This is a genomic window from Hymenobacter chitinivorans DSM 11115, from assembly GCF_002797555.1.
In the GTDB taxonomy this organism is placed as follows: domain Bacteria; phylum Bacteroidota; class Bacteroidia; order Cytophagales; family Hymenobacteraceae; genus Hymenobacter; species Hymenobacter chitinivorans.
The window spans coordinates 516,744-573,829 of the sequence record NZ_PGFA01000001.1 but is presented as its reverse complement, the minus strand read 5'-3'; the positions used below and the strand labels follow the sequence as shown (position 1 = coordinate 573,829).

The window sequence follows — 57,086 nt, the reverse complement described above, 5'->3', positions numbered from 1 at the left end:
AAGCTCATGTACCGCTACGGCGGCAAGCTGCGCCCGATGCAGACGGCCAAGATTTCCATTGCCTACAAGCAGGCCGACGGCACGCTGGCCCGTAAGGAATTCACGACCTACCGCACCCACCACGGGCCGGTAGTGGGCCAGCAGGCCGAGAATAAGTGGGTGACGGTGCGTATGATGGACACCCCGCTCGAGGCCCTGGAACAGTCGTATTTGCGGACCAAGGCCACGGATTACGCCTCGTTTCAGAAGGTGATGCAGCTCAACGGCAACGCCTCGAACAACACCGTCTTTGCCGACAGCAAGGGCACCATTGCCTACTGGCACGGCAACTTTATGCCCCGGCGCGACCCACAATTCGACTGGAGCATGCCCGTGGACGGTAGCAACCCCAAAACCGACTGGAAGGGCCTGCACAAGGTGGAGGAAATCGTGCAGGTGAAAAACCCGGCCAGTGGCTGGATCCAGAACTGCAACTCCACGCCCTTTACCGTGGCCGGCCCGAGCAGCCCCAAGCGGGAGCAGTACCCGGCCTACATGGCCCCCGACGCGGAAAACTACCGCGGCATCAACGCCGTGCGGGTGCTGAGTCGCCGTAACACCTTCACGCTCGACACGCTGATTGCCGCCGCCAAAGACCCGTACCTGGCCGGCTTCGAGGAGCTGCTGCCAGCCCTGGCCAAGGACTTTCAGTTTGTGGTGGACGGCGCCAACCCGCCCGAAGGCGACGTGGTGGAAGCCATGAAGCTGCTGCGGGGCTGGGACAAGCGCTACAGCAAAACCTCGGTGGCCCAGACGTTGGCTATTTACTGGGGCGAGAGAATTCAGAAGTTGGCCCGCACCCGCGTCACACCGGACCTGCGCCTGGACAACCTCTCGTTCACGGCCTTTGTCATTGCCAAAACCACGCCCCAGGAAAAAGTGGCGGCCCTGCAGGAAACCCTGGACGAGCTGACCAAGGACTTCGGGACCTGGAAGATGTCCTGGGGCGAAGTGAACCGCTTCCAGCGCCTGACGGGCAAGATTCAGGAAACCTACGACGACAAGCAGCCCAGCCTGCCGGTGGCCTTTACGTCCTCGGCCTGGGGCTCGTTGGCGGCGTTTGGGGCCCGCACGGCGCCCAACACCAAGAAGCGCTACGGCTACGTGGGCAACAGCTTTATTGCCGTGGTGGAGTTCGGGCCGCGCATCAAGGCCCGCTCGGTGCTGGCCGGCGGCAACAGCAACCAGTCCACTTCGGCCCACTTCACCGACCAGGCCGGGCTCTACGTGGAGGAAAATTTCAAAGACGTGCTGTTCTACCCCGAGGACATCCGCCAGCACGCCGAGCGGACGTACTCGCCGGGGCAGTAAGAATACTTTCAGGAGGTAATAGCAAAAAGCCCGACTTGAGGCTTGTTCTTCCTCACATCTTCCGAAAAGCCAGGAGTTCACAAAACTCTAGGTTGACCCAGGTGGGTATATTCTTTTCTAGTAATCCCGCTCCCAGCCATGCATCCTGTTTACGTAGTCGAAGCGCCCAGCAACCTGGGGCTACAAGAAGTATTCCCCGGCGTGGCCCCGGCCGTGGACCGGCTGCCGGCGTGGCTTAAACAGTGGGGCCTCTATGACCTAATAGTCCCGCAATCTGTTTTCTCCGTCCCCCCACCGCCTTACGCTATGGAGTTGGACCCGGTGGGAGTACGCAACGCCGAGGCCATCGGCCGCTATTCCCGGCAGTTGGCTGCATGTATCACGCCGGTGGTGCGGCAGCCAGGATTTACCCTTGTCCTGGGCGGGGATTGCAGCATCCTGCTGGGCATCGCCCTGGGCCTGAAACGAGCCGGCACGTACGGCCTGTTTTTCCTGGATGGGCATACCGACTACGCCACCCCGGAACGGTCGGCCACGGGGGGCGCGGCGGGTATGGACCTGGCCCTGGTGACCGGCTCTGGCCCGGACCAACTCACCAATCTGGACGGACAGGGTCCCTACATCCAGGCCCGACACGCGTGGAGCATCGGCAACCGCGACCCTGACGTCCCCGATATTGCCGCTCTGCAGGCCGCATCAGTTGCGTACGTGGACCTGGCGGCCCTACGCCGGCAAGGGCTGGCAGCTTGTGCGGCGGCTTTTCTGGCCGACATTGCCGCGCAAGGGCTTGATGGATTCTGGATTCACTTTGACGTCGATGTGCTTGCGCACGAGGTGATGCCGGCAGTTGATTCGCCCCAGCCCGGGGGATTAACGTACGCCGAACTCGCCGAACTCTTGACTCCTTTGCTGCAATCTGGGCAAGCAGTGGGGATGGATATCACGATTCTGGACCCCAGCTTGGATCCGACCGGGGCTGTCACCCGCCATTTCGTAGAGTCCCTGGCCCCTATCATGGGCGTACTGACCAAGCCGTGATGTGAGCAACAGGGAGGCCTACTGACCAACAATACAAAAAAAGCGTTCCGGCTTATGGCTGGAACGCTTTTAAAATGTGGATAAGGCTGAATGGTCGGGACGCTTTCGGAAGACCTAGTACGGGCTTTTCACGGTTTGCACACCGGCGGGCAACTCGAACGTGGCCGCCGTCAGCTTCATGGGTTTCACTTCGGTAGCAGTGCTTTCCATACTGAACTGCGGGGTGTCGACGACGAACTTCAGCGGTAGCGCCTTGGTGTTTTTGAGCATGTCGTACCAGTTGCCCAACTTGTGGTTTTCGTAGAGCTTGGGGTCGAGAGCCAGCTTGGAGCTGAAGTAGTACTTCTGCACCCCGCTTTTGCAGGTCAGGGTCAGCTCGTCGCACTGGTAGCCCAGGATGGTGGCGGCGTTCTTTTTCACCTCGGCCTTGAGCACTTCGTCGGGGTTAACGGTAGCGTCGTTCCAGATGGCGGCCTCGGCGTTGCCCATTTTGGTGTAGAGCTTGTTGTCGGTGCCGGGGAACAGTTGCCACTGCATAAGCTTGCCGTTGGCCACCGATTTGTAGCTCCCGCCCTTCACGAAATATTCCTGAGTGGTGCCCATCATGTCGTTCCACTGCTGGTCGGTGACGTTAGGCAGCTTGCTTTTGTAGGTGTTGGCGTAGAGGACGCGCCCCTCAAAGTTTTGCGCCAAAGCGCTAAAGGTGACTAGTACTGCGAAAAGGAAAGTAAGAACTGCTTTCATGGATAAAGATGGTGAAGGATTTTCCCGAAAAGTAAGCCAATTGCCGGGTTCTGCTGCTGAGTAGCAGCGGAGCTTCGTTAATACTCGAAGGTCTCGCAGTGCAGCACGGTGGGCTCGAACTCGAGCAGGTACTGGGCGTCGTCGGGGTAATAGCGGGCCTGGTCGTAGTCGGGGCCGGCGAAGCGCTGGATGCTCTCGTAGCTGTCCCAGCGGGTGACGGTCCAGAAGTGGCAGATGGCGCCGTCGAGGCGGCGCAGAACCTGGACGCCGAGGTTGCCGGGGGTATTTTTATAATCGGCCAGACCGGAGGCTTCGAGGTAGCGCAGGTAGTCGTCGGCGTGGTGGGCAGCAGTGGTACCGTGCCAGATGCGGGTGATGATAGTGGGCATAATTTCTATTATGAGGGCTGATTATGGGCTCTACTTTCCGTCCCAGGTCCGCTCGGGCGTGAGCTTGCGGTTTTTTAGGATAGAGAAGACTTCTACGCCGTGCGGACTGTTGAATTCGGCCGCGGTTTCGATACCGGTTTCGTAGCAGTCATCCAGGCTTTCGATGCGCCAGCGGACAAAGTAACCGTCAGAGTTTAGATAGGGCTGGGCATAATCGGCGCGGGTGGCCTCCAGGCGTTGGTAGGCATCTTCGCATGAAACGGCTTTGAGCAGTACGTAGCGCTCCTCGTACTTCTGCAGCCCGCCTTCGGCGCCTTCAATCTGGATGGCGACGGTCATTTTTACACAGTGAAACTTCAGCTTATTGGTGGGGCGCGGCCGCTTCTTTTTGAAACCGGCAACCTTGGTAATGGCTATTCTATCGACGCCCGGCAATTTGCTCAGGGCAGGCAAATTTTCAACGAAAATTTCTGCCTGCAAGCTACGGGGCCGACGGCGCTCCACCATCACAACGGTGTATGACTGAAGCAAGCCGGAACTCACCACCTGGTTGATATGGCCGCGCATGAGGTCGTCAATGGCCCCTATTCTTTTTTCCGGAGCGAAGTCGTAGAGCTGGTCATTCGCCGGCCAAGCGAAATGAATACTAACCGTAGCTACTGCCGAGGCTGAGACAGCAGCTAGGGGCCACTCGTTTTCGTTCATGATTTTGGAGAGGGCCATTGGGTTATTTACATAAATCCGTTCGGCTACTGTGCCCGCTCGAACCGCACCTCCCCATCTTTCGTCCTTCCCGTTTCCTGCCAGCCTTGGCGGCGGTAAAACTCTTCGGCGCGGGTGCCGGGGGCAGTGCTGAGCCAGATGGGGTGCTGGGTTTGCTGGAAATACCAGGTGAGGAGCTGGTCGAGGAGGGTTTTGCCCAGGCCCTGGGCTTCGTGGCTGGGATGCACGAACAGGGCCCAGACGCTGTGGTCGAGCACGTCGGCAATGGCGAAGGCGACAATGCTGCCGGCGTCTTCGGCTACCCAGCCCCGGCCGCGGCGGGTGAGGTAATCGACATACGCTTCGTGGGGGACGCGGGCGGGGTCGGACAGGCGGTTTTCGCGCACGGCCACGCGGACCTGCATGAGCTGGGGAATGTCGGAGAGCAGGGCTTGACGGGTGAGCATGGCACGGTAGTTTAGGCCGGGAAGGTACGCAGAAGCGGGTTCCGGGCCCGGATGAGCTGAATTCATACCCGGAATAACTGAATCTGTACCCGGGACGACCGTGACTAAGCCCGGAACGACTGAATCCGTACCCGGGACGCTCGTGACTGTATCCGGAGCCGTCGAGACCAGGCCCGGAATGCCTGGGTCTATACCCGGAACGAGTGAAACCACAGCCGGAACCTTTGTGACCGGACCCGGAACGGTTGAGACTATCAGTTGGGGTTTTGGAAGCTACAGGTTGGTATTTAGGCTAGAAAATGCTGCTTTAGGCGGGCAGCGTCAACGCCCGGGGGAATTTGGTAGTAAGCAGAGCTATGAGCATAACTCCTCACCTGGCGCAATTCTGGCGCGACACTTTGCTAGGGCAGCTTACGGCCCAAACGGCGTGGGACATCGTGGTGATTGGGGGCGGGGCCACTGGCCTGGGTGTGGCCCTGGATGCCGTAAGCCGCGGCTACCGAACCTTGCTGCTGGAGCAGGCCGACTTTGCCAAGGGCACCAGCAGCCGCTCGACCAAGCTGGTGCACGGCGGGGTGCGCTACCTGGCCCAGGGCGACGTAGGGCTGGTGCGGGAGGCGCTGTACGAGCGGGGCTTGCTGCTGCAAAACGCGCCTCATCTGGTCAAAAACCAGGATTTCATCATTCCCAGCTACAGCTGGTGGGGCGGGCCGTTTTACCTGCTGGGCCTGAAGCTCTACGACGTGCTGGCCGGTCGGCTGAGTTTGGGCGCGTCGCGGCACCTGAGTCGGGCCGAGACGCTGCGGCGGCTGGGCAACGTGCGGGCTGCGGGGCTGCGCGGGGGCGTGCTTTACCACGATGGGCAATTCGACGACTCCCGGCTGGCCGTGAACCTGGCCCAGACGCTGATTGAGCAGGGCGGCACGGCACTCAACCACGTAGCCGTAACGGGGCTGCGCAAGGACGCCCAAGGCCGGGTGAGGGGCGTAACGGCCCGGGACCAGGAAACCGGCGCGCCCTACGAGGTAACGGCCACGGTGGTCGTAAATGCCACCGGCGTGTTTGTGGACGACATTCTGCAGCTGGATACGCCCGGGGCCCGGCCGTTGGTGCGGCCCAGTCAGGGCGTGCACCTCGTGCTGGATCAGTCGTTCTGGCCCGGCCCCGATGCGCTGATGATTCCCAAGACTGAGGACGGGCGGGTGCTGTTTGCGGTGCCCTGGCACGGGCGGGTAGTAGTGGGCACCACCGATACCCCGCTGCCCGAGCACAGCCTGGAACCGAGGGCCCTGGCGGCGGAAATCGAGTTTATTCTGCGCACGGCGGGGCAGTACCTGACCAAGGCGCCGCGGCGGGCGGACGTGCTGAGCGTATTTGCGGGTTTGCGGCCCTTGGCGGCCCCGCGGAACGGCTCGGATACGACCAAGGAAATATCCCGCAGCCACAAGATTCTGGTGTCGAAAAGCGGCCTGCTCACCATCACGGGCGGCAAGTGGACCACCTACCGCCGCATGGGCCAGGACACGGTGGACCGGGCCATTACGCTCGGCAAGCTTCCGCCCGCGCCCAGCCAAACGGCCCACCTGCCCATTCACGGCGCCCAACCCACCCCCGATTACAGCACCCACCGCAGCGTGTACGGCACCGACCAGGCCGCTTTGCAACAGCTGGTGGACGACGAGCCGGAGCTAGGTAAAAAGCTGGACCCGACCCTGGAGTTCACCGGCGCCGAAGTGGTGTGGGCCGCCCGCGCCGAAATGGGCCGCACCGTGGAAGACGTGCTGGCCCGCCGGGTGCGGGTGCTGTTTCTGGACGCGGCGGCGGCCATGCGGGTGGCCCCGCGGGTAGCCGAGCTGCTGGCCCGGGAGCTGGGCCGGGATGCAGCTTGGCAAGCCCGGCAGGTAGCGGAGTTTGGGGAGCTGGCCCGGGGGTATCTGCTGAATGAGCCCACCGCTGCACAGTAGCAGAACCGAACGTCATGTCTCGCGCTGCTCGACATGACGTGTTTTCTTATTCTTGCTTTCTACTCTCTAATTTCCATCTCCCACCCTTACTCCTGCCCTTATCTATGCCTACCCAATACATCCTCGCTCTGGACCAGGGCACGACCAGCTCCCGGGCTATTCTATTTGACCAGCGGGGCCAGGTGGTGGCACAGGCCCAAAAGGAGTTTACCCAGCTTTTCCCCCAACCCGGCTGGGTGGAGCACGATCCGGTGGAAATCTGGTCAACGCAGGCGGGGGTGGCGGCTGAGGCCACGGTGAAGGCCGGGGTGAATGGCAAGAGTCTGGCGGCCATTGGCATTACCAACCAGCGCGAAACGGCCGTGGTGTGGCACCGCGGCACCGGTAAACCCGTTTACAACGCCATTGTGTGGCAGGACCGGCGCACGGCCCAGTACTGCGACGAGCTGCGGGCCGCGGGCCACGAAGAGCTGATTCGGCAGAAAACCGGGCTGGTGCTCGACGCCTACTTTTCGGCCAGCAAGGTGCGCTGGATTCTGGACCACGTGCCCGGCGCCCGGGCGCAGGCGGAGGCCGGGGAGCTGGCCTTTGGTACCGTGGACAGCTGGCTGATCTGGAACCTGACCCAGGGCGAGCTGCACGTGACGGACGTGACCAACGCCTCCCGCACCATGCTGCTCAACATCCACACCCTGCAGTGGGACGCGGAATTGCTGGCCTTGTTCGACATTCCGGCCAGCATGCTGCCCCAGGTGCGGCCCTCGAGCGAAGTATACGGCCACACCAAGACCACTATTTTCGCCTCCAAAGTGCCGCTGGCCGGTATTGCCGGCGACCAGCAGGCGGCCTTGTTCGGGCAGCTCTGCACCCGGCCGGGCATGGTCAAGAATACCTATGGCACGGGCTGCTTTATGCTGCTGAACATTGGCTCTGAGCCCAAACCCTCGCGGAACAACCTGCTGACCACCGTGGCCTGGCAGATTGACGGGCAGGTGCAGTACGCCCTGGAAGGCAGCATCTTTATGGCCGGGGCCGTGGTGCAGTGGCTGCGCGACAACCTGGGCATTATCAAAACGGCGGCCGAGGTGGAAATCCTGGCCCGGCAGGTGAGCAGCTCCGGGGGCGTGTACTTCGTGCCGGCCTTTGCCGGGCTGGGCGCCCCCTACTGGGACCCGTACGCCCGGGGCACCATCTTCGGCATGAGTCGGGCCACCACGGCGGCCCACCTGGCCCGGGCCGCCGTCGAGGCCATTGCCTACCAGACCATGGACGTGCTCCGGGCCATGCAGGCCGACTCGGGCTTGCCCATTGCCGAGCTGCGCGTGGACGGCGGCGCGGCGGCCAACGACCTGCTCATGCAGTTTCAGGCCGACGTGCTCCAAAGCCGCGTCACGCGCCCGCGCAACACCGAAACCACGGCCCTGGGTGCGGCTTACCTGGCCGGTTTGGCGGTGGGCTACTGGCAAAACGTGGCTGAATTGCAAGCCCTGGAGCAAGCCGATACTACCTTTAACCCGCAAGTCGATCAAGGCAGTATTGCCGTAGGAATTGCCCAGTGGCAACGGGCCGTGAGGGCCCTGCAAGCCTGGTCCCAGGCCCCGTCACCCGATATTTCATCCTCAACCCCACCCACGGCATGACGCCATTTACCGCCGAGCTAGTCGGCTCCGCACTCCTGCTCACCCTCGGCAACGGCGTGGTGGCCAACGTAGTACTCCAGAACACCAAGGGCCACGGCAGCGGCTGGCTGGTCATTACCACGGCCTGGGCCTTGTCGGTCTTCGTGGGCGTGGTAGTGGCCGGGCCCGTGAGCGGGGCTCACCTGAATCCGGCCGTGACGCTGGGGTTGGCCGTGGCCGGCAAGTTTGCCTGGAACCTGGTACCCGAATACGTGCTGGCGCAGTTCCTGGGCTCTTTTCTGGGCGCCACGCTGGTTTGGCTGCTCTACAAGGACCACTTCGACCAAACGCCGGAGCCGCGGCTGAAGCTGGCCGTGTTCTGCACTGGCCCGGCTATCCGCAACCACGCCTCCAACCTGCTCAACGAGCTGGTGGGGACCCTGGTGCTGGTGTTTACCATTCTCTATATCAGCGGGGCCGAAATTACGCCGACGCATACGGCCGTGGGCCTGGGCTCGGTGGGGGCCCTGCCGGTGGCGCTGCTGGTCTGGGTTATTGGGTTAGGGCTGGGCGGCACCACCGGCTACGGCATCAACCCCACCCGCGACTTTGCCCCGCGCCTGGCCCACGCCCTGCTGCCGGTGCGCGGCAAAGGTTCGAGTGAGTGGAGCTACGGTTGGATTCCGGTGGTGGGGCCGCTGCTGGGCGGGGTGGCCGCGGCCGGCTTGTACCTGTGGCTGGGTTAAGGCTGAACTAGTCGAAGTCGTAGGGGTAGTTGATTTCGTCCAGGTCGCGGCGCAGGGCTTCCCAGTCGGCCACGTGCGTTACCAGCGCCTGCACCATGGGTTTAGTCAGGGTTTCGCCGTAGTAGAGCTGGGTCACGGTACCCAGCAACAGGCCGTCCTTGGGAAAACGCTCCTCCTCGAAATACTCCTGGGCCCAGTCGATGTAGGTGCGCGGGTGGCCGTCGAGGATGGGCAGCAACTCGTCGGAACCGTCTTCGGCCGGCGTGCCGGGGGCCAGCTGCCAGGGCGAGTTGTCCACGGTCCAGACGCAGAACGTGGTGCCGATGGAGCTGACCGGCTCGCCGAAGATAAACTCGTGAAACGCCTCGGGCAGAGCCTCCCGCAGCGGCGCTTTATCGGCTTCCGGCAGCCCGTCGGCGTAGCCGTTGATGACGGCCCCTTCGGGCGCGAAGAGAATCAGCATTTGGTCCCCTTCGCCATCGTTCATTTCGAATACCTCCTCCCCTTCGCCCCACTTGGCGTCGTAGGTGTGGTAGCGGTATTCTTCCTCGGGCGAAATAATGGCGTCGAGTACGGCCAGGGCTTTGCAGACGCGCTGCAACTCCATTTCGGCGGGCAGGGCGGCAAGGTTTTGCGTGGAAATCATGCGGTAAAGGTAAACGTCGGCGCGAAGTGCGTTTTGCTCTTACGCAAAAACGGCCGGCGGGCTTCTATCTTACGCCGCTATTCCTTTCTTCCGCTGATGCAACTCTACTCCTACTGGGCCCGCACCACCCTCGACTGTCAGAACGTCGCCGGCCACTGGTTTCACCTGATTGCCTACACCGGCAGCGACGAAAGCGTGGTGGCAGCGCAGGCGGCCGGGCAGCAGCTGTTGCAGGAGCGCCACAGCCGGCTGCTGCACGACGAACCGCTGCACGACTACCCTTCCGGCACGGCACCCCTGCGCGAGCAGCTGGAGCAGCGCATCGTCACTGAGCACGGCGAGCTGATAGCCGCCCTGACCCGCAACCGCTACGGCAGCCTGGTACTCAACGCCCCGCGGGTGATGTTTCTGGACGTAGACAGCCACGACCTGCTCGAACCGCCACGCCCGGCCCGGCAGCAGCCCGGAACTCCGTTCAGCTGGCTGGGCTTCCTGCGCAACCTGTTTGCCCCGGCTCCCCCACCGCCGCCCCCGGCCCCGGCCCCACCCCAGCCCGACGCGCTGGCGCAGCTGGAAATGCGGCTGGCGGCCTGGCTGCAGCTGCACCCGGAGTGGAATTTCCGCCTCTACCGCACCCGGCTGGGGTTTCGCCTGCTGGTGACGCACCAGCTGCTGGGGCCGGGCAGCGCGGAGGCCCAGCAGGTGTTTGCCGCCATGCGCACCGATGCCATTTACGTGCGGCTCTGCCAAAGCCAAAACTGCTACCGGGCCCGCCTCACGCCCAAGCCCTGGCGAATCGGCTGGCAGCGTCCCGCCCATCCTTTTCCCTACGATACGGCCGAGCAGGTACAGCAGCAACGGCAGTGGGAGCAGGAATACGCGCGCCGCAGCCAGGATTTCTCCGTGTGTGAGCTGGTGGGTGAGTACGGCAGCGGCACCGTAACGCCAGAAGCCCGCCAGCTGACCGAGCTGCACGACGCGGCTTGCCTGGGCGGCCGGAAGCTGGCCTAATAGGTTTTGGTCATGTCCTGGGGCACTACCACCACGAAATCGGCCTGCTGCGCGTGCTCCTTCTCCAGCTTGCCCAACTGCTCCTGCGTCACGGTGCTGACGGTTTTGACCTTGAGTTGGGGGTTGTACTGGCGCAGGTAGGCCAGGATTCCGTCGTGGTTGTCGGAGTGGTAGCTGCCGTTGATATGGAGCAGCAAATGGCCCGCGGGGCGAGCCTGATTCAGGAAATGGGCCATGGTAGCATCCTTGAGGGCCTGGGCCTGGATGATGTTCTGCACCCCGGCGGCGTGGGCCGCGTCGCCGCCAAACATCTTGGCCATGTTCTGGTAGCCGGGCAGGCTGTAATCCACTGGCAGCGGCAAAGGCACCAGCCAGGCTTTTTCGGCGGCGGGCAGCTCGTCGAGGGCCGCGAGGCTGCCCTTGGCCACCTGGGAGGCGTAGCGCCGCGGCACGTTGGTGCCCACCACCCGAAATTTTTGCTGCCGGGCCAGCTGCAGCAGGGGCTTGTAGTCGGTGCCGTAGTTGGGCCAGGGCCGGCTCTGTTCCTCAAAAGCCTTGTCGTCCAGCTCCCCGGTGGCGTAGCCGTCGACCAGGGGCTGCACGTCGCGCTCAAACATTTCCAGGCCCAGCACCAGCTGCCCCTGTTTCAGGCGGAGCAGGTCTTTGGTGAGCTGCAGTTCCAGCCAGTGGCCGATGGGGTCGTTGTGCTGCTCGCCGAAGAATACCACGTCGGCGGCGGCCAGCTCCCGGAGCATCTTGTCGTAGCCGGCCGGTTTGCCCGCGCCGGTAAAGAGGCGGTAGGCCGGCTTGTCATCGGCGCGGAAGCTGAGCAGGGTGAGCAGCAGCGGCAACAGCAGGAGTTTTTTCAGCATAAGGCAAAAGTACGCAGGCCGGGCAGTCGCACGAAGCTCCAACTTCGCGTATCGTTGAACGATAGTTGGGTATAGTAAACAACGACACGCGAAGTTGGAGCTTCGTGCGACTACACAAAAGCCCTTTACCGCCGCGGCAGTAAAGGGCTTTGGGAACAAATTGGCGGGGCTGATTAGCCTTTATAGAACATCCAGCGCGACAATTCGCCGTAGGTTACTTTCTTGCCGTACATCAGGATGCCCACGCGGTAGATGCGGCCGGCCACCCAGGTGGTAAAGATAAAGCCGCCGACCAGGATAGCGCCCGAGAGCAGCAGCTGCCAGAGCGGCACGCCGAAGGGCAGGCGCATAACCATGGCAATGGGCGAGGTAAAGGGAATCATCGACAGCCAGAAGGCCAGCGGGCCGTTCGGGTCCCCATTGATGATGACGTTGATGCTCACGATATAGCTTAGAATCAGCGGAATGGTTACCGGGAACATAAACTGCTGGGCATCGGTCTGGTCGTCGACGGCCGCGCCGATGGCGGCAAACAGGGATGAGTAGAGCAGGTAGCCACCCAGGAAGAAGAACAGGAAGCCGCCGATGATGCTGCCCAGGGGCAGGCCTTCCAGAATGCTCCACAGGTTGGGCGTGGTGCCGGGCTGCGGGGGCGCGGGCATAGCATCCGCGTCGGCGGCAGCCACCGTGGCGGCACTGGCCGCCGCGGGCTTGGCCGCCGTTACGCTCGTGGTGGCGACTGGGGCCTTGTCGGATTTCATCAGCAGGGGCGCGGCCACCGTCGTGATGCCGTAGGACAAGGCCAGCCAGATGCCGAACTGAGTCAGGACCACGGCGGCAATACCCAAAATCTTGCCCATCATGAGCTGGAAGGGCTTCACCGACGACACCATCACCTCCATAATCCGGTTCGATTTCTCTTCGGCCACGCCCCGCATTACCTGCACGCCATAGATGAAGATGAACATGTACACCAGAATCGACAGGATGTAGGCCGTGGCCGTGGTCAGGCCCACGTTGTTTTCGCGCCCGCCCTGCTGCGACAAGTCTACCGCCTTCAGGTTTACGTCGGCTTTGAGGTTGTCGATGGTGGTTTGGTTGAGGCCCGAGCGGGTCAGCTTCAGTTCACTGACGGCCTTGTTCAGGGCCTTGCGGATATTCTCGCGCCGCTTCAGGCTAATGTTGCCATCGGCCAGCAGCTGCACGCCACCGGAGTTGTCGAGGGAAAAATCCTTGGTAAAAACCAGCAGGGCGGCCTGCTTGGGCTTGGCCTTTTTGAAGGCGGCCGTAGCAGCCGTAGCCGACGAGCCCACGGCCGGCACGTAGCGGGTTTCCTCGGTGCTGGTCAGGTGCGGCAGGATACCCAGGCTGCTTTCGTCGTAGACGGCCACCTCGTCGGCCGCGCCGGGGGCGTTGAGCTTGGCAATGCCCAGCGTGGTGCCCGCCAGCAGCAGCGGGGCCAGCAACGATACCACCAGGAAGCTTTTTTTGCGCACCCGCGTCAGGTATTCGCGCTGAATGATAAGCCAGATTTTTTCCATGACGAATTAGAGCAGAGCGTTGGCGGTTTCGAGGGTTTCGGGCATGGTTTCCTGCACGCGCCGGATAAAGATTTCGTTGATGCTGGGAATTTGCTCCCGGAAGGCGTGCACCTCCACGTTGCCGATCAGGTAGCGCAACAGGTCGTTGGGCGTCGTGTTGTGGTGCAGCTTGATCCGGTCGTAGAAGTGGCCGTTTTCGCGCTCCTTGTGCTCGAGCACCTCAAAGTCGGGGTGAATGACCATCAGGCGGCCTTTGCCCTCCACCTCGTAGGTCTGGGTTTTGAAGGTATCCTTAATCTGGCGCACCGGCCCGTCGAGTACCTTGCGGGAGCGGTTAATCAGGGCAATGTTGTCGCACATCTCCTCCACCGACTCCATGCGGTGGGTCGAGAAGATGATGGTGGCGCCCCGGTCGCGCAGGGCCAGGATTTCGTCCTTGATCAGGTTGGCATTAATCGGGTCGAAACCGGAAAAAGGCTCGTCGAGGATAATTAGGGCCGGTTCGTGGAGCACGGTGGCAATAAACTGCACCTTCTGCTGCATGCCCTTGCTCAGGTCTTCCACGTTCTTATTAACCCAGGGCCGCAGGTCCAGCCGCTCAATCCACTGCTTGATGCGCGCGGTGGCGTCGGGCTTGGTCAGGCCCTTGAGGCGGGCCAGGTAGAGCAGCTGCTCGCCCACTTTCATTTTCTTGTAAAGGCCCCGCTCCTCGGGCAAATAGCCGATGTGGGCAATGTGGCTGGGGTTGAGCTTCTCGCCCCGAAACCGGATTTCGCCCGAGTCGGCGGCCGTAATCTGGGTGATGATGCGGATCAGGGAGGTTTTGCCCGCCCCGTTGGGCCCGAGCAGTCCGAAGATGCTGCCCTCGGGAATGTCGAGGCTGACCCCGCTGAGGGCCGTGTGCGCGGCATACACCTTGCGCACGTCAATAGCTTGTAAAATAGGAGGCATGGGAAGGCTGGTTGGTCGTGGACTGTAATATTACAGGAACTCTATAAAGATGCGGCATTCTTCTTACCGGACCGGCAAATGAGCCGGATGAATGGTAAAAAAACGGTCCTGAACGGGAGGCTACGCCGGCTCCTGCAGCTCGCGCAAAGCCGCCTCCAGCTGGTCGAGGTGCTGGCCGTAGCGGCGCTGCTGCCGACGCTGGCCGATGTAGAGTATACCGGCAATTAAGCTCAGAATAACAACCACTCCGACGGCCACCAGTACCGGACTGAGGCCCGACTGCAAGCTGCGTTGAATGGCTTCGTATTTTCCGTATAGCACTACCAGGGCCACCGTTGCTAGAAAGGCAATTTTCGTGTACAGCTTCCGGTGGTTGAAGCTCCGCAGCTGCCGCACAATGTCCCGTAGATGCGCATAAGTGGTGCCGTCAGCTAGCCGGAGCTGGCGAATCAACTGCCGCTGCCGGTAGGCGTACCAGGAAGCCAGCAAAATCATCAGGGCCACCACCACGTAGACCAGGCTCAGGGCGCTGCCCAGCCCAAACCGGCGGCCCATGTTTACCACGTTGCCCACGTTGAGCAGAATGACAATGAAGATCAGGCGCTGGTCGCGCTGGGCGTTGCGCAGCATTTCACTGACGGGGGAAGCGGGTTGGAAGGTTAGCATCGTCTGAAGCTTTTGGTGAGTTAAAGTAGATTGCGAAGGGCCGGTGGGCTGCTGCTGCCACTGCCGGCGGAGGTCGTCGAGTTCCATTAGGCGGGCTGGGTAAGAAGGTGGCGAAGCTTGTCTTGGACGCGGTGCATTTTCACGCGCACGTTGTTTTGGGTAATGCCCAGGATGTCGGCCATTTCCTCGTAGGTGCGCTCTTCGAGGTAGAGCAGAATAAAGGCTTTTTCCACGTCGGAGAGCCGCTCAATGGCCCGGTAGAGCTGGGCTAGGTCGTCGGCATCGGGGCCGGGCTCGGGCGGCAGGGCCACCTCGGGCGGCTCGTCGCCCAGCCGCTCGGGGGCGGGCCGGCGGGTACGCTGCCGCAGGTTGCTGATGGCCACGTTCAGGGCAATGCGGTAGAGCCAGGTGCTGACTTTGGCCGTGGGCTCGTAGCGCGGAAAGGCCCGCCAGAGCTGGAGCACAATTTCCTGGTACAAGTCCTGCCGCTCCTCCGCTTCCTGGCAGTAGAGCCGGCACATGCGGTGCAGAATGCCCTGGTTGGCATTAAGAACGGCCAAGAAATCGGAGCTAACGGGGTCGGGAGTCACAGCAGAAAGTTCTAGCCGAAGTACACCCTATATATCGACTCAGCCAGGGCCGCATTACAGCCGGCGCCAAATTATTTTTCGCTGCCGGACTTCCGCCTGTTCCACTATTCTCCCGAATCGGCTAACAGGCAGCTTTTATTGAATCTTTACAATAAATAATTGTAATGTATATATATTATTATGAGTAAATTAAGGCATACACCTTCCATTCCCACCCGCTATGAAACAGTTTTTTCTCCTGGCCCTGGCCATTGCGCTGCTGGGGGCCCCTGGTAGTTTGGCCCAAACCGGTCCTGTCCAGAGCAGCTTCGCCAGCTGGTCCAAACATCAACCCCTGACCCGGGCTACCAACGCGCCGGTGCTGGCACGAGGCGCCACGGCCACTTCCCTGCCTACGCGCCAGGTTTCCCACTACTGGGAACAGCAGCAGAACCGCTGGATGAACGGGATGCTCATTACGTATGCTTACAACGCCCAGGGCCTGCCCCAACAGATTATCTTCCAGGACTCTGCCCTCAACACCTCGCTGACCAAAATCCTTCAAAGCTACAATGCGCAGGGCCAGCTGACGGAGGCGCTAAGCCAAACCTGGACCGGGGCCGCGTACACGAACAGCGACCGGCAGCAATACACCTACGATGCCCAGGGCCACGAAACCCTATTCCTGTACCAAGGCTGGCTCAACAACAGCTGGGTGATGGTATCCGGCACGCGCTATACCAACACGTACACGCCTGCCGGGGTGCTGACCAGCGAAATACTGGAAGGTTGGGACTCCGGCACCAACACGTGGCGCCTGCGGAGCCGCACCACTTATAGCGTTGGCACAAACGGCCAGTGGACGGAAGTAGTGCAGCAGCAGTGGAATGAGACGCAGTATGTGAATCAGTACCGGGCCCGCAACATCGTTTGGCACGATTGGGCCAAGCAGCAGCCCGCTTCCTATGAGCAACAGGATTGGGACTCTTCGACCAGCGCCTGGGCCCACGACCAACGGCTGACCATTACCTTCCAGCCCAACGGCAGCTTTGTAATCCTGACCCAGGATTCGCCTACCCAAGCCGGGTGGACCAACCTCGCGCGTGACACCTACCAGCTCGACGATTATGGCAACCTGCTGCTCAACCAAACGGATGAGTGGCGCAACAGTGCCTGGGTAATCCGGTATGCCTACCGGCAGCTGCTCTCCTACACCTCTGCCAACGCCGTGCGCCGCAATGTGGGCCAGAGCTATAACCGTGCTACGGCCAGCTACGTCAACTCCTCCGTCGATACCTACTCCAGCTTCATTACCCTGGGTACGCGGCCGCTTACGCAGCTGGCTGCCGCCACCAACCTCTACCCCAACCCGGCACAGATTGCCACCACTTTCAGCCTGACCGGCCTGCGCGAGCAGCCAGCTCTGCCCCTCGTAGTACTCAACAGCTTGGGCCAGGTCGTGACCCAGCTACACCTACAATCCCAGCACGGCCGAATCGAGCTGGAACTACCGGTGGCAGCCTGGCCCGCCGGCGTTTATAGCCTCCGTCTGCAAGCGCAGGAGGGCATCGTTACTAAGCGCTTGGTGAAGCAGTAAAGCCTGACTTCGCCCGGTTCCAGCCCGGCAGGTTATGTAATCTATTTCCATGCTTTTTTGAAATAGATTACACTGTGCAAATCTATTCTGTAGTTTATAATAAATAGATTACAAGATACTGGCGTCACAACATAAAAAAGCCCGTCCTCCCCGAAGGAAGGCGGGCTTTTATAAACTGCTAAAGCACCGGCTCTACTGGAAATACTCCTTCACTTTCTCGAAGAAGCCTTTTTCGTTCTTGCCGGGGTTGGGCGTGAAGTTGCGGGCGTCGCGCAGCTTTTCGAGCAGCTCCCGCTCCTCGCTGGTCACGTTCTTGGGCGTCCAGACGCTGAGGTGAATCAGCTGGTCGCCGCGGCCGTAGCCGTTCAGGTCCTTGATGCCCTTGCCGCGCAAACGCAGGATTTTGCCGGGCTGGGTGCCGGGCTCCACCTTGATTTTGACTTTCCCCTCGATGGTCGGCACCTCGATGTTGGCGCCCAGGGCCGCGTCCACGAAGGAAATGTACTGCTCGAACATGATGTTGTTGCCGTCGCGCTTGAGCAGCTCGTGGGGCTCTTCCTCAATCTGGATGAGCAGGTCGCCGGGCACGCCGCCCCGCTCGGGGTAGTTGCCCTTGCCGTTCATGCTCAGCTGCATCCCCTCGGCCACGCCGGCCGGGATGTTGATCGGAATAACTTCCTCGTGCAGCTGCCGGCCTTCGCCGTGGCACACGTCGCACTTGCTGCTCACGATCTTGCCTTCGCCGTTACAGGTGGGGCAGGTCGAGGAGCTGACCATCTGGCCCAGCATCGTGTTTACCACGCGCTTTACTTGGCCCTGGCCGTGGCAGGTGCCGCAGTCCTTGAGGTCGGTGCCGTTTTTGGCGCCGGTGCCCGAGCAGGTGTTGCAGGCCACGTAGCGCTTCACCTTGATTTTCTTCTCGACGCCGTTGGCAACCTCCTCCAGGTCCAGCTTGAGCTTGATGCGCAGGTTGGAGCCCTTCTTCACGCGCCGGCCACCGCGACCCTGCCCGCCCCCGAAGAAGCCTTCGAAGCCGCCCCCGCCGAAGATGTCGCCGAACTGGGAGAAGATGTCCTCCATGTTCTGGGCTCCGCCCCCGCCGCCGCCCATGCCCTGGTGGCCGTACCGGTCGTAGCGGGCGCGCTTCTGCTCATCCGACAGCACCTCGTAGGCCTCGGCGGCTTCCTTGAACTTGTCTTCAGCCGTGGGGTCGTCGGGGTTCTTGTCGGGGTGAAACTTGATGGCCACCTTGCGGTAGGCCTTCTTTATTTCGTCACCCGAGGCGGTCTTGGCGACATCCAACACCTCGTAATAATCTCGCTTCGTTGCCATTGTCTTCTTGTCAGGCCGTCATGCAGAGGCGGAGCCGAAGCATCTCGCGTGCATTCGTTGAATTGCTACTCAAATGTCAGCACGCGAGATGCTTCGCTTCGCTCTGCATGACGGTTACTGTTGTTACTAGCTGCCCAGCACCACTTTGGCGTGCCGGATTACTTTGTCGCCCAGGTAATACCCTTTTTCTACCTCGTCCACTACCTTGCCTTTCAACTCCTCGGAGGGAGCCGGAATCTGGGTAATGGCCTCGTGCAGGTCGGCATCGAAAGCGCCGCCCTTTGTTTCCATCGGGGTCAGGCCTTTCTGCTGCAGGGTTTTCTGGAGCTTGCCAGATATGATGTCGATGCTTTCGCGCACGGCAGAAGCATCCTCGGTGTCCTTGGTATGGTGGCGGGCCCGGTCAAAATCGTCGAGCACGGGCAGCAACGCCACCATCAGCTCCTGATTGGCGGTTTTGAACAGGTCCTGGCGCTCCTTGGCGGTGCGGCGCTTATAGTTGTCAAACTCGGCGGCCAGACGCAGGTATTTGTCCTTCAGCTCGGCCAGCTCGGCATCGGTTTTGGACGCTTCGGCTTTGGGCGCGCCGCCATCGGTAGCTTCGGCAGAGTCGGTATCGAGGGAGTTTACTTCCTCTTGCAATTCGCCCGCCGCGTTGTCGGGGTCAACAGACAGATTGTCGTCCTGGGGCAGGGTGGTATCTTCAGCCATTTTCGTAAATATTCGTCGGAAAGGGTTTTTCACGGTAGTTGCCGGTGAGCGCTAAACGGGGCGCAAGGAGTTTGCCAAAGCGGCTTTGGCTGTCAGTTTGGCACTGAAACCATGTGCCAGAATAGTTTGGTTCAGACGTAGTATCATTGTTTGCATCTAGGCCACATGGCCCGGCCCAACCCGGCCTTCTGACACTCAGAACTTACCCATTATGACTTCCTCCGCCCAATCTACGGTCAGTCGTCCATTCACCCGATGGCTACTGGCGCCTGGACTGATCCTGGGCAGCTTCTTGCTGCTTATCAGTTTTTGGGAATGGGTGAGCATCGGGCTGATTAGAGCCCCAGCAACCATTGCCCAATACCCGTTTGGTTCTGAAGAAGCCATGAGCGACGGGGGCTGGTACTACCAAACCGCCGAGCTATACGCCCAGCAGATGCTCATCAATTGGATTTCCTGGCTGCCAACGGCCTGGCTTTTTGCCCGGGCGCTACGCCATTGTACCGGCAAACGAATGAGCTGGGCTTACGGCCTACTTATCCTGACTCTGCTAACCAGCGCTACGCTGAATCGGATGCACAATCCGTAAGCCCACAGTTTCTACTCCTTGGCGTGCAACGCTTGCCAAATCATGTCCTTGAGCTGCATGATGTTCTTGTTGGCCAGGCTGGAAATGAACACCGTCGGCAAATCGGTCGGCAGCGTCTCGCGGATTTCGGCCTCCAGCTCGTCGTCAATCAAATCGGCCTTAGTGATGGCCAGCAGGCGCTTTTTCTCCAGCAATTCGGGGTTGAATTGCTCCAGCTCGCTGAGCAGCACCTGATACTCGGCAGCAATGTCGTTGCTGTCGACCGAAATCATAAAGAGCAGAATCGAGTTGCGCTCAATGTGGCGCAGGAAGCGCGTGCCCAGGCCTTTGCCTTCGGCCGCGCCCTCGATGATGCCGGGAATATCGGCCATCACGAACGACTTATAGTCGCGGTAAGCCACTACGCCCAGGTTGGGCGTCAGGGTGGTGAAGGCGTAGTCGGCAATCTTGGGCCGGGCCGCCGATACCACCGACAGCAGGGTGCTTTTGCCGGCGTTGGGGAAACCCACCAGGCCCACGTCGGCCAGCAGCTTGAGCTCCAGAATCACCCACTCGTCGATGCCGGGCTCCCCGGGCTGGAAGTAGGTGGGCGCCTGGTTGGTGGCCGACTTGAAGTGGTCGTTGCCCAGGCCGCCGCGGCCGCCGGGCGTCAGGATCAGGCGCTGGCCGTGCTCGGTAATTTCGAGCTTCTTCTCCCCCGTCTCAGCGTCGCGGGCAATGGTACCGAGCGGCACTTGGATGATAATATCGTCGCCCTGGGCGCCGGTGCGCAGGTTTTCGCCGCCGCCTTCGCCGGGCTTAGCAATCAGGTGCTTCTGGTACTGCAGGTGGAGCAGGGTCCAGAGCTGGGAGTTGCCTTCCAGGATAATGTGGCCCCCGCGGCCGCCGTCACCGCCGTCCGGGCCGCCGTTGGGCAGGCCTTTGGCGCGGAAAAAGTGGCCCGAGCCGGCCCCGCCTTTTCCGGAGCGGCAATTGATTTTGACGTAGTCGATGAAGTTATTGGAAGCCACTTCGCTGGAATTAAGAAGTAAGAATCAGGAATCAAGAATTGGAGGCAATTCGAAACGCCATCTTCTTAGGTGAACTGTCTAAAAAAGAGCTGTCATCCTGCGCAAAGCGAAGGACCTTATCACGCCAAACAAGTCGGGGGTACGAGTCGTTCGGCAGTCATAAGGTCCTTCGCTTTGCGCAGGATGACAGAGGTATTCTGCCACTACCCACGGGGGTAGCAGCCGCAAAGTTACGCTTTTACTTCGTCAGCAGCAGCCTGGCTGTCGGCCACGGGCGTAGCGGGCAGGTGCTGATCCACGATTTCGCAGATCTGGCCGAAGATATTGTCGATGGCGCCGATGCCGTTGAGGCCGTGAAACTTGTTTTGCTGGGCGTAGTAGCTGGCTACCTGGGCGGTTTCGTTGTTGTAGACCGTCACGCGCTTACGGATTTTGGTTTCGTCCTGGTCGTCGGGGCGGCCGCTGGTTTTGCCGCGCTCCAGCAGGCGCTTCACCAGCTCCTCCTCGGCTACTTCCAGCGCAATCATGCAGCTCACGCCGGTGTCGTAGCGCCGGGTCAGCTCGTCGAGGCTCTGGGCCTGGGGTACGGTGCGGGGGAAGCCGTCGAAGATAAAGCCGGCGGCGGTGGTATTGTTGGCCAGCTGGCTTTCAATCATGCCGATAACCACTTCGTCGGGTACGAGCAGGCCTTCATCCATAAGCTGCTTGGCCCGCAGACCAAGCTCGGTGCCTTGCGCAATCTGGGAGCGGAGCAAATCACCGGTGGAGAGATGCACCAGGTTGTAACGGGCAATGAGCTTCTGGCTTTGCGTTCCTTTGCCGGCGCCGGGCGGGCCGAAGAGTACGATATTGAGCATAAAAGCGGGTATTTCGCGGGGAGAGGAAAAGCGGCTGGGTTGGGAAAGATAACAAATCGGAAACAAACCGTTCCTTACGGAATGCAACTTGTTTTGGGTGTGCCGGAGCTTATACGACCGAGTACACGTCGGGGAGGTTGCGGCCTAAGCCGTCGTAGTCAAGGCCGTAGCCAACGATAAAATCGTTGGGAATGCTCAGGCCGATGTAGCGCAGGTCGAGCTGGTGCTGCAGGCACTCGGGCTTGAGAAACAGCGTGGCCACTTCCACCGAGGCCGGATTCTTGGCCCGCAGCTGTTCGAGCAGCCCTTTCATGGTGTGGCCACTGTCCACAATGTCTTCCAGGATAATCAGGTCGCGGCCGGCCACTTCCTCCTGCAGGCCCATGATTTCGCGCACGGTGCCGGTGCTGCTGGTGCCCTGGTAAGACGAAACCCGAATGAAGGTTATTTCACAGGGCAGCTGAATTTCCTTGAGCAGGTCGGCGGCAAACATGAACGAACCGTTCAGCACGGCCACGAACAAGGGCTGCTTGCCAGCGTAGTCACGGTTGATGTGAGCGGCCAGCTCCCGAACGGCAGCAGTGATTTGACTGGCGGTCAGATACGGCGCAAACTGCTTGTCGTGCAGCGAGATAGTGGATAATGACATCCGGGTTGGCTTGGTCCTCAGGGCTAAACTACGGGTCAAAGGTAGTACAAAAAAGCTGCCCCTCCGGTGGGGAGGGGCAGCTTGGTGACTTCCGATTACCAGCCGTTTAATCCGCTAGCGGGTTTCGCGCAAGAGCACAAACAGGGCCTGGGCGGCCTGGGGGGCTATTTCGGCGTAGCGCACCTTGGGCTCCAAGTGCAAAGCCGGGCGCTCCTGGGGTCGGGGCGCCACGGCCCGGCCGGGGGCCGCAATGTGGGGCGCAATAACCAGCGAGACGATGGACATGAGCTTGATCAGGATGTTCATCGAAGGGCCCGAGGTATCCTTGAACGGGTCGCCGACGGTGTCGCCGGTGACGGAGGCCTTGTGGGCGTCAGAGCCCTTGTATTCCATCTTGCCGTTTACCAGCACGCCTTTTTCGAACGACTTTTTGGCGTTGTCCCAGGCCCCGCCGGCGTTGCTTTGGAACATGGCCATCAGCACCCCGGATACCGTGACGCCGGCCAGGGTGCCACCCAATACTTCGGGCCCGAAGGTGAAGCCGATGATGATGGGTACAATCAGGGCAATGGCGCCGGGCAGCATCATTTCCCGGATGGCGGCCTGGGTGGAAATAGCCACGCACTTCTCGTACTCGGGCCGGCCGGTGCCTTCCATGATGCCGGGAATTTCGCGGAATTGCCGCCGCACTTCCTGCACCATGGCCATGGCGGCGCGGCCCACGGCCGAAATAGCCAGGGCCGAGAAGATAAAGGGAATCATGGCGCCGATAAACAGACCGGCTAGCACCCGGGCGTTGCTGATGTCGATGCTGGAAATATTGGCCGTGCCCATGAAGGCGGCAAACAGGGCCAGCGAAGTAAGCGCGGCCGAGGCAATGGCGAAACCCTTCCCGGTGGCGGCAGTGGTGTTGCCCACGGCGTCCAGAATGTCGGTCCGCTCCCGCACTTCCTTGGGCAGCTCGCTCATTTCGGCAATGCCCCCGGCGTTATCGGCAATGGGGCCGAAGGCGTCGATGGCCAGCTGCATGGCGGTGGTGGCCATCATACCGGCGGCGGCAATGGCTACTCCGTAGAGGCCGGCAAACTCAAACGACAGCACGATGCCGGCCGCCAGCACGATGATGGGCAGCACCGTGGACTCCATGCCCACGGCCAAGCCACCGATAACGGTAGTGGCGTGCCCCGTGCTGCTTTGCTGCACAATGCTGTTGACTGGGCGCTTGCCCATGGCCGTGTAGTACTCGGTGATAATGCTCATCAGCGTGCCTACCACAAGGCCCACGACGACGGCCCAGAAAACGTCCATCGAAGTAAACGGCACCGAGCCGGCCCGGCCGATTACCAGTTCGCCGGCGGGCAACATCCAGCGGATGATAAAGAACGAGGCAATGCCCGACACGATAACCGAGGCGTAGTTGCCGAAGTTGAGGGCGCCCTGCACGTTGCCGCCTTCTTTGACGCGCACCAGCAGAATACCGACCAGAGAAGCCAGAATGCCCATGCCGGCAATGACCATCGGCAGCAGAATGGGCGAAAGGCCGTTGAACTGGTCGCCGGCGGCCACCACTTCGCGGCCCAGCACCATGGTGGCCAGAATGGTCGCTACGTAGGAGCCGAACAAGTCGGCGCCCATGCCGGCCACGTCGCCCACATTGTCGCCCACGTTGTCGGCAATGGTGGCGGGGTTGCGGGGGTCGTCCTCGGGAATACCGGCTTCGACTTTACCCACCAGGTCGGCCCCCACGTCGGCGGCTTTGGTGTAGATACCGCCGCCCACGCGGGCAAAGAGGGCAATGCTTTCGGCCCCGAGCGAGAAGCCCGTCAGCACTTCCAGGGCGGTTTCCATCTCAACCCCGTTGGCCCCTCCCCCCCGGCTGACGACAAACATATTGTAAAACACCACAAACAGGGAGCCCAGCCCGAGCACGGCCAGGCCGGCCACGCCCATGCCCATTACCGAGCCGCCCGAAAACGACACGTTCAGGGCCTGCGACAGGCTGGTGCGGGCGGCCTGGGCGGTGCGCACGTTGGCTTTGGTGGCAATTTTCATCCCGATAAAGCCGGCCAGGGCCGAGAAGAACGCGCCAATCAGAAAGGCAATAACAATGACGGGGCTCGACTTTTCGCCGGTAGTGCCCAGGTAGCCCAGAAAGGCGCAGGCAATGAGAGCGAAGAGGGCCAGCACCTTGTATTCGGCCCGCAGGAAGGCAATGGCCCCATCAGCAATGTAGCCGGCAATGGTGCGCATCCGCTCGTCCCCCGCATCCTGCTTGGTTACCCAGCCGGCCCGCAACCACGTGTAGAAAAGAGCCAGCACGCCCAGCACAGGCGCTACGTAAAGAATGTTCATCATAAAAGCGGTGGTGGGATTTTAGGGTTGTGGTTGGAAAAGAACAGGGGTTTGTGCTCGTAAAATAGAGTTTATTGCCTAATAGTCAACTTTTAACCCGTAAACTCCATACTTCTATATAGTTGAAATAGGGTTCATCGATTCCATAAGGGCTCGTACCAGAAGCAAAAAGGCCCCCGGAAACTTCCCGGAGGCCTTTTTGCGGTTTATACAGGACTCGCCTACAACTTCTGCATCAGTACCTGATAAAGTGCCAACATACTGGCAATGTCCTGCTTATCCACGATTTCATCGGGGGAGTGGACGTGGTCTTCGGGGGCGCCGATAAAGCACCAGTCCCAGGGCTGGGCGCCGTGCTGCAGCTCCTTGGCGTCGGAGCCGCCGCTGCCTTCCACTTCCAGCTGGTACGGAATGCCGGATTCGTGGGCAATACGCCGGATTTTATCGACGTAAGCGCGGCGCGGAATCAGGGAGTCGCGCAGGGAGATGACCACGCCTTGGCCGGGGTACACGCCTTCCGTTACCCAGGTAATATCCGAAATCAGGGCCTGCCGCACCCCGTAGTTTTCGTAGATGTACTTGGCCAGGTACGCCACTGAGCCCCCGCCGTGCTCTTCCCAGCAGCTAAAGGCAATAATGCCATGTTCCAGGGTTTCGGCCAAGCGCAGGGCATTCCAGACGCCCAGGCGGTTGTCGAGGTAGCACGACTGCACGGTGGTATCGGTTTCGCGAAAGTCGCAGTAGAAGGTTAGTTCGGTGCCCCGCTCGATGGGGCGGATGAACTCATAGCCCAACTCCCCGGTTCTAGCATCGACGGTGAGCGTGCAGTCAATAGCGCCCTGCGCATCTTGCCCGACCAACCGGTAGCCCGTTTCCGCCCGGGGGCCACCAATACGTACCAACTCTTGACCATACCGAACCGTAAAGCCAATACTGTCTATGTGCGCAAAAACTGCCGTTCGAGGCTGGCCAAATACCAGAATAATACAATCCTGAAAACCTTCCCCGGCTAGAACTTGCGGTTGTACGCGCCACGAAGTTTGGTGTTCAGCAATATAGTTTAAAAGGAAATCGGTCATTGGGGCCTCATTGCCAGCAGGGGCAGCCAAGCCGCATAAGGTTCGTAGCAGGTCCATAGCGGTGCGTTTATTCGGCCAAATCTAGGATAAAAGTCATACTTTAGCTTTCCCGTTGCGTGGCTTCCCGGCAGTATTAATTGCCCGCCCACCCGCCGCCATCCGCTCCCATGATCCAAAAACTCCGTTTTATCCTGTTGCTCATTATCCTGCCGCTGGTGGCGCAGGCCCAGCAGCCCGATACGACCCGTACTTCGGCTCCTATCCGCAAAATAGAGCTCGAAAACGTGGATATTGCCCCGGGAGCTGTTGACACAAAAGGCTGGCTGCTACTGGATAAAGACATCCAGACCGAGTTGGAAGGCGCAGTTCAGAACCTTTACAACTTCAAGTACGACAAGGCCGAAAAGCAATTCCGCTCCCTGCGCCGCCGCTACCCCCAGCATCCGATGCCGTACTTTTTGCTGGGTCTGAGCCAATGGTGGAAAATTGTACCGACCAACGTCCAAACCAAGCTCTACGACAAGTCGTTTTTTGCCTACATGGATACGGCCGTAACCTACGGGGAGCGGCTTTACGAAGCGGATAACAAAAACTACGAAGCCTGCTTTTTCCTCTCGGCCGCCTACGGTTTTGATGCCCGCCTGCACGCCGAGCGCAAAGACTGGCGCAAAGCTACCGTAAGCAGCAAGCGTGCCCTCGACTACCTCGAGAAAAGCAAGGAGGCCAACGGCCTGAGCCCGGAGTTTCTGTTCGGCCAGGCCCTGTTCAACTACTACGCCGTCTGGATTTCGGAAAACTACCCCTTGCTGCGGCCCGTGCTGCTCTTTTTCCCGAAGGGCAACCGGGCCCTGGGCTTGCAGCAGCTCAAGAATGTGGCCGACAACGGGTTTTACACCGGCCTGGAAGCCAAAACATTTTTGATGCGCATCCTCAACAATGAGGAAAACAACACGGCGGCTTCGATGCCGGTGGCGCGCTACCTGGCCAACAACTACCCCGACAACGCTTACTTCCAGCGCTTCTACGCCCTGCTCTGCTTCAACGAGGGCAACTTTCCGGAATGTGAGCGGGTGAGCCGCGAAATTCTGGATAAGCTCAACCAGGGCCTGCCCGGCTACGAAGGCATCAGTGGGCGCTACGCCACGTACTTTCTGGGTTGGCTGATGCAAAACAAGTATAAGGACCGGGCCAAGGCCAAGGACTACTACCAGCGCAGTATCGTGTTTGCGGAGAGCACCGGCGACACCAGCGGGGGATTTTATCTGTACGCCAACCAGAAGCTGGCCCAGATTGCTGACAAGGAGAAGGATACGGCAGCCGCCCTGCGCTATTACAACGTAGTAGCAGACAAAGCTGATCATAAGTCAGCCGAGTACAAGGAAGCCAAGGCTTACGTGAAGAAGAACAAGAAATAGCGGACACTCGCTGCGCGCCGGATGAAACTACAAGATTTGCTGCTGACCCCTATTTACCTGGCCATCTTCTACGGCATTGCCTATGGGGTGCGGGGGAAGGTCACCAACGTATTTACCCGGCGCTATTTCATTCCGGCTCTCTCGGTCAAGTTTTTGGGCGCTATTGCGCTGGGTCTGGTATACCAATTCTACTACGGCGGCGGCGACACGTTCAACTATACCAAGCACGTCGACATTATCTACGACGCCTTCGGGGAGTCGCCGGTGGCGGCCATCAAGCTCATCTTTTCCCACGGCGAGTTTGACCCCGTCACGGCCCCGTATACGGTGCACATGTACTGGTACAAGTCGAGCACCGAGTTTTTCGTAGTGCAGATTGCGGCCGTTTTGTCCCTGCTCTGCTTCAACACGTATTCCGTTATGGCTCTGATGTTTGCCGGCATCAGCTTCAGCGGAATGTGGGCCATGTACCTCACGTTTATCCGCGCTTATCCGCTGTTGTACAAGCGTTTCGCCATAGCCGTTTTTTTCCTGCCGTCGGTGTTCTTCTGGGGCTCGGGCGTGATGAAAGACTCCTTGTGCCTTGGCGCCCTGGGCTGGGTGTTCTACGGCTTTTACCACGCCACCGTACTCAAGCGTAACATCTTTTTCTCCATCGTGGTGGGCCTGATCGGGGCGTACGTCCTGATAACGGTGAAGGTCTATATCCTGCTCTCATTCATGCCCCCGGCCCTCATCTGGGTGTTTATCGAGAATAACCGCCGCATCAAAAGTGCGGCCCTGCGCATGGTGCTCAAGCCGTTTTTCCTGGTGCTGGGCGTGGGCGCCGGCTTTCTGGGCGCCACCAACCTTACTGCCCAGGACGACCGTTTTGCCGTGGACAAGATTGGCGAACGAACCAAAATCAACCAGGAATACCTCTACACCCTGACCAAAGACCAGGGCTCAGCTTACAACATCGGGGCCGTAGATGGCAGCTTGGGCAGCTTGGTGACGGTGGCGCCGCAGGCCGTGATTGTGAGCCTGTTCCGCCCCTTCCTATTCGAAGCCCGCAACCCGGTAATGCTGCTCTCGGCCATTGAGGCCACCATGTTCATTTACCTGACGGTAATGATGTTTTACCGAACGGGCATCATAAAGAGTTTCAAGCAGATAGCCAGCACCCCGATGGTTACCTTCTGCTTTCTGTTTGCCATCGTCTTCGCCATTGGGGTGGGTACCAACAGCGGCAACTTCGGCACGCTGGTGCGCTACAAGATTCCGTTGATGCCATTTTATCTGGCGGCGCTCTATATCATGCAGTTTCAGGCAAACAACGCCAAGAAGTTGTCCCGGTTTGCCAGCACCGAGAAGCGCGCCTCAATGGTGGCCCGGGCCGCCTGACCAAAGCGGGTGCGCAGCTCATGGTCGCGCAGGAGCTTCTCCAATCCGTTGTACCACTGCTCGGGCGTGGCGCAGATGTAGCCATCCACGCCATCGGTAACCACTTCGCTGTTCATACCTACCGGCGACACCAGCGCCGGTACGCCCAAGGCCATGTACTGCAGCGCTTTGAAGGCGCATTTGCCCTTGGCCCAGGGGTCATCTTCCAGCGGCATCAGACCCACATTGAACGTTAGCAGGTCGGCAATTTCAGTGTCTTTGCGCCACGGCCGGTAGCTTAAGGACCGCAGGGGCAGCGTCGGCTCCTGGTTGGAAATAACCCGAAACTCAAACGCGTAGTGTTGCTCCAACTGGGCCAGCACGGGCACCACCTGCTCCAGGTATTTCATGGTGGAGTGCGTGCCGGTCCAGCCAATGACGAGCTGCTCGGTGCGCTGGTCCTTTACCTCATTGTGCAGGTTGACCGTGTCAATGGTCGTGGGGTTGACAATGGCGTTGGGATTGAACTGCTGGGCGTAGTCGCGCAGGTAGCTGTTGCCGCAGCTTACTTTATAAGCCCAGCGGCAGATGCTGCCCACCTTGTGGTGCCACTTCACCCCGGCCACGATGCTGTTGGCGGCAGAAGTGTTGGGAATCCAGATGGCGTCGTCGAAGTCGTAGATGATGCGCTTACCGAGTACTTTGGCAATCAACCACTCGAAGATGGGAGGGCCGATGGGCGAGGCTTCCCGGTGAATAAAGACGAAATCGGCCTTTGGCACCGAGAACAGCAGCAGGAAACGGCGCAAGAAGCCGCCGACGATGCCTAGTGCTTTCGTGAGCGTATGCCCGGACTTGTAGAGAATAGCCCAGGTTGCTTCCGAAATAAAAGATTCCAGCTGGTAGGTGTGGCCTGCTTCCGTGAGAAAATGCAGGTATTGCTCAAACCGAAACCGTTGGGAAGGGGCCTTACCGGGAGGGTAAGGAACAAGAAATAAAATGTGCATACGCCAACACTAACGCAGGATATGGCCCCCACGTTTTATCAGGCAAAGGTACTAGATGCAATCCTAACGCCCCTCGCCTTCGGCCCCGACGGCAGCCGCCAAACCCAAGACTTTGGGTCGGGTAAGCCAGTCGAGCAGCCGTACCAGCGGGACGCCAGCCAGGCAGAGCATGGCCGCATCGGCCTGCAGAAGGTAGCGAATCTCCAGATGCCGGATACCGAAGCACAGAAATACGTACATAAAGCCGAAGAAAAATACGATGGGCCAGCTGCTGCGCCGGTGGCGCAGCAGCCAGGCGCCGGCCATGCTTAGCAGCAGCAGCAGGCTGCGGTACCCAAACAACCCGAAGCTGAGGGCTCCGCCGGCCACATTGGCCTGGCGCAGCTGGCTTTTGAAAAAGGCCCGCTGCAGGTCGGCGAAGGGGACTTGGGTCCAGTACCGCCAGGGAAAGCGCCGCTGGTACGAATCATTTAGTGCCGTGAAGCCCGCTGCTATTTCGGCATTGCAGTCCTGCCTCGTTTTGGGAAACATCTGGGCGTAGCGCCACGCATAAAAACCGGTGCCGCACTGCCGCACCTGCTTCAGCAAGAGCTGAAATTGCCGGACTTCGGTGGGGTTGGCCAGCACGTCGGCCGGCAGGGCCGGCAAGGGCCGCAACCCGGCTATACCGTCCAGATACGGGTCGGCTTCGGCAGTCCAGCCATAAATCCACTGCCGGGCGCTGGACACGTCATCGGCGTACCGGTCGTAGCCCGCCGAACGGGTTTTGAGCAGCACGAGCTGATGCTGGCCAAAGTAGTTGCGCACGGGCCACCCGATATACACCAGCATAAACCCCACCCCGACTACGGCGCTCAGCCGAAGGAAGCGCCAGTTTATTCCGCTGCTCAGGTACACCCAAAAAACTGCCGCCAGCAGCAGAACTGCCAGGTATTCCCGAATCATTAAAGCCACGCCGATAAGGAGCCCCGCCCCCAGGGCCGTAGCTGGCGCGACGGGCCGCGTGGCCAACCACCAGAAGATGACGATGGTTATGAACGTACCCAAGGCCTCCGAACCGGACATGGTCAGCCACACGATAATAAACGGGTAACCGGCGTAGAGCAAGGCCGAAACCCAGGCCATACGCACATCCCGCGTGAGGGCCCTGGCCGTAGCGTACACCAGGTAAATGGCGGCCGTGTCGAGCAAAACCTGGGTGTAGGCGGCCGCCTTGTACGCGTATTGGTCGCCAAACAGCAGCCAGTGCGCCCCCCAGAAAAACGGGTAGCCCGGCAAACGGCCAAACGCAGCATCCGGGTTCTTCGGGTTGAAGGTATAGGTGCCCTGCGTTACAAGATTGTAAAAGCTCTGAGTAAAAGAATAAGAGTCGTTGTTAAAGAAGGGACTCCTGCCGTGGTAGTAGATATCAGCCCCAACCCAGAGAAACAGCAGCCGCACCGCCAGCCCGCCCAGCAATAGTAGCGGTAGCACATAATTGGCAAAACGAAAGTCGGGGCTGGCTACGCCCGGGAGTTGAGCAGGTTTAATCACTGAAAATGAGTGGTAAATGTACTGGCCTTCCCTTCCGACTTAAAGCTGGTAAAAATCGAGAATAAGGTGGTTGATAAAGTTCTGGTTGGCATCCGTAAGCTCGTAGAAAAACGGCAGTCGAACCAGACAGTCACTGTAGTGGTCGGTGTGGGGCAGGCGGCGGCCGTCGTGCTTGTCGGCGTAGAACGGGCTGGTATGCAGCGACAGGTAGTGGAAGACGGGGTGTACATTCTCGGCCTTCAGCCGCTCGATAAGGGCCGTCCGCTCGGCTAGGCTGCGGCACACTAAGTGAAACATGTGGCCGTTGTTGGTGGCGTACTCGGGTATCACGGGCAGGCGCACACCCAGGGTTTGCAACGGGTTCAACGCCTCGTAATACTGCCTCCAAATTTGCTTGCGGCGGGCCTGAATGTCGGCCAGGTTTTCGAGCTGCGCCCAAAGAAAAGCCGCAATTATGTCGGAGGGCAAAAAAGAGGAGCCGTAATCAACCCAGCTGTACTTGTCGACCTCCCCGCGGAAGAAGGCCGAGCGGTTAGTGCCTTTTTCGCGCAGGATTTCGGCCCGGACGGCAAACTGCGGGTCATTAATAACCAGCATACCGCCCTCCCCCGAAATGATGTTCTTGGTTTCGTGAAAGGAAAATGCCGCCAGATGACCGATGGAGCCCAGCTTACGCCCCTTATAGTAACTATCAATGGCCTGGGCCGCATCTTCGACCACAAATAGATTGTAGCGCCGGGCTAGCTCCATAATCGGGTCCATGTCGCAGGCAATTCCGGCGTAATGGACTGGCACAATGACCTTGGTACGCGGCGTGACCAAGGCCTCCAGCTGGCTTGCATCCACGTTGGGGCTCAGCGCCGAGCTGTCGGCAAAGACAATGGTAGCCCCGCGGAGCACAAAGGCATTCGAGGTGGAGACAAAGGTGTAGGCCGGCACGATTACCTCGTCCCCGGGCTGAATATTAAGCAGCAGCGCGGCCATTTCCAGGGCATCGGTGCAGGAAGTAGTCAGCAGTACTTTTTGGAAACCCAGTTCTTGCTCAAAAAAATCGTGGCAGCGCTTCGTGAATATCCCGTCACCGGATATCTTACCCGAACGTACTGCTTCCTCAATATAGCGAATTTCGTTGCCGGACAGGTAAGGTTTGTTGAACGGAATATAAGTTGAGCTCATCAGTGGGCACTAGGTAACTTGAATACAGAGTACAACAAAATAAGTCCAGCTTGCTGAATAAATCACTATTGTATATTTATTTTATCCATATGTGGTAAATATATTGCAACAAGACGGGCTCAAAGCCGCACCGCTCGTAAAAGCGGCAAGCCTGGACGTTATCCTGCTGGGTAACCACTTGTAGTTCAGAAAAGCCCCATTGCAGGGTGCATCGTTGGGCCGCCTCAATTAAAGTGGCCCCCACAGCCCGCCGCCGAAACTTTTCGTCGACAGCCAGCAAATCAATATTGACGTGGGAGGGATAGGTACGCAACGTCAGCAGGCCCACCTCCTGGGCCTCGGGCGTGGGCCGGTACACGAGTACTTCCCGCGCCAAGGTGCCAGCCAGTGAGTTTTCAATCCAGTGAGTATATAACCGTTCGTACACGCCGGGAGCAAATCCCGGGTCTGTTCGGAAGCGGGAATAATAACCGCTCTGCAGGGCCAGGGAGCGAAGCTGAGGCGTCAGCGTCCGAATGGGCTCAACGTTGCTGACCAGCGGCGGCGCCGTAGCGGGCATCGGCATCGAATACGTAATCTTACGGTCGGCCAGCCGGGCTCCCAAGGTTCGGGCCGTAACAACCGCCTCCGCATCGGCCGGGTCGACAAACCAGTACAGCAGCTGAATCTGCTGGCGCCGGGCCTCATCGAGCAGCGACGCTACGCAGCTACGGGCCGACGACGAGGGCTGAAGCTGGGCTACGGAAAAGCCTAGCAAGTCGGTATCCCAGGGAAGCACTTCCAGGGCAATATTCCTTTCTACGGCAGTTTTCATAGGTGTAGTTCTTTTTTGCTCTGCTCAACCCACTGCCCCGTAGATTGGCGGAGCCTTGACGCCTCCGGCTGTTTTGCTCAGATAATGCTTTTCAAGATTCAAAATACCTCGGATTGGTCTGACCCGGAGCCTACTGAAATTGAGCGGGCGTGGCCAACAACCGCTCGGGCACTTGGTAACGCTTGCCTTCCCGGATAAAGTATCCTGTAAGAAGAGATACCAGAAATCAGCCGGACGTCACTCCTGGTGGAGCAGCTAAAATATTGCCTCCAACTAGGCTAACCCCAAACCGGTAAGGTGAGTTATGAGAAGAACCCATCCGGCTACTTTTGACACGAAATAACCCGTACCAACTGCGCCCGGGGACTAAGGCCACGGGTTGTGTTTTGCCCCCGGACGGTCAGCAGGCCGAGTATACGGCAAAAGAACGGGCGACAGATTTTTCTCCATCAGCTATTCTGTTGTTCGAGTTAATTTTGAGGGCAATAAACGCAAAAACACCCGCCCAGCCGAAGCTAAGCGGGTGTGTATCTTTTCGGCCGGGCGCCGGCTCAGACTGGTGCAAAGCACCAATAGCGACACTTACGCTACTTTTTTATGCGCTCCACGGCGGCTTTGAGCCCCGACTTCAGGTTTTTGAACAAGCCGCCGGTGCCCTCCGTGTTTACGTAGACGGTGTTGTGCTCCCCGGCAATTTCGTTGGCCGGACGGGTTTTGGTGTAGTAGTACACCGCCAATGATTTGCGGGTAATACCACCGGGAGCCGCCAGGGGCTTGGGGTGGCCGTGGAAGGAAACCTCGTTGGTTTCGAAAATAACGCAACGGTTGAATACGGGCGCCACGTTCTCCAACTGCTTTTTGTTCTTCATGTCCCACAGCTCCAGGTGGCCGTTGTACTCGTCCTTCCAGTCCTTGTTCATGTACACAATGGCATTCATGCGCCGGTGGTACTTGGTGGTCTGGTGGTAGTTGAAGTCAACGTGGACGTCCAGGAAGGCGCCCGTTACGGACTGGTGCAACCCGCCGCCGAAGAGCTCATCGTCGCCCAGCAGCTCGGGAATACCGGTAATGTCCTCGACCATGTGCAGGAATTTCTCCCCGTTGAACTCGTCGAACACCTGCTGCAGCAGGGGATATTCGGCGCCAAACTTGGTGAGGGCAAACTTATTTTTCTGGTTGATGTAGGTGGTGCCATCCCAGTTGCCGGTCGTTACGTCCGGGTATGCTTCCAGAATCCGCTCCGCCGCTTCGGGCCGAAAAAAACCGTCGTACACGAGGTAGTGAAACGGTTTCTGGGGGTCGTTCCATTGCTGCTTCAGCTCGTTGGCATGGGCTTGCAACTTCTCGAAATCGATTAGTTCCTGGCTCATCAGAGGAAGAATTTGGTATGTTATTTTTCAGAAATTGCAGGGGTATCAGGACAGTAAACCCGCCGAAAGCCGAGGCCCAAAGTACGATAACACCCCAATACGTAGGACGCAACACTGCCCCCAAAAGTTGGTAGAAAAGCCGGGCCACCGCTTAGCCGCGGGCCCAGCTGATTTTACAGTTGCGCAAAGATATGATCTGCCGTAGTTAGATACTGGCTCAGGCCCCGGTAAGCAATACCAGCTGCCCGGCACTTGGCGCGCAAGGCCGTTTTTTCGGCGTTCAGCAACTGCTCCACGCGGGGGTATACCCGCAGGGCCTCCGCTTCGCTGAAGTCGTTGACGACCACGCCCACATCGTACTTTTCGGCCACCAGGTCGTCTTCCGACACGCCGGCGCACACCAGGTACGGCAACCCGCAGCACAGGTACTCCCCTACTTTAATTGGCGAGCGGAATTTCTGCGACGGCAGGGAAGGCACGGCCACGAGGCCAAAGTCGGCGGCGGAAATGTACTCTTGCACCTGCTCATACGGGCTGCGGGTGATGGTATAGCTCGTTTCGGGCAAGCCTTCCGCCTGCATCAGTCCGGCAATGTGGGCGGGCAAGTCGGGCGAAACGATGAGAAAGTGCAGCTCGGGATTCTGCTGGTGAAATACGCGGAACAGTACCGCAATTTCCCGGTCGTAGTAAATGCCGCCAAACTTGCCCAGGTACAAAATCACCTGCTTGTCGGCGGCAATATTGTAGTTGGCCCGCACCCGCGCCCGGCCGTCGGGGCGGAAGAATATTTTGGTTTCGTCGACGCAGCTGGGCAGCTTATACACTTCGGCTTTGGTGCCCCACTCCTTCATGCGGTTCATCATGTGCACCGTGCCCGTAGACAGAATGTCGGCCTGCATGCCCGATACCCGCTCCAGGTAGTGCAGCCCACGGTAGGCTATGCTGGTTTCGGGCCACACGTGGCAGTCGCGCATAAACTCGCTGTGGGGCTCGTACTGGAAACCGTAGTACCGCAACCCCAGCAGCTTGGCCATCACGAAAGCAAAGGCCCCGGCAACGGTACCCAGGGCCGCGATACTCCGGGCCCCGGGGCTGATGCGCAGCTTGAGCACCAGCAAAAACCCGCTGAGCAAGTCAAACGCTTTCTTGAGCAGCTTGAAACGGCCCGAGTGCCACTTCAACGGGTGCCACTCGATGTTGTCGGCGGCCAGATAGGCGCGCATCTGAGCGGCTTGTTCCTCGGTCAGGGCATATTCTTCCTGCTCGTAGGTAATTAGGTGCAGCCGAATATCGGGCTGCTGCCGGCCCGCGTGCTGCATAAAGGGCAGCATGGCAGCCTTAAACAGGGGATCATTACAGCTATTATAAACGTAGGCTATGACGTGGCGAAGCTTCATTACTGGGGTGATTCGTTAAGTAAGGATTCCCATTGCTGCATGATTTTAGTGGGAGCAAAATCCTGGACTCGGGCGTACGCTTGCGCGGCATAGTACGTGCGTTGCGCGGAATCGGCCAACATAGTAGTCAAGGTTTGGGCCCACACGAGCGCCACGGTGGGCAGCGTGCTTTCAGCCAGCAAGGGCAGCAGCACGCCAAACTCAGCCCATTCGGGGGCGGCAGCGTACTGCGTGGCCGGCGTTTGGGGGGCCAGGATTTCGCGGGGGCCGGTGGGGCAGTCGGTGGAAGCCACGGGCACGCCGCAGGCCATGGCCTCGCACAGGGCCATGGGGAAGCCTTCGGTGGCCGAGCACAGCAGTGACACGCTGGCCCGGGCAATGTACTGGAAGGGGTTGGCCTGGAAGCCGAAAAAATACAAGTCGTAGTCTTCCGTCAGGGGCTGCTCGTCCCAGATCTGCCAGCTGCGCAAGCCCAGCTCCTGGCAGCGCCCAATGACGTCGGCGCGGAGCGGACCATCGCCGAGCAAGGCCAGCTTGGGCGCACTCTGGCCCTGGGTGCGCAGGGCATGCAGCACGTCAATCAGGGCCTTCTGGTTTTTTTCGCGGGCCAGGCGGCCGGCCGTAATCAGGATGGGGTGGTTGGCAAACAGCGCCGCGGTGGCCACCGGCAAGGGTTCCTGGCTGCGGCGGCGGATGCCTTCCACGTCGAAGAAGTTGTTGATAGTAACCACCTTCTGGGGCGGCAGGGCAAACATATCAATCAGCTCCTGACGCAAGTCCCGGCTCACGGGCACGATACAGTCGGCGGAGCGGTAGAGCAAGGGCATCAGCACGCGGCGGCGCAGCCAGCCCAGGGCCCCGCGAATGTTAGGGTCGTGGCGCTTGGAGTTGTGGATGCACAAGAGCACCTGCTCGGGGCCTTTGCTGAGCAGATTCAGGTAGTCGGCGCCTTCCAAATGGCTGATGCAGACGTCGATGTTGTGTTCCCGCTTCAGGGCTTTCACCCGCTGCACCCGCTTGATAAACGTGCTCAGCTTACCCACAATGCCCGCACCAGCGGGCACGTCGAGGGCCACCAGCTGGTTTTGGGTCGGGAAAGCCACTTCCGTGCGGCTGTCGAACACGCACTCGATTACCCGATGCTGCCGGGCCAGCTCCTGGCCGTGGTCGTGAAAAACCCGCTCGGCCCCGCCGTAGGTGAGCTGGGGAATAAGCAACAGGATATTTTTGCGCGCTGACGAAGAACTCATGCCGGGGAAAAGACGAAACTAGCGGCGCTTGAGGTGGCGCAGCACGAAATTTTTGACCGCAAATTTAGCGAATAAGCGGGGCGTCGGCTTGTAGTGCCGGGCCAGGGGCTGGCGGTAGTACTCGCGCCAGGAGTTGTGGCTCCGGTCGGGATTCAGGTAGCAGGTCAGAAACCACCGCTCGGCCACGGCCCGCAGCATGGCCGCCGAGTCGGCAAAGCGGCTGTGCTCGTTGCTGGTATAAATTTTCCAGAGCCAGTCGTGCACTTCGGCCAGGGTGATGTCGCCGAGCTGAAACGGGTGGTGGGAAATGGTGTTGTGCAGGTGCAGCTCCCGGGCGGAGTAGGGCACGCCAAACGTACTGAGCAGCCGCTCCCGAATCTGGTTGGCAACCTTCAGGCGCTCCTCGTACACGGCGGGCCGCACGTTGTGGGCCAGCACGCGGTACTGCACCAGGGCTTCGGGCAGGTTGGCAATGGTGAGCTGGGGCAAATAGCGGCCAAAGAAGTCGTAATCCTCCGTTTGGCGCAGCTGGTCGTCGTAGCGCAACCCTTTTTCGGTCCACAGGCTCGTGCGCAGCATCACCGAGGGGTTGCCAATGGTCATGTTGAAGACCATCATGGCCCGGGTATCGGCGGGCTGGGTCGGGTACTCAAACAGCATCTGGCCCGCCCCGAAGCACTGCACCCAGCTGCCCACGATGTCGACTTCGGGGTGAGCATCCAGGAAAGCCACCTGCCGGGCCAGCCGTTCGGGGTGGCACAGGTCGTCGCCGTCCATCTTGGCCACCAGCTCGCCCCGCACCAGGGTCATACCGTAGTTGTCGGTGCCGGCCCGGCCCAGGTTTACTTTGTTGGTAACCAAGCGGATACGCGGGTCGTTGAGCTCAGCAATCCGCTCGGCCGTGCGGTCCGTCGACCGGTCGTTGACCACCACGATTTCAAAATCCTGGTAGGTCTGGCGAAGCAGACTGCGCAGGGTTTCCTGGATGTAGGCTTCAACATTATACACCGGCACCAGGACCGAAACGCGGGGCGACATAGGCTCGATAAAACAGGTGAAAAACGGCGGGCAGTGCTAGGCCGACTGGGGCTGAATCCAGCCCAGCAGATCAAAATGGGGCAAAGAGCGGCGGAACAGCTCCATGCCGTTGGTAGTGTAGTCGGGCACGACGACGCCCTCGGGTACGCCGGCCAAGGGCTTTTCCAGCAGCAGCAGCTTCTGGTAGGGCAGCGTGGCAAATTCGCGCACCAGCTCGGACGTGGCGAAGTCCTTGCTGCCGTCGAACTTCACCCGCAGGTTGTCCCAGTTGATGCGCTCCACCCGGCGGGGCCACTTCGCGGCAGCTTCCTGCTGGGAGTGGTAGTGCAGAAACTGCAGCTCAACTTTGTCGCCGAGCGTGGCCACTGGAAACGGGTGCTTGTGCGTTTTCTGCAGCTCGTTGATGGTCTCGTAGCGCGACTTTTCCTGGAATACCAGCGGCTGGCTCAAGTAATATCTCGGGTTGCGGAGCAGCTCGATAAAGTCAGGCGCCATCAGCATCAGGCCGATGAAGGGCGTGTTGAAGGGCAGCTCGAAATGCTTGTAGACTTCGGCGCCCCAGCAGTCATTGGAAATGACGGTAAAGTCGCGGTTGCGGAGCTGCTGCTGCTCCCGGCGGCGGCGGCGCTGGTAAAGCTCTTCGGAAATCTTATTGCGGACGCGGCCAAGAATTGACATAGGGCAAACAGAACAGCGGAGTGGTTACTTAAATTCAGTCAGGCGCTGCTGCAGGGCCCGCACCTCGCGAAACAGGCGCCGGGCCTCGCTCCTGCTGCCGAGCGAAACCCGAAAGTTGTGCAGCAGGCGCAGGGCCTCAAAGTTAGCCATTTCGCCCTCGCCCGGCGGGCGGCGCCACACCGCGGCCACGGCCCCGGCCCGCTTGGCCAGCTCGGTCAGGAGCCACACCAGGCGCTTGGCGTAGAGCCGGTTGAAGGCTGCTTCGGTTAGCGTGGGGTGGCGGGCCACGAAGTAGTAGACCGTACTGATGAGCAGGGCCGACGGCGCCCCGGGCCCGATGCGCAGCAGGTAGTCCCAGGTGAGGCGGCTGCGGTACATGAAGTGCTGAAACTGCAGCCGCTCGTCGTACCAGAGCTGGTAGCCGGCCAGGCGCAGGGCCTCCCCCAGCTCGATATCCTCGCCGCCGGCCAGCACTTTGCCGCGCTGCACCTGGGTCAGGAAGTGGAAGCCATGTTCCTGCAGCTTCAGCCAGCCCGAACGGCGCACCACCGAGCCGGCGCCGTACACGAAACCTTCTTTGTCCGGATACGGCCCGCTCACGCCCCCGTTTTGGGGCCCAATGGCGTACACGGCCTCCACGCTCTTAAACCAAGCCGGCGGCGCCACCTCGAAGCCGCCGGTAGCCCGGGCCCCCAGCACCCCGATTTCGGGATGGGCCTGCATTACCTCAAAGGCCATCTGGGTGTAGTCGGGGGCCAGCAGGTTGTCGTCGTCGACGATGGCCACGGCTTCGTAGCGAGCCTCGTTCAGGCCGCGTACCAGGGCGTTTTCCTTGCCGGGCCGGGGCTCGTCGAGCACCCGGTAGGCCACGCCGGCTGGCAGCAGTTCCCGGCCCAGCCGCTCGGCTACGGCCAGCGTGTCGTCCTGGGAGGCGTTGCTGATGAGCAGCACTTCCCACGGTACACCGGGCTGCACCTGCTGGGCAGCTACGTAGCGTAGCACTTCGGGCAGTCGGGTGGCCCCGTTGTGCGTGCAAATCAGCAGCGTGACGCCGGGTAAGGGGCGAAAGTCAGAGCTCATACCGTAACATGCGTGGGCCTCTCCCCTACTTCACTTCGGGCAGCCGGCCGGTGAGGAGACGAAAGGTATAGGCGGCAAATTCCTTGTTCAGGTGGGCCAATGAAAACCGGGCAAATTCGCGGTACAGGGGCCAGAACTCGTCCCGACGGTTCTGGGTCCAGAGAATGGTGCAGAGCTGGGTGTAAAACCAGTTCAGGGCCGTCAGCAGTTTGGGTGGACACTTACCGCCCAGAAAGTCAAGCACGGCTAGGTTGGTACGCAGGTTGCCGCGGTACTGCTTTTCCAGGTTCTGCGCCGTCCAGATTCCGCCGCCGTGCTTGCGGTAGTGGGCCACCACGCGGGGCAGATAAGCCGCGTCGCCCTTGCTGGTCAGCATACTATAGAGGAAATAGTCGCCGTTGTGCACCTGGGCAAAGGCCGGGGGCAGGGTTTCCAGCATCCGATTCCGAAACAGCACCGTGAGCGTGGGCGGGCAGTAGCTGCCAATAATATCGTTCTGAGTCAGACGCCGGCGCGAGGTTTCGGGCACGTAGTTTTCCTGCTGCAGCTCGCCTTTTTCGTTCACCACCGAGCAGCCCGCAAAGCACATTACCAGATCGGGATTCTGGTCGAGCAGCTCCACCTGCAGCTTTAGCTTCTGGTCGTCGACCCAGTAGTCGTCGCCCTCGAGCATAGCAATATACTCGCCCTCGCAGGCCCCGTAGGTCCGGATAAAGTTGGGCTGGGCCCCGACGTTGTTGGGCGAGGTAATCAGGCGGATAATGCCCGGGTGCCGGCTCTGGTAGTCCTCGATAATGGCCCGGGTGTTATCCGTGGACCGGTCTTCGCCGATAACCAGCTCCAGGGCAAAGTCCCGCTCCTGGCGCAGCACACTCTCGATGGCTTGGCCGATGAAGGCAGCATGGTTGTAGGTAACCATGCAAACGCTAACCTTCGGTGTTGCCATGAAAATATTTCTTTTCCAGTTCCAACAGGTTGCGGCTGCGGTCCTTGAGTTTGCGGGCCGGTACGCCGCCCACCAGGGTAAAAGGCTCGGTGCTTTTCGTGACTAGGGCGTGGGCCGCCACGGCCGTGCCTTCGGCCAGCGTGACGCCCTGCAGAATAGTGGAGCCAGTCCCGATGAGCACGTGCTTCTGGATTACAACCGGGGCCGACTCGGTGCCAATGGCTTCGCGGGGCACCATGGTATTGGCCATGTGCTCCCCGCTGTAGTCATCCGACGACGAGAAAATCCGCACGTAGGGCGCCGTGGTGAAGAAGTCGCCCAGCGTGATGTCGCCCATGCCGTTGATGAAATTGAAGGCCGAAATGTGGCTGTAACTGCCAATGCGCAGCCGCGAGGTGCCTGACACGGCAATGACGCAGAAGTTGTCGATGCGCACATTGCTGCCGATGCTGATGAGGCCGGTGTTGTAGATGGTGGCCGTCTTGGAAATCTTGACGTTTTCGCCTACTTCGGCAAAGCCGAGCTCGGCCAGTTCCTCCGGTGAATAATAGCCAATCATGCGTGCCTGAGTAAAAGTGAATACCGTGGGTTATTGCGCCGTTTCGAGGCTGATGTTATCCAGCATCGTGCGCACTTGCTCGGGCGTGTTGAACATCAGCACGTCGACGATGGAGAGGCCGGCCTCAAAGGTAGGTCGCCGCTGACTGTAGGGCTCCAGGTGCATGTCCAGGAACTGCAGTTTGACGCCGCCCGCAATGTACTTGTCGGCGTGGAAGAACTCCCGGCCCCCGGGCGGGTTAATGTATGTGGTAGCACCCATGGCCTGTGACGTGCGCAGGGCCCATTCGTCGGGCGCCGCCACCGGGCCCAGCGTCAGGTTCATGTCCGAGAAGATGGCGTGGTTAAACGGAATTTCCAGGTATTCACAGACCTGGGCCAGGTAAAACGTGTTGAGGCGGCTGATGCTGAGCTCGGGGTTGGCAAAGCAGCGCTCCAGCAGGGCCTTTACCTCATTGTAGTAGGGGGAGCGTTTCTTGTAGTGCTCCAGCTGGCGCAGAATCTGGGTTTTCCAGGCGTCGCCCTCGGTTACGAGCACGTCCTTGATGAGAGCTTCGCGGTCGGTGCCCTGGATGGGAGCCGTAATGTACTGCCAGCTTTCATTCGGCTTCAGCACCCGGTTACGGTTGATCCAGCCCTTGCGAATGTACTGCACCGGGTCGAAGGAAACGAAGAAATCAGTGTGCTTGATCAGCGCGAAATAACCGAGGTAAGGGAAAAAGTAGGGCTGCATAATAGCCACTTTTTCCACGGTTGTCGGCAGTGTGGAGGACGGGGTTTCCATAGTAACGAGAGAGTAGCGCGAGAAGGGTAAAAGTGGGCCAGGATTAGGCCAGAGTATAAGCTTGGAGCAGTTCGTGCACGGCAGCCGGGGCGTTGAACATCAGCACGTCCAGTATCGAGAGGGAGGGTACAAACTCACCTTTAAGCTGCTTATAGGGTACGGGCTCCATCTGCAGGAAGTTGAGCTTGATGCCCTCCTGGGCAAAAGCCGCTTCGTCGTACAAGCTCCGCCCGTTGATGGGGTTGATGTAGTGGTCGGCACCTTCCTGCCGGCAGATATCCAACACCCGCGTGGGGCCGCTCAGATGAGTATTTTGGTACCCGGTCGAAGTGGGTACAATCTGGCTCTGCAGCCCCAGGTACCGGTGCACCTGCCGGATACTTTCCGTTGACACGTCCGCAATGGACTGCCCGCTGGCCGAGGCCAACACTGTATCCACCATTTCCAGCACCGGGGCCAGGTACGGAGCTTTGCTGTAGTTCTGCTGCAGGGTCCGGGTAAACTTGGTGGCCCAGGTGGGAAACAGCTTCGGGTTTACCGTCGTGTCACGGATGCTTTTGTTGGCGCTGGTGGCTTCCAGCGGCAGCGTAAACAGCAGCGGCTTGCCATTCACCAGAATGTAGTTGCGGTTGATCCAGCCCTGCAGCATAAACTGCACGTCATCGTAGATGACGAACCGGTCGACGGCCGCCAGCAGCTGGTAGTAGCCCAGGTACGGAAACAGGTAGGGCTGCATGATGGCTAGCCTCATGCGTAGTTCTCCCGGATCAGTTGGCTAATGCGGCGCACGTCATCGTGCTCCAGTTGCTGATAAAACGGCAGGCACAGCACACGCAGCGAAATATCCTCCGACACGGGGCAGTCGGCCCCGGTGTGGTAGGGCAGCTTGTTGAGGGAGGGAAAAAAGTAGCGCCGGGTGTTGATGTCGTGGGCGGCCAAGGCATCTTTCACCCGCTGCATCTGCTGCTCCGTTTCGAAAATAATCGGGAAGTAGGAGTAGTTGTACTCCGTATCGGCCGGCGTGATGGGGTAGCGCAGCGGCAGCGAGGCCAGTTCGGCGCGGTAGAGCTCAGCTACCTGGCGGCGGGCCTCGATGAACTCGGGCACGCGGGGCAGGTTGCACAAGCCCATGGCGGCATGAAACTCGGAGTTCTTGCCATTTACGCCCAGCGAGTAGTACTCGTCGCCGATGTGGCCGAACGATTTGTAGAGCCACACTTTCTGGGCCAGCTCCTCGTCCATGGTAATAATGGCGCCGCCCTCACTGGTATGAAACAGCTTGGTGGCGTGGAAGCTGCAAGTGGTAATGTCGCCGTAGGCCAGCAAGGAGCGGCCGTGCACCGTGACGCCAAAGGCGTGGGCGCCGTCGTAAATTACCTTCAGGTTGTGGCGCTTGGCAATTTCCTCGATGGCCCGCACGTCGCAGGGGTAGCCGTAGACGTGCGTGGCCAGAATGGCCGAGGTGCGGGGCGTAATGGCGGCTTCAATCTTGGTGGCGTCGATACAGAAGGTTTGCTCCTCAATATCCACGAACACCGGCTCGCAGCCTTCCCAGAGAATGGCCGTGGTGGTGGCCACGTAGGAAAACGGCGTGGTAATAATTTCGCCCGTGAGCTGCAGGGCCTTGATGGCGACTTGCAGCGCAATCGTGCCGTTGGACATAAACTGCACCCGGGCTCCGCTCAGGGCCGTGCTCAGGTCAGCTTCCAGACGCTGCACCAGCGGCCCGTTATTCGTCAGCCAGCCCCGCTCCCAGATACCTTCCAGATAACCCACATATTCTTCAAGCGGGGGCAAATATGCTTTGGTGACGTTTATGCTCATATTTTCAAAGGTTGAATCAACTTGGTAGGTAGTAGCCCGCGCCTAGCGCCTAGGGCTGCACGATTTGCCGCATCAGGCTGTCGTACTGATGCTCAGCAATAACCTGGCCCTGACCTAGCTCATAAATCCGGTCACACTCGCGCAGAGTCGTGATGCGGTGGGCAATAATCAGGATGGTAATGTCGGTTTGGGAAAGCTTGTTGATAGCCTCATTCACTTCCCGTTCCGTCTCGTTGTCGAGGGCACTGGTAGCCTCATCCAGCACCAGCACCTGGGTCTGCTTATACATGGCGCGGGCAATGCCGATGCGCTGGCGCTGCCCGCCCGAGAGCTTGGAGCCCCGCTCCCCGATGTGGGTGTTGACGCCCTGGGGCAGGCCCTCCACGAACGAGCGTAGCGAGGCCTGGTCGAGGGCGTACTGCAGGCGCTGCTCGTCTACTTCCGGGTCGCCGAGCGTGATGTTGTCCTTGATGGAAGCTTCCATCAGGAAAGTATCCTGCTTCACGTAGCCGATAATGCGGTGCCAGGCTTCCAGGTTCTGGGGCGTCAGGGGCTCCCCATCGATGCGGATATGACCGCGCTGCTCGGTGTAGAAGCGCAGCAGCACGTTCATCAGCGTGGTTTTGCCGGAGCCGGAGCTACCGATAAACCCGATTTTCTCGCCCTTGCGGACCGTGATATTGATACCCTGCAGCGTGGGCTGCTCGGCGCCAGGAAAAGTGAAGCTCAGGTTGTCGAAGCTTAGAGTTTCCTTGAACCGCAGGGGCAGCTGCTGGGGATGCGGAGCCTCATTGTACTTCTCCTCCCGGAATGCTTCCAGGTTTTCGATGGTGTACTGGTTTTGCTTGAGCTGCACCATGGCCATCAGCATCCGGTTAACGGAGGGCATCAGGCGGTAGGCGGCCGCGGCAAACAAGCCGACGAGCGTGATAAGGTCGTTGGAAGAGCCCGGAACGAAAATGGCGTACAGGAAAATCGTTAACACCCCCAGAATTGCAACCATCTCAATCATTTTGAGTGGTATCAGGGTGTAGAGGTAGGCCTCGGCGTCCAGCTTTTGAATCTCCTCCTGGTTGCGCAGCAGCTTATCCCGAAAGCGCGCCTGCTTGTTGGCCAGCTTCAACTCGGCAAAGCCGGTAAACAAGTCGCTGATAACGGCAAAGGAGCCGGGCCGCAGCTCGTTGATTCGGTTGCCGATGGCCTGCGAACGAGCCCGCAGCGCGCGGTACGTGAGCATGGTGGTAGGCAGCAACACAAAAGCCAAAATGGCCAGCAGCAGCGGTTTGTATACCAAGATGCCGACGATAATGACGAATACAACCGCTATTTCCGAGAAGAAAATAAACAACGGCCGCAGGATCATATTGACGTAGGTACTGGGTACCTGCAGCGTGCTATTGATCAGGTTAGACGAGCCCAGATCATTAAAATACCAAAAGGGAAAGTTCAGGTACTTGCTCAGCTGGGTTTTGATAATGCTCAGGCCTACTTCGGCCGTGAAGCGCGTCTGCAAGTAGTTAACCCAGGTGGAGAAGAGGTTCTTGAACAGAAAGAACAGGAACACTACAATAATCAGGAACAGCAGAAACGACCGGTCGGATGCAAAGCCCAGGCTGTTGTATACTGGCAGCAGGTACTTGCTTTTTTGAATTCCGCCGGGCTCAGCCGCTACCATCATCACGGGCACGAGGGATGCCAAACCAATAACGTCCAGAAACGAGGATACCAGCAGCAGGATAAACATCCAGACGGCTTTGCGTTTTTGGGGCGTAGTCAGGTAATAGCGGACGCTATTGAGGGTGTAGCGGATAATTCCGGTGTTCATAGAGGAGCTACTGAATCACGCAACCAACTGCGTGAAGGCCGTGTCGTCCTCACCAAAAGAAAATTTGGCGCGAGGCTGAGTTCAGCGGACAAAGGTACAGCTTTCGGGTAAGCCTTACACCGCGCAGCCGATTTTGCTTGTACCGCTTCGTAACTCAGCCCCGCCATACGTGTAGGCTCGCCGATGGTTGCTGCGGACCAAGCCACGCTTGTTTTTTACGGCCGCTGCGGGCCCGTAGTCGGGGCCGCACAGCGCTTACGGCCACCGCAAACTACCGTAAGCGGCTCGGTGGGGGCATGACGGCGGAGCAGCACCACACGCAGTGCCGCTACGCCCAACGAGTCCTGACCCAGGGTTGAAATTTCTTTTCCAGCCCATAGGCCGCCAGCAGGGCCACGATAAGCAAGACCACGAATCTGGTCCAGAACGTCAGGGCCGAACCCGCGAAGAAATCCAGGCGGGCCATTAGTTGCAGCAGCGGAAAGTGCACAATGTAGAGCCCGTAGGAAATACCGCCAACCTTGCCAAGCCCCGAAATGCAGTGGCGGGCCCAGGGCTCAAGCGGCGGAATTCTCACGAAAAAGCAGATTACGGCCAGCAGGTAGAACAAACTGCCCAAGCCGAAGGTGGCCCAGTCTACTGCGGGCCAGGTTTCGGCAATATGCCAGAAGGTAAAAGCAGGCAGCAGAAAGGCCAGGCTCAGCAGGCGGCGTTGAAACCGGAAGGATTTATGGGCAAAGACCATGATGCCCAGCACCGCATACGGAAGCCAGGCCAAGTCCCGAAAAGCCAGCATGCTGGCGTAAGAGTGCCCGTGGGCCTGTTCCAGCCGGGTACCTATCAGGCTGTTGGCCACCATGCGCAGCATCGTTTCGGGGGCATCAAATCCGCGGAAGCTTGCAAACAGCAACAAGAAGGCCAGCAGCAACTGGTAGGTGGGCTGCTTTGTGGGTAAAGTATCGGCGTAGTGCGCCAACGTCAGACCGGCCATCCAAAAAGTAAACCCTAACCCGTAAGAAGCCAGCAAGGGGTGAGCCGGCTGAACAAGCAAGCTGCCGATACCGATAGCCAACGATACGCCTAACACGAGCAGCGCAGGCAATCGGAAAAACGAAACCGGAACAAACAGCAGGTAGTACAGGACCTCGAAGTGTAAAGACCACGCGGGCGAGTTTTCGTGGATAATAGGCGTAACGGCAATCTGCAAAAACGTAAAATTACCGATGACAGTAGCCCAGGAATAGCCCTGCCCCCACCCCACGAGAACCGCCAGCAACATGCACACGGCGTAGATTGGATAAATCCGCACAAGCCGCTTGCGTAAGTACTGCGGAATGGTGGTGGTAGTCAGGGGCCGTGGATTGGTAAGCCCGATTACGTACCCCGACAGCACGAAAAACAACAGTACGCTGAAGTGGGACGGTGCCATGTAGGCCCAAAACCCCTGCACCGTGTAGTGAGGATCAAGCGTACGAGGGAAACTTACGGCGTGGTGCCACACCACCAGCAGCGCTGCAAAGCCCCGGATAGCCTCTAAATGGGGGCTAAACCTCTGGGCCACAGGCTGTGGCAAAGAAATATTTTTAATTGACATAGCAGAGCGGTGGGGCCCGAATATAGGAAATCCTTTATTTTCAGAATTCCGTCGAGCTCCCGGCTTATCAGTAGACGAGCTGTTAAACCACTGTTGCGTAAAGAATTATATCAATACAAGAAGGTACTAGATTACTCCCGTTCGGTAAGGTTTGCGGCCTGTCCCGACACTTTTTTTACTACGTACAAAGGCCGCTGCCGGGCCGCGTCGAGGCCCCGCCACACGTACTCCCCAATGATGCCCAACGCTACCATCTGAAAAGCTGATACGAAGAGCACCACTACCATTAGCGTAGTCCAGCCCGCGGCGTTAATGTTGCCCAGGGCCTTCATCACCAGAATGTAGAGCCCATACACCAGGGCCACCCCGCCCAGCATCATACCCAAAATGGAGATGAGTCGAATCGGGAAGAAGGAGAAGGACAGGATGGAGTCGATGAAGAGCTTGATTTTCTTCTGCAGGGTCCAGCGCGACTTGCCGATTTCCCGCTTGCGGCGCACGTAGGGAATGTTGACGTAGCTAAAGCCCAGCCACACCATCAGGTAGAAGATGTTGCTGTTGCGCTCCTTCAGCCGCACTACTTCGTCGCACACCTGCCGGTCGAAAAACACGAAGTCGAAGCCGCCGTCCGGAATATTGGACAGGGCCACCTTCTTCATCGTCTTGTGAAACAAGTTAGCAAACCACTTTTGCAAGCCGGTTTCCTCGCGGTCCTGCCGGTTACCGATGACCAGCTTAAAGCCCTTGAGCCAGTAGCCGTACATCTGCACCATCAGCTCCGGCGGATCCTGCATGTCGGCCGTGATGATGGCCATGCAGTCGCCGGTAGCGTGGGCCATGCCGGCCGCAATGGCGTTGTAAGACCCCACGTTGCTAACCAGCTCCACGACCTGTACCCGGTCGGGATACTGCTCGCGGAAGCGCTGTAATTCGCGCACGGTGTTGTCGCCGGAGCCATCATCCACCATTACGTATTCGAAGGTAACATCCGGCGGAAACCCCGCTTCGTTTGCAATCAGCGCCTGGGCCGTGACCGGGATATTGCCTTCGTTGTAGTAACAGGGAATAATAACTGAGAGCTTGGGCATAGATGCGGCGGGACAAAGAGCAATAGGCTGCTCAGGGGGCAAAGGTAGGGCTCCATTTGATTAAAGCCGCCAACTTAGCCCAAAGCCAGGCCAAACCGGGGCTCAAACCAGCGCTTACGGGTGGTAAGGATTGGGTTTGATGACGACGCTGTCGACGCCATAGTAAATAGCGTACTGCACTGCGTCGTCGTTGTTGAAATCGTAGGTATACAGCACGCTGGGAGCTTTGTAGGCATCCTCGTTGCTGTACAAAGGCCGCATTTCCGTAACGCGGGCGCCTCGCTTGGCTTCGTCTTTCAGATACTGCTCCCGCTGCCGTACCCGGGCGTAGTGCTCCGGCGCTTTGGCGGCCACGTCCAGAAGCGCCATTTGGGTATTGCTAGTGCTCGACAGAAAGCACAAGGCACAAAACGCCAGGGCCGTTAGCCGCCAAGCCTTGGCACTGGCCAGCGTACCTAGCACCACGGAATGGGCGCTATACCGAGCAAATATTGAAGTCAGCAGCCAGCTAAACCCGAACATGAAGTAGAAGTACACGCACTGCCAGCTGTGGGGCCACACCGTTTGGTAGACCAGAATGGAGGGAAAAATCATGGCTCCCACCCCACCCAGCAGCCACAACGCCAGCAGAACCGGGTGAATACGGCCCAGGTTGAAAACTACGGATTCCCGCACCCGCGTGAGCAGTCCGGCCAGCAGCAGGCTACCCAGGAGCAGAAGCAGACTATTTGCCCAGGAAACGCTTTGCGTAACGGCAAAATACACGCTCTTAACCATGATGACAATGGCTTGCGGGCTTTTCAGCACCGCGCCCAGGTCGCGGCCCGCCATGGCCGCCCGCACCCGGTTGCCGGGCGCCGTCACGGCCACGAAAGTACCAATCATGGCCAGGGCAAACACGGCGGTAAACCACCATTTGGCCGGGCTGTTGAGCAGCCAGGCCAAGGCGGCCGCACTGCCCAGCACCCAGCAGATGGCCATCATTGATACGTCGTAGGCACCAATGGCGACGATGCCAAACCCAGCGGCCACGAGCAGGCTAAGCAGTTGCGCCCCCGGCCGGCCCTGATAACGGTGTACCCCTACCAGGCCCGCAAAGGCAAACAGGCTAGCAATAATACCGGCGGTGTACGACGTGTAGCCCCCAAACCAGTAGAGGGCAGCACCGGCCATTTCAAAGCCGTTCAGGTAGAGCACCGTCAGCAGGAAGGCGCAGGCTAGCACTACCGAGGTGCGGGCACCGCGCAACAACACGCGAAAAAAGCAGAAAGCGCCCAGAGCCAGCAGCAGCACAACGGCTATGGGCTGGACGCGGGCCAGCAGCGTGGTTTGCTGGTACGACAAAGGGTCTAGGTAGGCTTTTAAGGCAAGCTCCGTGTAGCGGCCCGTCCAGGTGGCGTACAGTTCCCGGATAAACTCCATTCGTCCCATCCGAATGATGCGGTTGGAGTTAGAGTAGTCGTCGTGGATACTGGGGTAATTGTAGTACGCCAGCAGCAGAAACGGTAGTATCGCGGCGGCAAAGGCCAGCAGCCAGCCCCCCCGCACCCGCGACTCAGCCGTTGCCGGTGGGCTAGTTACCCGGTCAGAAACTTGCATAAAAAAGAAGAGAGGACCTTGGAAACGAAGGTTTAGCGAGTCAGAAAAGTACGAATGTGGCTACTCACCAGCGCCACGTGCTCCTGCGTCATGCCAGGCCACATCGGCAAGCTCAGGCAGGTTTTGGCCAGCTCCTCGGCAATTGGGAAAGCCCCGGCCTGGAAATTCATAAAGCGGTAGGCTTCCTGCAAGTGGGGCGGAATCGGGTAGTGAATCAGCGTGCCGATGCCCTGCTCCGTGAGGTACTTCTGCAGTTCGTCGCGCTGGCTGGTACGCACCACGTAAAGGTGGTACACGTGCGAAGCGCCCGTGGCCACAGCCGGCAGATGCAGGTCGGCAATACCAGCCAGTTGCTCGTTGTAGAGAGCCGCTACTTCCTGGCGCTGGGCCGTCCACTCCATCAGCAGGGGCAGCTTGGCGCTGAGCACGGCGGCCTGCAGCTCGTCGAGGCGGGAGTTGTGGCCAATTACCTCGTTGTAGTATTTCTGCTGGGAGCCGTAGTTGCGCAGGGTGCGCACTTTCTTAGCCAGCTCGGCATCATTGGTTGTTACTGCCCCGGCGTCGCCGAGGGCACCCAGGTTTTTGCCGGGGTAAAAGCTCGTGGCATTCACGTCGCCGAAGCTGCCGGTGATGCCGCCGTTGTAGGTAGCCCCCTGCGACTGAGCATTATCCTCTACCACGTACAAGTTGTGGCGCCGGGCAATGGCCATGATTTCGTCCATCTCGCAGGCCTGCCCGTAGAGGTGCACCGGCATAATGGCGCGGGTGCGGGGCGTAATGGCCGCTTCCAGCCGGGCCGGGTCGAGGTTATACGTCGTTGGGTTGGGCTCCACCGGAATGGGTGTCGCGCCCACAAAGGAAATTGCCAGCCAAGTGGCAATGTAGGTGTTCGACGGCACGATTACCTCGTCGCCTTCCTTCACGTCGAGAGCTTTCAGGGCCAGATGCAAGGCATCCAAACCGTTGGCCACCCCGATGCACTCAGTCGTGGTAGAAAACCGGGCATACTCGGCTTCGAACTGCTTAACCGCTTCGCCGAGCACGTACCACTGCGAATCGAATACCCGGCTCATGGCGTCCAGCACCTCGGTACGAACGGCCTGATTCTGGGGAGTAAAGGAAAGAAAAGGAACTTTCATGATGAACTAGTTGAATTGGGAGCACGCCAGCACATGGCCGCAACCGCCGACTTTAAAATTTAATTTCTCGCAGGTCCGAAATACAGCCCGGTTAGTAGCTTGGGTAGTCATCAGCACGTACTCGGCCCCGTTTTGCCGGGCCCGCTGCACCGTTTCCGACACCAATTTAAGGTGCCAGCCCCGGTTGGCCGGGCCCACGGCCGTGAGTACCACCCGGGAAAACCCGGAGTGCAGGCTGGCCGCGTGGGCGCGCAGGTCGCTGATGGCCAGAAAGGAGTCGACGGGCAAGTTGGGCTCAGCGGGCACCAGCACGTCGTCGCAGTAGCCTTCCACGGCAGCCGAGGCATAACGGGCCAAAAACCGGTCCCCGGTGTCGCCTCCAAACCACTGGTCGGCATGAAACCGGTCGTACTCGTTGCGGGCCGCGGCCGAAATGGCCCCAATAGCGGCGGCCTCCTCCTTGCGGGCGGAGCGCACGGCAAACCGGGGCTGCTCGAAGCGTTGTACCGCGTCGTGGAAATACGTGAGGCGGGTTTCTACCAGGCGCCAGCCGGCATCCCCCAGGGCCTGGGCCACGCGGGTATCTTCGGCGGGCAGCTCGGCAAAGCAGTAGGCCGCTCCCTCCTGCCCCAGCTGCCGCCGAAACGCGGCGGCGGCAGCGGCCAGCACTGCGGCCGGGGTTTCGGCCGTGAAGAGGGCCGTAAACACCTTGTACACCGGAGCCTGGAAAAAATCAGTATCCCAGGGCAAAAAGGCGTACAAAAACTGAACGGTAGCGCCATCCTGGGCAAACTCAAACACCCGGTGGTGGGGGTCGGTGGCGTAGTCGGCAGCAGCACCGGTTCCGAACAGGCGCTGCTGCGTGGCCACGTCGAGCGGACGCAGGAAGTTGTAGGGCGAATAAAAGAACAGCTTATCGGCCCGGGCAGCTACCAGTTCAGCGTTTACTTCGGCCCCCATACCTCGCGGAAGTTTTCGTATTTCCGGATGTAGTCCTGCTCATTGTACCGCGTCGAGGCAAAAACCAGCTGCACGGCCGTGTGCGAGTACTGCATGGTGTGCCAGGCATTCGGGGGCACGTACACGCCCTGGTGGGGCGACTCGAGCACGAAGGTCTGCACCTCCCCATCGGGCATTTCCGTCGTGACGATGATGCGGCCAGCCACGGCAATCAGCACCTGCTCGGTAACATGGTGGGCGTGGCGCCCGCGCACGATGCTTTCGGGCGTGTAGTACGTCCAGAACGTGCGCTCTACCGTGAACGGAATCAGGCCGTTGGCTTCGCCCACGGAAATGTACCCGATGTCGGAAGCACCCAGCTTGGGAAACTCAATTAAATGTGGCTTTTGCATGTGCGACGGAAAACGGCTTAAAACGTACGCGGTGTATTGTTGACCTGCCCGGCGGCAGCTACCTGCACGTGCTCCTTAAAGTACTCCAGGGTGCGGCGCAGCCCCTCGGCGCGGCTAACCTGCGGCTCCCAACCCAGAATTTCCTTGGCCTTGGTGATGTCGGGCTTGCGCTTCATCGGGTCGTTCTGGGGCAGTTCCTGGTAGGTGGGCTTGAACTCGACGTTCATAAGCTTGGCAATTTCTTCGCCGAACTCCTTGATGGTGATTTCGTCGGGGTTACCAATGTTTACGGGCAGGGCGTAGTCGCTCAGCAGCAGGCGGTAAATGCCCTCAATCAGGTCGTCCACGTAGCAGAAGGAGCGCGTCTGCGAGCCGTCGCCGAACACGGTCAGGTTTTCGCCGCGCAGAGCCTGCGAGAGGAAAGCCGGCAACACGCGGCCGTCGTTCAAGCGCATGCGCGGGCCATAAGTATTGAAGATGCGCACGATGCGCGTCTCCAGGCCGTGGTGGTTGTGGTAGGCCATGGTAATGGCTTCCTGAAAGCGCTTGGCTTCATCGTAGCAGCCACGCGGGCCCACGGGGTTTACGTTGCCGAAATACTCCTCTACCTGGGGGTGAATTTCCGGGTCGCCATATACTTCCGAGGTGCTGGCAATCAGCATGCGGGCCCCTTTCACCCGGGCCAGGCCCAGCAGGTTGTGGGTGCCGAGCGAGCCTACTTTCAGGGTTTGAATCGGAATCTTGAGGTAGTCGATGGGCGAAGCGGGCGAGGCGAAGTGCAGGATGTAATCCAGCTGGCCGGGCACGAAGACGAACTTCGACACATCAGCGTGGTGAAACTCGAAATCCTCGCGGCCAAACAGGTGCTCAATGTTGGCCAGGTCCCCGGTAATGAGGTTGTCCATGGCAATAACATGGTACCCTTCCTTCAGGAACCGGTCGCAGAGGTGGGAGCCCAGAAAGCCCGCGCCGCCGGTAATCAGAATGCGTTTCTTATCAGACATGTGGTGTAGTTGTTAGTGGTTGGTTGTTCGTTTTTAGTTGGCAGTTACCCGGGCTACTATATGCCCAACAACTGACAACCAGCTACTAACAACTAAGCGACGGGTTCTTTGTGGTCGGTTCGGATGCCGATGCAGTGGTAGGTGAAGCCAGCCTCGTGCAGCTCTTTGGCGTCGTAGATGTTACGGCCATCGAAGATAGTTTTTTGCTTCATCAGGCGGGCCACCACCTCAAAGTTGGGCGAGCGGAAGTCGGGCCACTCGGTCACGACCAGTAGGGCGTCGGCGTCAATCAGAGCCGCGAATTCGTCTTTGGCGTAGGTGATACGGTCGCCGAGCGAGTGTTTGGCCTCTTCCATGGCCACCGGGTCGTAAGCCGAGACGGTGCAGCCCGCGTCGAGCAGCTTCTCAATGATAACCAAGGAGGGCGCCTCACGCATGTCGTCGGTTTTGGGCTTGAACGAGAGGCCCCACACGGCCATTTTCTTGCCTTTCAAATTCCCGCCGAAGTGCTTGCTGACTTTGTCGAAGAGGACCTCCTTCTGGGCTTCGTTCACGCTTTCCACGGCCTTGAGCACCTGCATCTGGTAGCCGTTTTCGGCGGCCGTTTTGATGAGGGCCTTCACGTCTTTGGGAAAGCAGGAGCCACCGTAGCCGATGCCGGGGTAAATGAACTTGGTCCCGATGCGGGCGTCGGAGCCAATACCCTTGCGGACCATGTTCACGTCGGCGCCCATGATTTCGCAGAGGTTGGCAATGTCGTTCATAAACGAAATTTTAGTAGCCAGCATGGAGTTGGCCGCATATTTCGTCATTTCAGCCGACGGGATATCCATGAAGATAATTGGGTGGCCGTTGAGCAGGAAGGGCTTGTAGAGCTTGCTCATCACTTCCTCGGCGCGGGCCGAAGCCACGCCCACCACAATCCGGTCGGGCTTGAGGAAGTCGTCGATGGCGGCGCCTTCTTTGAGGAATTCGGGGTTGGACGCCACGTCGAATTCAATGTCGGCCCCGCGCTTGGCCAGGGCCTGCTCGATTTCGGCCCGCACCTTGGCCGCCGTACCCACTGGCACCGTGCTCTTGGTCACGATAACGCCGTAGCTGTTCATATTTTCGCCGATACCGCGCGCCACGGCCAGCACGTATTTCAAATCGGCGGACCCGTCTTCGCCGGGCGGCGTACCCACGGCAATAAAGGCCACGTCGGCATCCTTGATACCGTCAGCTAGACTTGTGGAGAAGTGCAAACGTCCTTTCTCGACGTTACGGCTCACCATTTCCTCCAGCCCGGGCTCATAGATGGGCAGAATACCTTTGTGCAGGTTATCAATTTTCTTCTGGTCGATATCAATGCAGGTAACATCAATTCCGACCTCGGCGAAGCACGTGCCGGTGACCAGCCCTACATAGCCGGTACCTACTACTGCGATTTTCATACGGGAAGAGTTTGAACTATATTCAGTTGGAGAGACAAAGAGAGGAATCCGGGGTGAAGAAACCTTTTCTGGATTAGGGCTTTACCGGTGCCGAGTTTACTAAAAATACCGTCACGTGCTGGTCATCGTAAAGCGTTTGGGCCGGATGACCGGTCAGATACTTGGCTGGTTCAAGGCCGAAGTGCTTATCGTGGATCACCAGCGCGGGACCAGCTACCGAGTCGAGCCGCTGGGGGTGCACGTCGAGCCGCTGGCGCTTGAAGGTGCGGTGCTGGGTCGTGAAGTCGTACTCCACGTTACCATCCGCCAAAAAGCTGTCGACCAGGTACGTTGGCGGTGATGCTACTGGCAGGCGGAATCCTTGCTCGGTGAGCAGCTCCCCCACCCGGCGGTAAGAGAAAGAATGGTGTTCGTGCTCGTACAGCTTCTGGTAAAAACCCCAGGCGCTACGCACCGTTAGGGCAAACATCAGCGTGGCCATTGCCGGGCTAACGAGCCAACCGAAGCCCGTCGGCCGGGGGCCAAAGCTGGCCAACGCGGCTTCCAGGGCCAGGGCCAGCAGATACGCCAGCGGCACGGCCAGGTATTGCCAGCACCGCTCGTAGGGTACTACCGACTGCGCCAGCATAAAGAACATGGGCAGCACCAGCATGAGCAGGCTTAGCACCGCCAGCGGCTGGGGCAGTGCCCCAGCCGAGCGGCGGCGCCAGAAAGCCACGGCGCCCAGCACCAGCACCAGCAGCCACACCCAACCGAGGGCTTTGAACGTGAAAAAAGCGTAGATCAAGTCGCCCATGGCGGGCAGCATCTTGTGCAGCACTTCGGGCCGGGAAATGGGCACTACGTACTTGTTTTTGATTAGGGCCGACAACCCCGACACTATAACAAGGGGCGTGTAGAACAGCGCCACTCCTGCTACTACCAGCAGGCCCAGTACAATGAGCTGGCTTATTTTGGGTTGACGCTTGAGCAGGGCGTAAATGCCCAGCAGGATCATAATGCTGGCAAAGCAGTACACGTAAGTAAGGATGGCCGCCATACCCACGATGGAAACCAAGCCCAGTAGCAGCCAGCTTAGCTGCCGGTAGCGGCTCTGGGGCTTGAGCAGTTCGGGCACCACGCAGAAGCTGACGGCAGTGCACAGGAGAATGATGGTGTAGCCCCGGGCCATAAAGCTGTAGAGCAGCACCATATCGAGGCCGAAAAAGAAAATCAGCGCCGTCAGCACCACGACGGGCCGCACCCAGCGCTGCAGCCCAACGACCAAAACCCAGTACAGCAGCATGCTGCTCAGAACCGTGGTGGCGCGCATGCCGAACACCACGGAGCCGACTACCTTCAGCAGGGCTCCCGCCAGCACTGACACCAGCACGTGGTTGTTGGGAAACGGGTAGAACACCAGCGACACAACCGGGCCCCGGGAGCTGAAGGCAATGTACGTGTACAGCTCGTCGTAGATAAACGGAATGGAGTAGGCGCAGTAGAACAGCAGGAAGGTGAGAACCAAAAACAGCCCGAACAGGACCAGCCGCTGCCCAAACGTCCAGGGCCGGAGCACAGTAGTCAGGTAGGCTCCTAGTTGCCTAGCCTGCTGGCCCAGAGTGCGTAGATACGCCTCAATGCTGGGCCAGAAATACCACAGGGCCGCCAGGAGCAGGCCCAGCCCCAGTTCCAGGACTCCTAAGCCAACCTTGGCCTTGACCAGTAGGCTTTCGGTCAGTAAACCTTTGATCTTGTCGGCGTAGGCAGCTAAGCCGACTTGATGGACCAGCATTTCTACCAGCGCAGCCCGGGGCATGAGTATAAAACTGATGCCAACAGCCAGCGCTACGACAAACAGAAAGCTGATGAAGTACTTAACAAATTTCATGCGGAGGGCAAACCAACAAATAAGCGCACAATGGTTTAGCTCCCGCTTAGCGGCCGAACAAGCCGTACTTGAGAATGCAGTAAATAGCCCGGAACCCGTCGCGCCAGCCAATCTTTTTGCCCTCCGCGTAGGTGCGGCCGTAGTAGCTAATGCCCACCTCATAAATGCGCACGTCCTTCACGCGCGAGACTTTAGCCGTTACTTCGGGCTCAAAGCCAAAGCGGTTTTCCTCCAGTTTCAGGCCCTGAATAATGTCGCGGCGGAACAGCTTGTAGCAGGTTTCCATGTCGGTCAGGTTCAGGTCCGTGCACATGTTGCTCAGGAAGGTGAGCATCTGGTTGCCGAGGCTGTGCCAGAAGAACAGAATGCGGTGCGGATTACCGCCCATAAACCGTGAGCCAAATACCACGTCGGCAAAGCCCTTGAGGATAGGCTTAATGAGCAGGTTGTACTCCTCCGGGTCGTATTCCAAGTCGGCATCCTGAATGATGACGTAGTC

General features: G+C 59.5%; 53 protein-coding genes (2 of these 53 cut by a window edge). 10 read left to right on the top strand and 43 right to left on the bottom strand.

From position 1 onward, the window contains the following. Together CLV45_RS02215 and CLV45_RS02210 are read left to right on the top strand one after the other, a co-directional pair. Positions 1–1,350, top strand: the 3' portion of a protein-coding gene (locus CLV45_RS02215; RefSeq protein ID WP_100334764.1) for a penicillin acylase family protein. It extends 888 nt beyond the left edge of the window; 1,350 of the gene's 2,238 nt are visible here — the last part of the coding sequence; the start codon falls outside the window, past its left edge; the stop codon is at positions 1,348–1,350. A 138-nt stretch (positions 1,351–1,488) separates the two neighbouring features. Continuing rightward, complete coding sequence (locus tag CLV45_RS02210; protein ID WP_100334763.1) at positions 1,489–2,388, top strand: arginase family protein; 900 nt, start codon at positions 1,489–1,491, stop codon at positions 2,386–2,388. A gap of 114 nt (positions 2,389–2,502) precedes the next feature. On the opposite strand, the gene CLV45_RS02205 is transcribed toward CLV45_RS02210, so the two are convergent. From CLV45_RS02205 to CLV45_RS02190, 4 genes are all read right to left on the bottom strand, one after another. Then, complete coding sequence (locus tag CLV45_RS02205; RefSeq protein ID WP_211289892.1) at positions 2,503–3,081, bottom strand: hypothetical protein; 579 nt, start codon at positions 3,079–3,081, stop codon at positions 2,503–2,505. Positions 3,082–3,209: 128 nt separating this feature from the next. Next, a complete protein-coding gene (locus tag CLV45_RS02200; RefSeq protein ID WP_211289891.1) occupies positions 3,210–3,521 on the bottom strand; it encodes an antibiotic biosynthesis monooxygenase family protein in 312 nt (103 codons plus the stop codon). A gap of 30 nt (positions 3,522–3,551) precedes the next feature. Then, positions 3,552–4,244: a DUF4288 domain-containing protein gene (locus tag CLV45_RS02195; RefSeq protein WP_100334761.1), complete on the bottom strand. Its 693-nt coding sequence runs from the start codon at positions 4,242–4,244 to the stop codon at positions 3,552–3,554. A gap of 26 nt (positions 4,245–4,270) precedes the next feature. Continuing rightward, positions 4,271–4,690: a GNAT family N-acetyltransferase gene (locus tag CLV45_RS02190; RefSeq protein ID WP_100334760.1), complete on the bottom strand. Its 420-nt coding sequence runs from the start codon at positions 4,688–4,690 to the stop codon at positions 4,271–4,273. A 356-nt stretch (positions 4,691–5,046) separates the two neighbouring features. Between CLV45_RS02190 and CLV45_RS02185 the strand changes: the two genes are divergently transcribed. The 3 genes from CLV45_RS02185 (at position 5,047) to CLV45_RS02175 (ending at position 9,019) form a co-directional block, all read left to right on the top strand. After that, entirely contained in the window at positions 5,047–6,654 is a 1,608-nt protein-coding gene (locus CLV45_RS02185) for a glycerol-3-phosphate dehydrogenase/oxidase (RefSeq protein WP_100334759.1), read from the top strand. A gap of 104 nt (positions 6,655–6,758) precedes the next feature. Then, the gene (gene glpK, locus CLV45_RS02180) at positions 6,759–8,294 is read left to right on the top strand and encodes a glycerol kinase GlpK (RefSeq protein WP_100334758.1); all 1,536 of its coding nucleotides are present in this window, start codon (positions 6,759–6,761) and stop codon (positions 8,292–8,294) included. Next, positions 8,291–9,019, top strand: a complete 729-nt coding sequence (locus tag CLV45_RS02175) for an MIP/aquaporin family protein (protein WP_100334757.1) — start codon at positions 8,291–8,293, stop codon at positions 9,017–9,019. Before glpK ends, CLV45_RS02175 begins: the two co-directional genes overlap by 4 nt. Before the next feature lie 7 nt (positions 9,020–9,026). On the opposite strand, the gene CLV45_RS02170 is transcribed toward CLV45_RS02175, so the two are convergent. Beyond that, on the bottom strand, positions 9,027–9,665 hold the full coding sequence (locus CLV45_RS02170; RefSeq protein WP_100334756.1) for a hypothetical protein: 639 nt from the start codon (positions 9,663–9,665) through the stop codon (positions 9,027–9,029). 96 nt (positions 9,666–9,761) lie between these two features. Between CLV45_RS02170 and CLV45_RS02165 the strand changes: the two genes are divergently transcribed. Then, on the top strand, positions 9,762–10,676 hold the full coding sequence (locus tag CLV45_RS02165) for a hypothetical protein (protein WP_100334755.1): 915 nt from the start codon (positions 9,762–9,764) through the stop codon (positions 10,674–10,676). On the opposite strand, the gene CLV45_RS02160 is transcribed toward CLV45_RS02165, so the two are convergent. The 5 genes from CLV45_RS02160 to CLV45_RS02140 all read right to left on the bottom strand — a co-directional run bounded on the left by CLV45_RS02160 (position 10,673) and on the right by CLV45_RS02140 (position 15,266). Then, entirely contained in the window at positions 10,673–11,548 is an 876-nt protein-coding gene (locus CLV45_RS02160; RefSeq protein WP_245882560.1) for a ChaN family lipoprotein, read from the bottom strand. The two genes, CLV45_RS02165 and CLV45_RS02160, sit on opposite strands and share 4 nt — an antisense overlap. A gap of 173 nt (positions 11,549–11,721) precedes the next feature. Next, entirely contained in the window at positions 11,722–13,089 is a 1,368-nt protein-coding gene (locus CLV45_RS02155) for an ABC transporter permease (protein WP_100334754.1), read from the bottom strand. Positions 13,090–13,095: 6 nt separating this feature from the next. Further along, a complete protein-coding gene (locus CLV45_RS02150; protein WP_100334753.1) occupies positions 13,096–14,040 on the bottom strand; it encodes an ABC transporter ATP-binding protein in 945 nt (314 codons plus the stop codon). 120 nt (positions 14,041–14,160) lie between these two features. Then, positions 14,161–14,793, bottom strand: a complete 633-nt coding sequence (locus CLV45_RS02145; RefSeq protein WP_100334752.1) for a hypothetical protein — start codon at positions 14,791–14,793, stop codon at positions 14,161–14,163. Beyond that, entirely contained in the window at positions 14,793–15,266 is a 474-nt protein-coding gene (locus CLV45_RS02140) for an RNA polymerase sigma factor (RefSeq protein WP_157807238.1), read from the bottom strand. Before CLV45_RS02140 ends, CLV45_RS02145 begins: the two co-directional genes overlap by 1 nt. Positions 15,267–15,516: 250 nt before the next feature. On the opposite strand from CLV45_RS02140, the gene CLV45_RS02135 reads away from it, so the two are divergent. After that, complete coding sequence (locus CLV45_RS02135; RefSeq protein WP_100334750.1) at positions 15,517–16,872, top strand: T9SS type A sorting domain-containing protein; 1,356 nt, start codon at positions 15,517–15,519, stop codon at positions 16,870–16,872. A 192-nt stretch (positions 16,873–17,064) separates the two neighbouring features. Here CLV45_RS02135 and dnaJ read toward each other — a convergent pair whose 3' ends face one another. Continuing rightward, positions 17,065–18,204, bottom strand: coding sequence for a molecular chaperone DnaJ (dnaJ, locus tag CLV45_RS02130; RefSeq protein ID WP_100334749.1), 1,140 nt, complete (start codon positions 18,202–18,204; stop codon positions 17,065–17,067). Positions 18,205–18,330: 126 nt separating this feature from the next. After that, positions 18,331–18,915 carry a nucleotide exchange factor GrpE gene (locus CLV45_RS02125; protein ID WP_100334748.1) on the bottom strand — a complete coding sequence of 195 codons (585 nt, stop codon included), beginning with the start codon at positions 18,913–18,915 and terminating at the stop codon, positions 18,331–18,333. Positions 18,916–19,126: 211 nt separating this feature from the next. Between CLV45_RS02125 and CLV45_RS02120 the strand changes: the two genes are divergently transcribed. Further along, positions 19,127–19,504 (top strand): hypothetical protein, encoded by a 378-nt coding sequence (locus CLV45_RS02120; RefSeq protein ID WP_100334747.1) that lies wholly within the window; start codon positions 19,127–19,129, stop codon positions 19,502–19,504. 11 nt (positions 19,505–19,515) lie between these two features. Here the strand turns inward: CLV45_RS02120 and obgE are convergent, their stop codons facing one another. The 5 genes from obgE to CLV45_RS02095 form a co-directional block, all read right to left on the bottom strand. After that, positions 19,516–20,514: a GTPase ObgE gene (gene obgE, locus CLV45_RS02115; protein WP_100334746.1), complete on the bottom strand. Its 999-nt coding sequence runs from the start codon at positions 20,512–20,514 to the stop codon at positions 19,516–19,518. Between the two features lie 230 nt (positions 20,515–20,744). Then, positions 20,745–21,371 carry an adenylate kinase gene (locus CLV45_RS02110; RefSeq protein WP_100334745.1) on the bottom strand — a complete coding sequence of 209 codons (627 nt, stop codon included), beginning with the start codon at positions 21,369–21,371 and terminating at the stop codon, positions 20,745–20,747. A gap of 109 nt (positions 21,372–21,480) precedes the next feature. Further along, the gene (gene hpt / locus CLV45_RS02105; RefSeq protein ID WP_100334744.1) at positions 21,481–22,020 is read right to left on the bottom strand and encodes a hypoxanthine phosphoribosyltransferase; all 540 of its coding nucleotides are present in this window, start codon (positions 22,018–22,020) and stop codon (positions 21,481–21,483) included. A gap of 114 nt (positions 22,021–22,134) precedes the next feature. Beyond that, positions 22,135–24,375 (bottom strand): sodium-translocating pyrophosphatase, encoded by a 2,241-nt coding sequence (locus CLV45_RS02100; protein WP_100334743.1) that lies wholly within the window; start codon positions 24,373–24,375, stop codon positions 22,135–22,137. Between the two features lie 218 nt (positions 24,376–24,593). After that, positions 24,594–25,274: a M20/M25/M40 family metallo-hydrolase gene (locus tag CLV45_RS02095; RefSeq protein ID WP_317045087.1), complete on the bottom strand. Its 681-nt coding sequence runs from the start codon at positions 25,272–25,274 to the stop codon at positions 24,594–24,596. Between the two features lie 344 nt (positions 25,275–25,618). On the opposite strand from CLV45_RS02095, the gene CLV45_RS02090 reads away from it, so the two are divergent. Both CLV45_RS02090 and CLV45_RS02085 read left to right on the top strand, forming a co-directional pair. Continuing rightward, on the top strand, positions 25,619–26,866 hold the full coding sequence (locus CLV45_RS02090; protein WP_100334741.1) for a tetratricopeptide repeat protein: 1,248 nt from the start codon (positions 25,619–25,621) through the stop codon (positions 26,864–26,866). 21 nt (positions 26,867–26,887) lie between these two features. Continuing rightward, on the top strand, positions 26,888–28,249 hold the full coding sequence (locus tag CLV45_RS02085) for a hypothetical protein (protein WP_157807237.1): 1,362 nt from the start codon (positions 26,888–26,890) through the stop codon (positions 28,247–28,249). Here the strand turns inward: CLV45_RS02085 and CLV45_RS02080 are convergent. The 26 genes from CLV45_RS02080 to CLV45_RS01955 form a co-directional block, all read right to left on the bottom strand. Beyond that, positions 28,171–29,235, bottom strand: coding sequence for a glycosyltransferase family 4 protein (locus CLV45_RS02080; RefSeq protein WP_100334739.1), 1,065 nt, complete (start codon positions 29,233–29,235; stop codon positions 28,171–28,173). The two genes, CLV45_RS02085 and CLV45_RS02080, sit on opposite strands and share 79 nt — an antisense overlap. Positions 29,236–29,298: 63 nt before the next feature. Then, on the bottom strand, positions 29,299–30,708 hold the full coding sequence (locus CLV45_RS02075) for a glycosyltransferase family protein (protein ID WP_157807236.1): 1,410 nt from the start codon (positions 30,706–30,708) through the stop codon (positions 29,299–29,301). 99 nt (positions 30,709–30,807) lie between these two features. Beyond that, on the bottom strand, positions 30,808–31,944 hold the full coding sequence (gene rffA / locus CLV45_RS02070; protein ID WP_100334737.1) for a dTDP-4-amino-4,6-dideoxygalactose transaminase: 1,137 nt from the start codon (positions 31,942–31,944) through the stop codon (positions 30,808–30,810). 76 nt (positions 31,945–32,020) lie between these two features. Further along, complete coding sequence (locus tag CLV45_RS02065; protein ID WP_100334736.1) at positions 32,021–32,758, bottom strand: GNAT family N-acetyltransferase; 738 nt, start codon at positions 32,756–32,758, stop codon at positions 32,021–32,023. A gap of 587 nt (positions 32,759–33,345) precedes the next feature. Next, positions 33,346–34,128: a 2OG-Fe(II) oxygenase gene (locus CLV45_RS02060; protein ID WP_100334735.1), complete on the bottom strand. Its 783-nt coding sequence runs from the start codon at positions 34,126–34,128 to the stop codon at positions 33,346–33,348. Between the two features lie 173 nt (positions 34,129–34,301). Continuing rightward, the gene (locus CLV45_RS02055) at positions 34,302–35,459 is read right to left on the bottom strand and encodes a glycosyltransferase family protein (RefSeq protein ID WP_157807235.1); all 1,158 of its coding nucleotides are present in this window, start codon (positions 35,457–35,459) and stop codon (positions 34,302–34,304) included. 65 nt (positions 35,460–35,524) lie between these two features. Next, positions 35,525–36,775, bottom strand: a complete 1,251-nt coding sequence (locus CLV45_RS02050) for a glycosyltransferase (protein ID WP_100334733.1) — start codon at positions 36,773–36,775, stop codon at positions 35,525–35,527. Between the two features lie 18 nt (positions 36,776–36,793). Then, positions 36,794–37,813 (bottom strand): glycosyltransferase family 2 protein, encoded by a 1,020-nt coding sequence (locus CLV45_RS02045; RefSeq protein WP_100334732.1) that lies wholly within the window; start codon positions 37,811–37,813, stop codon positions 36,794–36,796. Between the two features lie 36 nt (positions 37,814–37,849). Beyond that, positions 37,850–38,491 (bottom strand): DUF1919 domain-containing protein, encoded by a 642-nt coding sequence (locus CLV45_RS02040; RefSeq protein WP_100334731.1) that lies wholly within the window; start codon positions 38,489–38,491, stop codon positions 37,850–37,852. Between the two features lie 24 nt (positions 38,492–38,515). After that, entirely contained in the window at positions 38,516–39,571 is a 1,056-nt protein-coding gene (locus CLV45_RS02035; RefSeq protein ID WP_100334730.1) for a glycosyltransferase, read from the bottom strand. Between the two features lie 25 nt (positions 39,572–39,596). Further along, entirely contained in the window at positions 39,597–40,490 is an 894-nt protein-coding gene (locus CLV45_RS02030) for a glycosyltransferase (RefSeq protein ID WP_157807234.1), read from the bottom strand. 7 nt (positions 40,491–40,497) lie between these two features. Next, complete coding sequence (locus tag CLV45_RS02025) at positions 40,498–41,076, bottom strand: acyltransferase (RefSeq protein WP_211289890.1); 579 nt, start codon at positions 41,074–41,076, stop codon at positions 40,498–40,500. Positions 41,077–41,106: 30 nt separating this feature from the next. Further along, positions 41,107–41,859: a WbqC family protein gene (locus tag CLV45_RS02020; protein WP_211289889.1), complete on the bottom strand. Its 753-nt coding sequence runs from the start codon at positions 41,857–41,859 to the stop codon at positions 41,107–41,109. A gap of 43 nt (positions 41,860–41,902) precedes the next feature. After that, the gene (locus CLV45_RS02015) at positions 41,903–42,610 is read right to left on the bottom strand and encodes a WbqC family protein (protein WP_100334728.1); all 708 of its coding nucleotides are present in this window, start codon (positions 42,608–42,610) and stop codon (positions 41,903–41,905) included. Next, positions 42,607–43,683 carry a DegT/DnrJ/EryC1/StrS family aminotransferase gene (locus tag CLV45_RS02010; RefSeq protein WP_100334727.1) on the bottom strand — a complete coding sequence of 359 codons (1,077 nt, stop codon included), beginning with the start codon at positions 43,681–43,683 and terminating at the stop codon, positions 42,607–42,609. The genes CLV45_RS02015 and CLV45_RS02010 overlap by 4 nt, the downstream gene beginning before the upstream one ends. Positions 43,684–43,732: 49 nt before the next feature. Then, a complete protein-coding gene (locus CLV45_RS02005; RefSeq protein WP_100334726.1) occupies positions 43,733–45,508 on the bottom strand; it encodes an ABC transporter ATP-binding protein in 1,776 nt (591 codons plus the stop codon). 328 nt (positions 45,509–45,836) lie between these two features. Beyond that, a complete protein-coding gene (locus CLV45_RS02000) occupies positions 45,837–47,102 on the bottom strand; it encodes an acyltransferase family protein (RefSeq protein ID WP_100334725.1) in 1,266 nt (421 codons plus the stop codon). Positions 47,103–47,233: 131 nt separating this feature from the next. Continuing rightward, entirely contained in the window at positions 47,234–48,190 is a 957-nt protein-coding gene (locus tag CLV45_RS01995; RefSeq protein WP_100334724.1) for a glycosyltransferase family 2 protein, read from the bottom strand. Between the two features lie 114 nt (positions 48,191–48,304). Beyond that, on the bottom strand, positions 48,305–49,789 hold the full coding sequence (locus CLV45_RS01990) for a DUF6056 family protein (RefSeq protein WP_157807232.1): 1,485 nt from the start codon (positions 49,787–49,789) through the stop codon (positions 48,305–48,307). Between the two features lie 32 nt (positions 49,790–49,821). Further along, a complete protein-coding gene (locus CLV45_RS01985; protein ID WP_100334722.1) occupies positions 49,822–50,928 on the bottom strand; it encodes a DegT/DnrJ/EryC1/StrS family aminotransferase in 1,107 nt (368 codons plus the stop codon). A gap of 6 nt (positions 50,929–50,934) precedes the next feature. Beyond that, entirely contained in the window at positions 50,935–51,888 is a 954-nt protein-coding gene (locus tag CLV45_RS01980; protein WP_100334721.1) for a hypothetical protein, read from the bottom strand. After that, the gene (locus tag CLV45_RS01975) at positions 51,873–52,280 is read right to left on the bottom strand and encodes a sugar 3,4-ketoisomerase (protein WP_100334720.1); all 408 of its coding nucleotides are present in this window, start codon (positions 52,278–52,280) and stop codon (positions 51,873–51,875) included. The genes CLV45_RS01980 and CLV45_RS01975 overlap by 16 nt, the downstream gene beginning before the upstream one ends. A gap of 17 nt (positions 52,281–52,297) precedes the next feature. Continuing rightward, on the bottom strand, positions 52,298–53,284 hold the full coding sequence (locus CLV45_RS01970) for a UDP-glucuronic acid decarboxylase family protein (protein ID WP_100334719.1): 987 nt from the start codon (positions 53,282–53,284) through the stop codon (positions 52,298–52,300). Between the two features lie 92 nt (positions 53,285–53,376). Next, positions 53,377–54,717: a UDP-glucose dehydrogenase family protein gene (locus CLV45_RS01965; RefSeq protein ID WP_100334718.1), complete on the bottom strand. Its 1,341-nt coding sequence runs from the start codon at positions 54,715–54,717 to the stop codon at positions 53,377–53,379. Between the two features lie 73 nt (positions 54,718–54,790). Next, on the bottom strand, positions 54,791–56,587 hold the full coding sequence (locus CLV45_RS01960; RefSeq protein WP_100334717.1) for a hypothetical protein: 1,797 nt from the start codon (positions 56,585–56,587) through the stop codon (positions 54,791–54,793). Positions 56,588–56,633: 46 nt separating this feature from the next. Continuing rightward, a protein-coding gene (locus CLV45_RS01955) for a glycosyltransferase family 2 protein (RefSeq protein ID WP_100334716.1) crosses the window boundary here: on the bottom strand, positions 56,634–57,086 show its 3' portion. The gene runs 303 nt beyond the window's last position; 453 of the gene's 756 nt are visible here — the last part of the coding sequence; its start codon lies off the right edge, out of view; the stop codon is at positions 56,634–56,636.

Coding starts and splice junctions, on each gene's coding strand:
- CLV45_RS02210 (WP_100334763.1), top strand. CDS start 1,489: ATGCATCCTGTTTACGTAGTCGAAGCGCCCAGCAACCTGGGGCTACAA.
- CLV45_RS02200 (WP_211289891.1), bottom strand. CDS start 3,521: ATGCCCACTATCATCACCCGCATCTGGCACGGTACCACTGCTGCCCAC.
- CLV45_RS02195 (WP_100334761.1), bottom strand. CDS start 4,244: ATGGCCCTCTCCAAAATCATGAACGAAAACGAGTGGCCCCTAGCTGCT.
- CLV45_RS02190 (WP_100334760.1), bottom strand. CDS start 4,690: ATGCTCACCCGTCAAGCCCTGCTCTCCGACATTCCCCAGCTCATGCAG.
- CLV45_RS02185 (WP_100334759.1), top strand. CDS start 5,047: ATGAGCATAACTCCTCACCTGGCGCAATTCTGGCGCGACACTTTGCTA.
- glpK (WP_100334758.1), top strand. CDS start 6,759: ATGCCTACCCAATACATCCTCGCTCTGGACCAGGGCACGACCAGCTCC.
- CLV45_RS02175 (WP_100334757.1), top strand. CDS start 8,291: ATGACGCCATTTACCGCCGAGCTAGTCGGCTCCGCACTCCTGCTCACC.
- CLV45_RS02170 (WP_100334756.1), bottom strand. CDS start 9,665: ATGATTTCCACGCAAAACCTTGCCGCCCTGCCCGCCGAAATGGAGTTG.
- CLV45_RS02165 (WP_100334755.1), top strand. CDS start 9,762: ATGCAACTCTACTCCTACTGGGCCCGCACCACCCTCGACTGTCAGAAC.
- CLV45_RS02160 (WP_245882560.1), bottom strand. CDS start 11,548: ATGCTGAAAAAACTCCTGCTGTTGCCGCTGCTGCTCACCCTGCTCAGC.
- CLV45_RS02155 (WP_100334754.1), bottom strand. CDS start 13,089: ATGGAAAAAATCTGGCTTATCATTCAGCGCGAATACCTGACGCGGGTG.
- CLV45_RS02150 (WP_100334753.1), bottom strand. CDS start 14,040: ATGCCTCCTATTTTACAAGCTATTGACGTGCGCAAGGTGTATGCCGCG.
- CLV45_RS02145 (WP_100334752.1), bottom strand. CDS start 14,793: ATGGAACTCGACGACCTCCGCCGGCAGTGGCAGCAGCAGCCCACCGGC.
- CLV45_RS02135 (WP_100334750.1), top strand. CDS start 15,517: ATGAAACAGTTTTTTCTCCTGGCCCTGGCCATTGCGCTGCTGGGGGCC.
- dnaJ (WP_100334749.1), bottom strand. CDS start 18,204: ATGGCAACGAAGCGAGATTATTACGAGGTGTTGGATGTCGCCAAGACC.
- CLV45_RS02125 (WP_100334748.1), bottom strand. CDS start 18,915: ATGGCTGAAGATACCACCCTGCCCCAGGACGACAATCTGTCTGTTGAC.
- CLV45_RS02120 (WP_100334747.1), top strand. CDS start 19,127: ATGACTTCCTCCGCCCAATCTACGGTCAGTCGTCCATTCACCCGATGG.
- CLV45_RS02110 (WP_100334745.1), bottom strand. CDS start 21,371: ATGCTCAATATCGTACTCTTCGGCCCGCCCGGCGCCGGCAAAGGAACG.
- hpt (WP_100334744.1), bottom strand. CDS start 22,020: ATGTCATTATCCACTATCTCGCTGCACGACAAGCAGTTTGCGCCGTAT.
- CLV45_RS02100 (WP_100334743.1), bottom strand. CDS start 24,375: ATGATGAACATTCTTTACGTAGCGCCTGTGCTGGGCGTGCTGGCTCTT.
- CLV45_RS02090 (WP_100334741.1), top strand. CDS start 25,619: ATGATCCAAAAACTCCGTTTTATCCTGTTGCTCATTATCCTGCCGCTG.
- CLV45_RS02085 (WP_157807237.1), top strand. CDS start 26,888: ATGAAACTACAAGATTTGCTGCTGACCCCTATTTACCTGGCCATCTTC.
- CLV45_RS02080 (WP_100334739.1), bottom strand. CDS start 29,235: ATGCACATTTTATTTCTTGTTCCTTACCCTCCCGGTAAGGCCCCTTCC.
- rffA (WP_100334737.1), bottom strand. CDS start 31,944: ATGAGCTCAACTTATATTCCGTTCAACAAACCTTACCTGTCCGGCAAC.
- CLV45_RS02065 (WP_100334736.1), bottom strand. CDS start 32,758: ATGAAAACTGCCGTAGAAAGGAATATTGCCCTGGAAGTGCTTCCCTGG.
- CLV45_RS02060 (WP_100334735.1), bottom strand. CDS start 34,128: ATGAGCCAGGAACTAATCGATTTCGAGAAGTTGCAAGCCCATGCCAAC.
- CLV45_RS02055 (WP_157807235.1), bottom strand. CDS start 35,459: ATGCTGCCCTTTATGCAGCACGCGGGCCGGCAGCAGCCCGATATTCGG.
- CLV45_RS02050 (WP_100334733.1), bottom strand. CDS start 36,775: ATGAGTTCTTCGTCAGCGCGCAAAAATATCCTGTTGCTTATTCCCCAG.
- CLV45_RS02045 (WP_100334732.1), bottom strand. CDS start 37,813: ATGTCGCCCCGCGTTTCGGTCCTGGTGCCGGTGTATAATGTTGAAGCC.
- CLV45_RS02040 (WP_100334731.1), bottom strand. CDS start 38,491: ATGTCAATTCTTGGCCGCGTCCGCAATAAGATTTCCGAAGAGCTTTAC.
- CLV45_RS02035 (WP_100334730.1), bottom strand. CDS start 39,571: ATGAGCTCTGACTTTCGCCCCTTACCCGGCGTCACGCTGCTGATTTGC.
- CLV45_RS02030 (WP_157807234.1), bottom strand. CDS start 40,490: ATGGTTACCTACAACCATGCTGCCTTCATCGGCCAAGCCATCGAGAGT.
- CLV45_RS02025 (WP_211289890.1), bottom strand. CDS start 41,076: ATGATTGGCTATTATTCACCGGAGGAACTGGCCGAGCTCGGCTTTGCC.
- CLV45_RS02020 (WP_211289889.1), bottom strand. CDS start 41,859: ATGGAAACCCCGTCCTCCACACTGCCGACAACCGTGGAAAAAGTGGCT.
- CLV45_RS02015 (WP_100334728.1), bottom strand. CDS start 42,610: ATGAGGCTAGCCATCATGCAGCCCTACCTGTTTCCGTACCTGGGCTAC.
- CLV45_RS02010 (WP_100334727.1), bottom strand. CDS start 43,683: ATGAGCATAAACGTCACCAAAGCATATTTGCCCCCGCTTGAAGAATAT.
- CLV45_RS02005 (WP_100334726.1), bottom strand. CDS start 45,508: ATGAACACCGGAATTATCCGCTACACCCTCAATAGCGTCCGCTATTAC.
- CLV45_RS02000 (WP_100334725.1), bottom strand. CDS start 47,102: ATGTCAATTAAAAATATTTCTTTGCCACAGCCTGTGGCCCAGAGGTTT.
- CLV45_RS01995 (WP_100334724.1), bottom strand. CDS start 48,190: ATGCCCAAGCTCTCAGTTATTATTCCCTGTTACTACAACGAAGGCAAT.
- CLV45_RS01990 (WP_157807232.1), bottom strand. CDS start 49,789: ATGCAAGTTTCTGACCGGGTAACTAGCCCACCGGCAACGGCTGAGTCG.
- CLV45_RS01985 (WP_100334722.1), bottom strand. CDS start 50,928: ATGAAAGTTCCTTTTCTTTCCTTTACTCCCCAGAATCAGGCCGTTCGT.
- CLV45_RS01980 (WP_100334721.1), bottom strand. CDS start 51,888: ATGGGGGCCGAAGTAAACGCTGAACTGGTAGCTGCCCGGGCCGATAAG.
- CLV45_RS01975 (WP_100334720.1), bottom strand. CDS start 52,280: ATGCAAAAGCCACATTTAATTGAGTTTCCCAAGCTGGGTGCTTCCGAC.
- CLV45_RS01970 (WP_100334719.1), bottom strand. CDS start 53,284: ATGTCTGATAAGAAACGCATTCTGATTACCGGCGGCGCGGGCTTTCTG.
- CLV45_RS01965 (WP_100334718.1), bottom strand. CDS start 54,717: ATGAAAATCGCAGTAGTAGGTACCGGCTATGTAGGGCTGGTCACCGGC.
- CLV45_RS01960 (WP_100334717.1), bottom strand. CDS start 56,587: ATGAAATTTGTTAAGTACTTCATCAGCTTTCTGTTTGTCGTAGCGCTG.